Raw genomic sequence first — 50,482 nt, 5'->3', positions numbered from 1 at the left:
CTCAGTAGTGAAACGAAACAGCGCCGATGATAGTGTAGCATTTGCTATGTGAAAGTAGGACATTGCCAGGCTCCAAATTGTAGAAAGCCCGAATTTAACGATTCGGGCTTTTTTACGTCTGTAGAAAAGTGAAATGTGGGTGAATAATGTACACAAGTCTCCCGCGTAGGTTGGGCGAGCGTAGCGACACCCGACACTAAAATCACAAAAAACATCACCACCGGCGAATAAGGTTAAACTTAACTTGTGAGTATGATTGAATTGATAATGTAGTTATTCGTTTTTTATCACTAAATACAGCACATAGGCGTAGTTACTGTTGATAACTTTCGCTAATTTTTGATCTTATTATTTGCTATAATCGTTTTATAAATAGCCTGCATAGCCGTATTGAGAGATCAGCACAATGGAATTTGAACAAGATAGCACTTTAACCCTTCCTTTATTTCTTTTTGATGACACTTTAAGTGACAGAGATTTAGAGCAACCTGACTTTGAAATTTCACTGCCACTTGATGACGAATTACTGACTCAACTATGTCAAAACCCTAGTGAAGACAGCAGTATAGCAATTAGTGTTGAGAGCTATCAGCTAACCATAATTAATCCTGAGCTGGCAGATATTGCAGAGCAACAGCATGATGCACAATTAACTTTAACCCGCGGGCCATTATTAAGTGCAGTACTGATTACAGCAGATCAACAAACATTTGTTTCTCCACAAATGGATATGATGCCTACGTTTGATTTAGGCGATGAGGACGAATGATGAGAAAAGTCGTAATAAGTACGCTAATACTGATTATTTTAAGTGGCTGTGCGTATTTAGGTAATGCTCATTACAATGATTTATTTGGCCCTGAGCAAACACAAGATCGTATGGTTTTACATAGTACAATTGAGGGGGCTGATTTTTTACAAAATGTAAAGCCAGTGCTTGATACACGCTGTGTAGTTTGCCACGGTTGCTACGATGCACCATGTCAGCTTAAGCTCTCATCTCCCGAAGGCATTGATAGAGGTTTAAGTAAAGAGCTGGTCTATGATGGTACGCGTTTATTAGCCACTACACCGAGCCGTTTGTTGTTTGATGCAGATAATACCCAGCAATGGCGTGATAAAGGTTTTTCGCCGGTGCTAAATGAGCGCGAGCAAAGCATAGAAGCAAACTTAGCAGGCAGTGTGTTATTTAATAGCTTAGTGCTAAAGCAAAGCTCTGATATTGCTAACAATGAAGTACTTGATGATGATGATTTTGATTTTTCGTTAAGTCGCTCTCAAACCTGTGCCACTATGGGAGAGTTTGATAGGTTGGCGGATGATCAACCACATGGTGGTATGCCTTATGGTTTGCCAGGCGTATCGCGTGAGGAATTTAAGCACTTACAAAATTGGCTGAAAAACGGTGGTAAAATGGCCAATATTGCACCGGCAACAGCGTTTGAGCTACAACAAATTAAGCGTTGGGAAGCATTTTTAAATCAAGATAGTTTAAAGTATCAGCTTTCTGCGCGTTATATTTACGAGCATTGGTTTTTAGCAAATATCTATTTCACTCCAGAAAACACGCAAACCTTTTTTAAATTAGTGCGCTCAAGTACACCACCCGGTGAAGATATTAAACTCATTAGCACACGTCGTCCTTATGATGATCCTAATGTTGAACGTGTTTACTATCGAATGATGCATGAACGCTCAACTATTTTGTCAAAAACACATTTGCCACTTAAATTAAATGATGCAAAGCTAACGCGTTTATATCAGCAGTTTATAGAGCCTGAATATACGGTAGCGAGCATGCCAAGCTATGAGCCAAAGGCTGCCTCTAATCCTTTTAAAACCTATGAAGTGATTCCAATCGACTCAAAATATCAGTTTATGCTTGATGAAGCTGAGTTAATAATTATGGGCTTTATTAAAGGGCCGGTTTGTCGTGGGCAAATTGCACTTAACGTCATAAATGATCATTTTTGGGTTGCATTTGCTGATCCTAAAAAAGTGGCTACTCCTGCTGTAGGTGAAATGCTGATTCAGCACGAAGATGCGCTTGAGCTACCTGCCGCTGAAGAAAGTAACGCATTAGCGATTAAAAGCTGGATTAAATATTCGGTGCGCGAAAAACGTTACTTAAAAGCTAAAGTTGAGCTGGCTAATGAGCTGTTTAAAAATGGCGATCACTTAACCACTAATTTATTGTGGAAAGGTGATGGTGTTAATAAAAATGCTGCGTTAACTGTATTTCGTCACTCAGACAGTGCTACGGTTGTGAAAGGCTTAATTGGACAAGAGCCTAAAACTATGTGGGTGCTTGATTATGCTTTATTTGAGCGCATTCACTATTTATTGGTTGCTGGATTTGATGTATACGGCAATGTAGGGCACCAACTCGTTACACGTTTATATATGGATTTTTTACGTTTAGAGGGAGAGGGTAACTTTCTTGGCTTATTACCTGAAGATAAACGAGAGCAAATTAAAAGTAGTTGGTATCGTAAGTCACCGCCTAGCTTATCTAAGTTCTTTAAAAGTAACCAAGAGTTTAGCCAACCTAGCGGAATAGTTTATAAAACCGATGATCCGCAACATGAGCTTTATGGCTTAATTAAAACGGCATTATCGCCCGTACTTAGTGAGCATTACGATTACACTAGCGTTTCTGGGCCGTTAGCAAGTATTAATACTATGCCTGTTAAGGCAATTAACTTATTGCCACCTGTATCTTATGTATTGGTTAAGCAAACAGACAATAGCCATAAAGCGTATACCATTATTCATCATAACGCACATTACAATATCTCTAGCTTACTTAACGAAGAAGGTCAGCGAGCTTTTGATGAAGATACTGTCACTCTAGTTCCTGGTTTTATTGGGGATTATCCAAGTGCTATTTGGTATTTAAATAATCAACAGCAAGTTGCAGCATTTGCAGAGCAGTTACCACTGATGCAAATTGAAGCTGATTATCGTGCGTTAAAATCTAAGTTTGGCATTCGCCGTACTCATCCACAATTTTGGCAGTATAGCGACATTTTACATCGGGCTGCTAAGCAGTATCGTGGTGTTGAATACGGTATGTTTGACTATAATCGCTTAGAAAACCGCTAGTTTTAATGAACTAAACGCAAGCCCAGCACTAAGTTGCTGGGCTTTTTTATTGCTTGCTGTTTATTACTTGAAATAATTTACAGTGCAGGAAATAGCGGTTGCTTCGAAGTTTAACTTTGCGGTAATTTAAATTAAGTAGAATAAATAATAAGAGTAAACAGTGCAGTCAATTCAGCTTCAAGCATTTAGTGGCTATTTACAAGGCCAAGGGCAAAGTCGTTACCATATCAATGACCTAAGTTGGCAGGTTAACCAAGGCGAGCATTGGTTGTTACTTGGCGCTAATGGTGCCGGCAAGTCAGCTATTACTGCTGCGTTAGCTGGCGAAGCTAAGCACAGTAGTGGTAAGCGCAGTTGCAGTATAGATGCTGTGCAATTGGTTTCATCTGATGCGCAAAAACAGCTTATTAATAAAGAACTAAAAAATGACAAACAAAGCTCAGTGAAAGAGCTGCTATTGGGTACAGCCAATTATGATGTCGATTTGGCGCAGCGTTTAATTAACATATTAGACTTTGATAAATTACTAGCTCGTCATTTTAGGGAGCTTTCAACCGGTGAAACTCGAAAGTTATTATTAATTAAAGCGCTGAGTTCGCGGCCTAATTTAGTGGTGCTTGATGAACCCTTTGACGGGCTTGATGTAGAGTCGAGTACTGCGCTTAATGTCATTTTGGCGCAATTAAGTGAATATATTAGTTTTGTGTTTGTAGTGAATCGTGTAGACGAAATTCCTGCTTTTATTACTCATTATGGTTATGTAAATCAAGGGTGTTTACAGTCTATTTTAGCGCATCCAAATGCAGAGCAAGTAGCCGATTTACTCAAGTTACTGCACTTAGAGCACAGCCAACTGAATATTCCAGAGCGAGATAGCGCGCAAGTTCAAGGGGTGTTTACGGGCAATACCTTGGTAAAGCTAAGCCAAGCAAGTGTAAGTTATAGTGGTTTGAGTATTTTTACAGGGCTTGATTGGACTATTAATAAACATCAGCATTGGCAGTTAAGTGGTAAAAATGGCTCAGGTAAAACCTGCTTATTAAATTTAATTACTGGCGATAATCCGCAGTGTTATAACAACAATATTGAAGTGTTTGGCTTTAAGCGTGGCACGGGGGAGAGTATTTGGGATATAAAGCAACATATTGGCTTTATATCGAATGCGCTACACATGGATTATAGGGTGAGTATTTCGGCATTAAATACTATTGTTTCTGGCTTTTACGACAGTATAGGTTTGTATCAAACCCCAAGTGATGCACAAATTAATATTGCCAAACAATGGCTCGCGTTAATAGGTTTGGAGGAGCAATATAATACCTCGTTTACTCAGTTATCGTATGGCGATCAGCGGTTGTTACTTATTGCCCGCGCTATGGTTAAGCACCCAACCTTGCTTATTTTAGACGAGCCCTGTTTAGGGTTAGATGAGGCAAACCGACAGCGAGTGCTATTATTGATTGAAAAAATATGCGCCGCAGGCAGCAGCACGGTAATTTATGTAAACCATCATGCGGCAGATAAAATTAACGGTATAGAGAATTACTTAAAAATGGAAGATTTTAATTAAAACTGAGAGAAAGGTTGAATGAAAAATCACTCAACCTATTTTTTATTTTAAAGACGAGTAACGTTAAAACCTTTATCTTTTAATTGTTTAAGTAAGCCGTGTTGTTCAGGTAAGTGCAGTGCGCCGACGGCAATAAATAGTTGCTCGTTTACTAAACGTGGTGTTAGTTGTTTAATCCAGTTGTTGTTGCGGTTAATGAGCATTACTTGCTCACTAATTTCACCGTAATTACTATCATCAAAACTAGTATTGTAATAATTGGTTAGAGTTTGCATATCGCCATTTTTCCAGGCATCAACTAGCTTAATAAAGTAGGTATTAATGTCGGCAAGCTGCTCAAAGGTTTCTGCAATCATTTCATTACTTAATAATTCCATACCATCAAACATTTGTAGTTGTTGTTCAAGAGTCTCCAGCTCCCCTACTTTAATATCTTTATTTTTGGCGTAAGCGAGTACTTGCTTATCAATACCTGTTTTATCTGAATAACCGGCATTTTGAAACTCAATTTGCATCATAGTTACCATTACCGCCCATGGCTTTAAGCCATTAAACATAGCCACATCAATCGACTTTTTGGCAAAATAATCTTTAAGTTTATTGTAATTTTCTGCAGAGAGCTCAGTTTGCAATGTTTTACCGTTTTTTAGTAGCATGAATGGCATAGAGCGCTGCTGCATTTGCAGTGGCGTTAGTTTGTTTATATCTACCTCTACAATAACTTGAGAGCTTGCATCAATTGCATCAGTTACATTTTTAGGCAAGCCTTGCATGCTGGCGTCGCCTACGTGCACAGTGCCAAATAAATAGGAATTAACTCCGTTTTTTTCTATTTTGTATAACGCAGGAGCAGCATAGCTGTTAAGGCTAAATGTTATAAGTAACGCCACAATAAAAAAGTGGCTAATACGAGTAAGAGCATTCATGGTTTGTCCTTAAAATCTCAAAAATTAGTAGTGTAAATACTAACCTAAATTTACCCGGAGGGCAGCGTTAATATAAACGTTAGCGTATTGTTTTCGGTATTACTAGCCGTAATAGTAAAGCCATTTAAGTTACATAAGCTCTGCACAATAGATAACCCTAAACCGTGACGGTGGTTATTAGTTCTAGATGAATCTAGCTGATAAAGCGGGTCGAAAATAGCTTGTAATTGTTGTTCGCTCAATACTGTAGCCACTTTATTACTTAATGAAATGATAGTGGATTTTGGGTTACTTACGGCACTTAATTCGATGTTGTGCTGCGTTAAACCATAAAATAACGCGTTATCTATTAAATTACATAAAATAGTATTAAGGCTAAACTCGTCAGCAATAATGGTTACATTATTTGCAATAGTATTATTTATACGGGTGGCAATATTAGGGTGTTTAAAGGTTAGCTCATTAATTGTTTGTTTGAGCAAATTATTTAAAACGATAGTTTGCGCGTTTAATTCTATGCTGCTAGTTGAGCGCTGCAATAAGAGCAGGTTGTTTACAATGGTTTTCATACGCTCAGAAATACTGAGTACGTCACTGGTATAGGTATCGCTAATACGCTTGTCATCTGGGTATTTAAGTGCGACCTCGGATAAGCTTATTAGCTCTGCAATGGGAGTTTTAAGCTCGTGCGCTATATCGCTGGTAAGGCGTTTTTCATTACTATAAAGCTGCTGATTAGTAGTAATGAATTTATTGAGTTCATTGCGTATAGGCTCTATTTCTTCTACTTTAAAGTCGCTTTCTATAGTTTGTGCCACGGTTGTAATATCGAGAAGTTTTATTTGCTCGTTCAGGTTGTGTAGCGGAAATAGCCCTTTATTTACAATGCGTGTAACCAAGTAGCGCACGCCAAATACACCAATCACACAGGTGAGAATAAACACCACATCAATAATGATCAGTACTTTATTAAGCTCGGCCGTTGGGGCTGCTATTGCCAGGGTCATACTGTTAATAGTAGCTGATGCGTTGGTGTTTCTAATATCTTTTTTAGCAACAAAGTGGCTTATAAGTACTCGGCCGCTTTGTCCGTTAGGTAAGTCGTAATCAATTATTTTAGATTCGTTTATAGGTAGTTCTAAAAAAGGCAGTTGAGTGTTTTTATACAGTTGTAACGATTGAGAGCGCTCAAACACCTCGCTGCCATGCCATAATTGGTAAAACTCACTGGCGTCGGCTTGTTCGTATTCCGACATGAATTTACCCGAAAATTCAAACTCAACTTTACCGTTGTCATCCTCTACTAAGGTTTTTAAGTAGTTAGCTTTATTAGTGAGGGATTGATTAAACTGCTCCTCTACCCAAGAATCTACACTTAAATCAACAGTTAAAAATATAGTGAATAATATAACGGAGATCACCGCGCTAATATTATTAACGAGTTTACGTTTTATTGAGTGACTTTTACTTTGTTGTTGCGACATAACCAAACCCACGTTTATTTTTTATAGGGAGTTCGCCATCAAACTGTCTTACTTTTTTACGTATGGTTGATATATGTGCTTCAAGCGCATTTTTAGAGAGCATATCGAACTGACCGACCACCGCTTCACTTATAAGCTCCAGCCCTAATACTCGCTCGGGGGCATTAAATAAGCACTCTATTATTTTGTATTCATTACGAGTGAGTTCAATGGCATGTTGCTGGTAATGAAGTGTTTTTAGCGAAAGATCTAATACACAGTCACCTACGGTAAGCGTATTTTGTTGGTTTTGCAGTGAACCACGGCGAAGTAGCGCAAGCACGCGAGCGTGAAGTTCTTCAAACGAAAACGGCTTAGTTAAATAATCGTCAGCCCCTTTCATAAGGCCATTTATTTTATCTTGCGGCTCACTACGAGCAGATAAAATAAGTACACGGCTTTGGTTATTACTGCTGCGCAATGCTTGCAAAATACTCATGCCATCTACACTCGGTAGCATTAAATCAAGTAATATTAGGTCGTAGTTTCCACTAAGTGCCATGCTTAATCCTTCTGAGCCGTCACCGGTTTCATCTACGGTAAAACCAAGGTTGCCAAGGCCTACTTGCAGGCTGCGCCTTAGTGCTTCTGAGTCTTCAATAACGAGGATGTTCATCTTTGCTCGATTTGTAAAAATAGCCTTGTTACTTTAACAAGGCTTTATTATCAAGTCACTTTGTTAATGATACCAACCATTTGTATAAGCTAAGTTACCTAGGTTGGCATGGGCTAGGGCTTTTTTAATCAGTTGCTCATCGTTTTTACATGGCACAAGCTGATTATTACTATACGTATAGGTGGTTGCTGGTTTTTGCGGTTGTAGCACCACCACTTTATTGTCGTGCATATAGGCAAAGTTTTTGTCGTATTGCATCATTGCGCGTTGTTTGTTGTCGCTAATAGGTTTTGATAAATCATGGCCTATCATAGGGTGTTTGCCACTTACGCCAATTAAAGATAGTAAAGTAACGGGAATATCGAGTTGGCTGGCTAGTTGATTATCGCGTTTATGGGCAATGTCTTTACCAAAAATAACCGCTGGAATTCTAAAGTGATCAATTGGCACCAAGCTAGCGCCTGATACACGCGAGTCGTGATCGGCTATTACAATAAATACCGTATCGTCCCAGTAGCTCGACTTTTTAGCTTTTTCAATAAATGTACCTAGCGCGTAGTCAGCGTATTTTGCCGCATTATTGCGGGTTTGTTTTTGTTTGTCGTACAGGGTTATTTTATCGTCAGGAAATTCATACGGGCTATGGTTGGAGCTGGAAAATATAAGACTTAAAAATGGTTTATTTTGTTTTTTAAGTTTAGTGAGTTCGATATCAGCTTGGTCGTATAAGTCTTCGTCTGATGCGCCCCACGAGCCATTAAAGTCTATTTTATTAAAGTTATTTGTATCTACAATATCTTTAAAGCCATTACCTAAAAAGAAGCTTCGCATGTTATCAAAGTGGCTTTCGCCGCCATAAATAAATTGGGTGTTATAATTTTGCTTCGCTAAAAAGTCAGCGATAGTAAAAAAGTCACGTTGTGATTTATCAAGCTTAACAACTGCACGCGAAGGTGTAGGCGTAAAGCCTGTAATTATCGCTTCAATACCACGCACCGAGCGCGTGCCTGTGGCATATAAATTATCAAACCCCCAACCTTGCTGATAAAGTGCGTCAATATTAGGTGTAAGTGGTAAACCGCCAAGTGTGCCTACATAGCGTGCCCCTAAGCTTTCTTGTAAAATAATGACTAGGTTTTTTGGTTTAGTGTTATTCGTTGCGGTATGAAAGGTGTTTGTTGGCGCACTTTTATCAGTAAATGTGGCTTGGCTATCTTGCATATTATTGCGCACTATACTGAGCAGTTCATCTGCTGGCATTTTTCCGTAATAATCTTGGCTAGATTGCTCATTAGAGAGCTGCTTTACCGCAAATGCTACGCTATAAAGTGAGTTAAGGGTTAAGTCGTTAAGTAAGTGATCGGTCGAAAACGATACCATGGCTGGGTTAAGTGGTCTGTGCCCTAATGAATTACGCGCGCCTAAAATAGTTAAGCACACTAAAACTAACGCTAAAATTGATTGATTTAACCTTGTTAGTGACGACTTACTTTGCCATTGATGGCTAAATACTTTACTTGCAAATTTGCAGCTTAAAATAAGTGCTATAACAGCAATAAGTATTTCTAATTTATAGCCCGAAAGAATCATTTTAGAGACTTCTTTAGGGTAAATTAAATACTCTATAAATAAGCGGTTTGGGCGTAAATCATACTCGTTTATAAATGTAGGGGTAATCACTTCAAAAAAAACGAGTAAAGCAGACATACCCACTAAGTAAATTTTAATTAGGCTGCGTATTTTATTTTGCCAACCTACGCTTTGCATCAGTAAAGTAAGTAGCAATACGGGCATAATAATGTAGCTTAAAGTGGCTATATCAACTCTTAAACCACCTACAAATATAGAAAACCACGCATGCGATCCAAATACACGCTCCCCTTGCCATACACTTAAACCAAAGCGAGCAAGTGTTAAAAAGCCAAGGGCTAAAACAGCAAATACAACAAAAATCCATACCGGGCCAAGTGCATTTTTCACCTGAGGTATTACTTTAACTATTAGCCCCGTTATTTTAGGTATAAAATTTAGCTTTAAGCCCATAATACAGCCCACCAAATAAGTGCGGCAATTAACATGGCTATAAACACACTGGCAGAGGCTATATCTTTAGCGAGACCCGAAAGCTCATGGTGTTCGCTGCCAATCCTATCAACTACAACCTCAACTGCCGTATTTACTAGTTCAGCAAACAATACAAAAAGCAGGCTGGCTATAAGTAGTAATTTATCGCTTAGTGCAATTTCTTGCAGATACACAAACACACCAAGTAACGAAAACAGTGCTAACTCTTGTTGAAACGCCGCTTCAAATCGACTCATCCATTTTAAGCCGTTAAAAGAATGGCTTAAGGTAAAAATAAGGCGCATTAAGCCTTGGCGTTTTATAACGGTTTTATTGCTCATAGTTGTATTTCGCTTGGTGTTGTTTGGCAGCTCGCAAGTAGATCAAGCGATGCCTGATACGTTTTGCTGTTAATGCCAATTAAATTTAAAAGGGTGTGGAAAATATTGTTGTGTGAGCGTGCAGCATTGGTGTCTAAATTAGCTAAGCAGGTATTGGTAATGCGCTGATTATGCTCATCAGCCCACATATATAGTGGTACGTGGGTTTGTGTGCTAGGCGCAAAGCTATACGGAAAGCCATGTAAATAAGCACCGCCCTCGCCAAGAGATTCACCATGATCTGACACATATAAAAATTGCTTATCTATATTGTTTGGCAGCGTTTTTAATTGCTCAATTACTTGGGCGTTAACAAAGTCGCTGTACGCAATGGTGTTGTCGTAGGTATTAACTAATTCATCAAATGAGCAATTTTGAATATCGCTTCTGTCGCAGGTTGGGGTAAATTGTTTAAATTGTTCAGGGTAGCGTTTAAAGTAAGTTGGCCCGTGCGAGCCCATCATATGCAGTACGATAACGGTGTTAGCTTGGGTTAAATTAGCCAGTTTGTGTTTAAGTGGAGCTAATAGCGCTTCATCAAAACAGTACTTACCATCACATAAAGTAGATTTTGTTGTAGGTATGTCGATAGTAACTACTCGCGTACATACGTCTTTACAGCCGCTGTTGTTATCAACCCAGAGTACATCACTGCCTGCGTGCTGGGCCAAATCAATCAAGTTTTGCTGGCTGTCGGCTTCGAGTCGATCAAAGTTTGTTTGTGTTTGCAACGAAAACATACAAGGTACAGATACCGCTGTAGCCGTGCCGCAAGATGCCACATTATTAAAGTAAGTAACGCCGTGTTTTTGGGTATAAAAATTGGTGTTACGTTTATAACCTTGATAAGCAAAGTTTTCTGCTCGTGCAGTTTCACCAACCACTATTACGGTTACGCTACTGGTATTAGGCGCAATTAGGGTAGGTGCAGCATCTATATTTTTAAATTCCATATTGGTATACAGCAGCTGATCGCGCATATATTTATAGCCGCTAGAGAGATACTGAAATGGAATAATTTCTTTTTTCAAAATGCGGTTATTGCGGCCCGTTGCAGCATAGTCGGCATAAAAGTTTGTAACCACCAATACTATAAGCGCCAAACACGCTACAACTAGCTTTACACGGCTAAGTATTTCTTGGTGAGGGCGGGTAAAGTGTATTTTTATTTTGCTTAAAACAAAAACAGGCAGGGCACAAAACAGCAGTAAAAAGCCAATAAGCTGCGGATTTAAATAGCTTAATGCTTCGCTTGAATCAGTTTCGAAGGTGTTTTGGATCATAGAATAATCAAACACCACGCCATAATTTAAGGTGCCGTAAAGTACTGCACTGGAAATAACCAATAAAAAGTAATTAAGTGGCTTTAATAGCCACCGAACCGACACTATCGAAAAAAATATAATTAGCAGGCAGAGTAGTAATAGCGGTACTGAAAATAAAAATAGCCACGAAAAAGAAGCTAAAGAAGTAATGGCGCTAAAAGAGCCATGAATGAATGGAATATTTATAACCAAGCAATAGTAGCAGGCAATCATTACTACAAAAGCGTTGGCGCTACAGTGAATGTAAAACCGTTTACCACGATTAAGTTTTTGCTGTGTAGATATAGGACTAAGTGAATGCATATTTAGGCTCGTTTAAAACAACAGCGCCATGTTATGCAACAACACTTAAGAACTGCTTAAGAGAAGCTACGCATTTCCTGAGGGGGTAAAATAAATTTATTCCCAGAGTATTATTAAAAATTAATCAAACCATAAAAAGGGCATATTAGAATAGGGAATTTATAGCGCTTAACTATTCACATAAAAAAACCATAGCAGGTAATTATAGTGAATATTAAAACCACTTAAATTGCTTATTTGTCTTTTATTTGAATTGAATTTGATGTTGACTTAAAGGGCTCAGCACGGTATTAATATAAAAAGAGAGCAAAGGAATAACCTTTGCGATAATTTAACAACATTTGGTATTAATTACATGCTTGCAAACGCACTAAACCTAGTCCTGATTATTATCGTGGTGATTATTCCCGCGAGGGCTTCGTAGTGCTTTAAAAAACTTAAGCATTTAAAAGCCCTCCGCACTTAACCGTTCGGGGGGCTTTTTGGTTTTAGCGGCAAAATATGTGATTGAATTGTCACTGAGGAATGAGGGTTTTATTAATGACAGGCGCAGAATTAACAATAGATTTATTAGCCAAACACGGCGTAAAAGAAGTATTTGGCTACCCAGGCGGAGCTATTATGCCAATTTACGATGCCTTGTATGGCGCGCCAGTCAAGCACTACCTTACTCGGCATGAGCAAGGTGCAGGCTTTGCGGCAGTAGGTTTTGCTCGTAGTACGGGTAAATTAGGAGTGTGTTTTGCAACGTCAGGCCCTGGTGCCACTAACTTAATTACTGCTCTTGCCGATGCGATGATGGACTCAGTGCCATTATTAGCAATTACCGGGCAAGTGCCTACCGCAGCGATTGGTTCAGATGCCTTTCAGGAGATAGATGTGTTAGGTATGTCGCTGTCGTGTACTAAGCACAGTTACATGGTAGAGCGAGCCGAAGACTTAGCCGAAATACTGCAAGAGGCCATGCACTTAGCGCAAAGCGGTCGCCCAGGGCCTGTACTCGTAGATATCCCAAAAGACATTCAAATGGCGCAAGTGCCATTTCAGCCTTGGCTAGCAGCAGACGAGTACTTACCAGAACTTGATTTAAAGCAAGTTGCTATTGCTAATCAACTGCTTAGTGAAGCTAAACAGCCGGTTGCTTATGTAGGTGGTGGAGTGCAATCAGCGGATGCACAAGCCCAGTTGATGCAGTTTTTAAATAAAACCCACATGCCAGCGGTTGCCACACTTAAAGCGCTGGGCAGTGTGTTACCCGATTACGAGTATTACTTAGGTATGCTAGGTATGCACGGCGGCCAAGCTGCTAACTTAGCGGTGCAAGAATGCGATGTACTAGTGTGTATTGGGGCGCGGTTTGATGACCGTGTTACCGGCAACTTAGCAAAGTTTGCTGCAAACGCTAAAGTAATTCATTTAGACATAGACGCCGCAGAAGTCGGTAAGCGTAAACCAGCAAAAGCTTCTTTAATTGCTGACTTAAAAACGTCCTTACCTGCATTAGAGTGTTTTGTAACTCCGCAAGCATGGTGCGATTATAACAAGGCAATGATGGTTAAATATGCATGGCGTTACGACTATCCGGGCGACAAGGTATTTGCACCCTATTTACTTAATCAACTTAGCCAACGTATGCCTAAAACGGGTGTCGTGTGCTGCGATGTAGGTCAGCACCAAATGTGGGTGGCCCAGCATATGAAATTTAATCATCCCAGTAATCACTTAAGTAGTGGTGGTGCAGGCACTATGGGCTTTGGTTTACCTGCGGCAATTGGTGCACAAGTAGCGCGCCCCGATGACTTTGTTATTACGGTATCTGGTGATGGCTCTATCATGATGAACATTCAAGAGTTGGCAACAATTCGTCGTAATAATTTACCAGTAAAAATACTTATTTTAGATAACCAACGCTTAGGTATGGTACGTCAATGGCAGGAGCTGTTTTTTGAAGAGCGCTACTCAGAAACTGACCTTTCAGATAATCCAGACTTTGTGCAGCTAGCAGCGGTATTTGGTATACCAGGGCAAACCATAACCCATGCTAATCAAGTTGACGATGCAATAACCGCACTGGTTAATAGTAAAGGTCCATACATAGTACATGCCTGTATTGATAATAAAGAAAATGTATGGCCGCTAGTACCACCAGGTGCAGCTAACGATGAAATGATGACGGGGAAAGCACAATGAAACATAGTTTAACAATCGCCTTAAAAAATCAAAGTATTGCTGTAGAGCGTTTTTTACGCGTAGTACGTCATCGTGGTTTTGACTTAACCCATTTTCAACTCAATATAGACGATGGCCAATACCATGTAACCATGACGGTAGACAGCGATAAGCCAATTCACTTATTAACCAGTCAGCTAAATAAGCTGGTGGACGTAAAAGCCGTTACTTTACAAAATTTACAGCAACAAGCGGTTTAAGTGTGCGCGCAGTAAACAATTGCAGAGTGGGTTAATAAACTTACTCAATAACTAAGAATGAGGAATGCTTGCTTATAAAGCAGCAAAACAGAGGTAACCATGGCAAAATTAAGAAGTGCAACAACAACCGAAGGTCGAAAACGTGCAGGTGCTCGTGCATTATGGCGTGCAACAGGAATGACAGATAGCGATTTCGGAAAGCCGATTATTGCGGTTGTAAACTCATTTACACAATTTGTACCTGGGCATGTGCACCTTAATCAGCTGAGCGAACTGATGGCTGAAACCATTACCCAAGCGGGTGGCGTGCCAAAAGAATTTAACACCATAGCGATAGATGATGGTATTGCTATGGGCCATGGTGGCATGTTGTATTCACTGCCATCACGCGACCTAATTGCCGACTCGGTTGAGTACATGGTTAATGGCCACTGCGCCGATGCGATGATTTGTATTTCAAACTGCGACAAAATTACCCCAGGAATGATGCTTGCAGCGTTGCGTTTAAATATTCCGGTTATATTTGTATCGGGTGGTCCGATGGAAGCCGGTAAAACTAAACTTGCTAATATCGATATTAAACTCGATTTGGTAGACGCCATGGTTAAAGGTGCAGATGAGTCGGTAAGTGATGCAGATTCAGAGCAAGTGGAGCGCTCAGCATGTCCTACATGTGGTTCGTGTTCAGGCATGTTTACTGCCAATTCTATGAACTGTTTACTTGAAGCCATTGGTTTAGCACTACCGGGTAACGGTACTACGCTAGCAACGCATAAAGACCGTAAACAATTATATGTTGAAGCGGGCGCACGCATTGTTGATTTGTGCCGCGAGTATTACCAAAAAGATAACCAAGAAGTATTGCCACGCGCGATTGCTAACAAAACAGCCTTTATGAACGCCATGGTAGTAGATATAGCCATGGGCGGCTCGTCAAATACGGTATTACATTTACTTGCTGCGGCGCAAGAGGCAGGTGTTGATTTTGATATGTCGCACATTGATGCACTATCTCGTAAAACGCCCTTTTTATGTAAAGTAGCACCCGCTACGCCAGAATATCATATTGAAGATGTACACCGCGCTGGTGGCATGATGGCAATTGTACGTGAGTTGGGTAAAGCAGGCTTAGTTGATATGTCGGTAAATCATGTCGCTGGGTCAACAATGGCTGAGCTAGTTAAAAAGTGGGATGCAACAGACCCAACTAACGAAGCTGCTCGCAAATTTTATCGTGCAGGCCCTGCGGGTATTCGCACTACTAAAGCAATGAGCCAAGAATGCCGTTGGGATGAGGGCGATAACGACCGCGAACATGGTTGTATTCGTAGTGTTGAACACGCTTTTCGTCAAGATGGTGGTTTAGCCGTACTGTCGGGCAATTTAGCGGTTGATGGCTGTGTTGTAAAGAGCGCGGGTGTAGTTGATGACATGCTACATTTTGAAGGTACTGCCGTGGTGTATGAGTCGCAAGATGATTCGGTAGAAGGTATTTTAAACGACGAAGTAAAAGCCGGCGATGTAGTGGTTATTCGTTATGAAGGGCCAAAAGGCGGGCCTGGAATGCAAGAAATGCTTTATCCAACCAGTTACTTAAAGTCAAAAGGCTTAGCAGAAAAATGTGCCTTGATCACTGATGGTCGTTTTTCTGGCGGCACATCAGGCTTATCAATTGGCCATGTATCACCAGAAGCGGCTAGTGGTGGTGCGATTGCCTACGTTGAAAACGGCGATAAAATAATTATTGATATTGCTACTCGCGAAATTACTTTAGCGCTTAGCGATGCAGAGCTCGAAGCTCGTAAACAAAAACAGCTAGCGCGTGGCAAGCAGGCTTATAAACCGCTTGATCGTCAGCGTTATGTATCATCTGCGCTTAAAGCATATGCGCTACTTGCTACCAGTGCCGATAAAGGTGCAGTGCGCGATTTAGCCAAACTAGAGGAGCTTAGTTAATTATGGTTTCTCAAGAACTCGATTATTTTCGTGCAATTATTCAAGCAAACATGGAGCCGCTGGCTAAAGTAACTGAGGTTAGCAAAATGGCCGAACTCAGTACTAAGCTGGGCAACCATGTGTGGCTAAAACGCGAAGACCAGCAGCCGGTGTACTCATTTAAATTACGTGGTGCATTTAATAAACTTAACAAGCTGCCTAAAGGCTCAGTAGTGATTACTGCATCTGCGGGAAATCATGCTCAAGGTGTGGCGCTGAGTGCCTCACATTTAGGGCATCAGGCAACTATAGTTATGCCAGTAACTACCCCAGAAATAAAAGTAAGTGCAGTGCGTGCACTTGGTGGTGAAGTAGTATTACATGGTCATCATTTTGATGCAGCTAAAGCCCATGCACTAGAACTTACAGAGCAACGCAACGGTATATTTGTCCCGCCATTTGACGACCCAGACGTAATTGTAGGCCAAGGCACAGTAGCCCGTGAGCTAATGCAGCAGTTAAACGAGCTTGATGCGGTATTTATTCCCGTTGGCGGCGGCGGTTTGCTTGCTGGTATGGCGGTATATATAAAATCACTGCGCCCTGATATTAAAGTAATAGGGGTAGAAGCCGACGAAAGTGCCTGCTTACAAGCCGCACTAAAAGCGGGTAAACCAGTAGAGCTTGATAGAGTTGGTAGTTTTGCCGATGGTGTGGCGGTTAAAATTATTGGCACTGAAACGTTTAGATTAGCGCAAAAGTTTTGCGACGACGTAGTTACCGTAAGCAGCGATGAGATATGCGCCGCCATGCAAGATATTTTTGTATCTACGCGTGCCATTGCCGAGCCCTCAGGCGCACTTGCCACTGCCGGGCTGAAAAAGTGGAGTCAGCAATCGGGGTTAAAAGGGCTGCATTTAGCTGCCGTGCTTTCAGGAGCTAATTTAAATTTTGATCGCTTACGTTATGTAGCAGAGCGCACCGCACTTGGCGAAAAAAACGAAGCGCTATTAGCCGTTACCATTAATGAAGAAAAAGGCAGTTTTAAACAATTTTGTGCCTCGTTAGGTGGGCGCGCTATTACCGAGTTTAATTATCGTTATGCAGGGCCCGGCGATGCGCAAATATTTGTAGGTATTGCGCTACGTCAAGGGTTACAAGAGCTAGAAGAGTTAAAGCGAGATCTAACCAATAACAATTATCAATTTTGCGACCTATCGGATAACGAACTCGCTAAGTTACATGTGCGTTATATGGTTGGAGGTAAAGCACCTGAGCAATTACATGAACGTTTATTACAGTTTGAGTTTCCTGAATACCCGGGCGCATTAGCACGCTTTTTAGATACCTTAGGCAGTAATTGGAATATTACTTTATTTCATTATCGTAATCATGGTGGCTCTACGGGGAATGTATTAGCAGGTTTTGCAATTGAACCAAGCCAATTTGATGTGTTTAATGAGCACTTAAATCGCTTAGGCTATAACGTACAAGATGAAACAAATAACCCGTGTTTTACCCAGTTTTTAACCTCGCAGCCTCAGGGCAAAAACGTCGATAAACTCGCTTCGGCATAACCCTCTTTATTAACAAGCACCTCGTTGAGGTGCTTGCTTTATCATGTTTTTTACATATTATTATCAATAAATAATAATATGCTTTGAGGGGAACTCGTTGCTAATTAAAGGACTAATCATTGTTTTAGGGCTTTTTTGTTGCCAGCTGCAGGCGCAAGAACCGGTTACATTGCAATTAAAATGGACTCATCAATTTCAATTTTCCGGCTATTATATGGCCAAGCATAAAGGCTTTTATAAAGAGGTCGGGCTGGATGTAAATATACTCCCTGCCAAGTTAAGTATGCTCGACAGTTTTGATGCAGTAGCACAAGGTGAGGTGCAGTTTGGCATTGGTCATTCTGGTGTTTTACAGCAACGCATTGCCGGTAAACCTTTAGTGGCAATGGCTGCTATATTGCAGTTTTCCCCTTATTGTTGGATGGTTAAAGACAGCTCTGATATTTTTCATGCACGAGACTTTATTACTAAACGAGTCACTACCAGCGGTAAAAGAGAGAATACTGAGTTATTAATTATGCTCCAGCGCAGTGGCATTAATACCGACCGCTTAGCCCATTATGAAGGTGATAATCCGACCCGCGCATGGATTGACAATAAAGTAGATGCAATGCAAGTGTATGTAACCGACCTACCTTATTACATGGCGCAACAAGGAATTGCCCACAGACTTATTTGTCCGCAAAGGTACGGTATGGATCTGTATGCCGATATTTTGTTTACTAGCCAAAGTATGCTTAAAAACCACCCGCAAACAGTAGAAAGCTTTTATCAGGCAAGTCTTAAAGGCTGGCGTTATGCAATGATGAATATGGATGAAGCGATAGCAGTAACTCAGCAATATGCACCGCATAAAAGCCCCCATCAGCTAGCTTATGAAGCCGAGGTATTAAAAGGCTATGTTACAGTACCCAGTACTCACCTAGGTAATATGTCGATGGCAAAGTGGCGCTTAATAGCTGATTTATATGGTGTTGAACAAAGTGATTTTGACAAAGTAAAAGCTAGTTTTATATATAAGTATCAGGAGCCCGAAAGATTACAGCTTTCATGGATGTTACTGGCAGCAATTATTATCAGCATTATTTCTATCCCGCTGTATTTACGTTTAATCTTCAAAAAATAACCACTTAATGACAGTGGGCTGAGCTGCTATAATTAATTGTGTTTATTTATTTTAAGTTGATATGACCTTAGCTGAGCAGTTTTCTGCACTTGATTCTCTCCTTATGCGTAATCGCCAATATTGGCAATGTACGGCATTTGATTTTGATGCACTACCTTGGCCTGAGCTACAAGAGCCTTTAAATAATTTAACGGATGAAGAAGTTGCCCAATTAGATGGCAATGAAGAACAGTTATATCAATTTTTTGAGCCGCATATTGAGCAACTTGAACAGCTGGTAAATTTGTGTGAGTTACCAACAGCGAACTTAACGCGCAGTGACTATCCGTTTTGGCTTAGTAACGGTATAAAAGGGCGGAAGTTTCAGCAGCTGCAAGATTTTGTAGCGGCTTTACCCAGTAGTACCAAGCCTGTTTTAGAATGGTGCGCGGGTAAAGGACACCTCGGGCGTATGCTAGCGTTTAATGGTGCTAAAAGCGTGCACAGTATAGAGCTGCAATCGCAATTATGTGAGCAAGGGCAGCACAGTGCAAAGCAGCAAGGCTTAGCTATGCACTTTAGCCAAGCTGATGTATTGAAGGATGACATTACTGCTTTTTTTAAAGCCGATATGCACGCAGTCGCTTTACATGCTTGCGGCGGTTTACATCAAGCTTTTATGCAGCAGGCCAGTGTAGCTAAAGTCTCTAACATTAGTTTTTCTCCTTGTTGTTATCATTTATTTACCCCAGATAATTACCTAGCAATGAGTACGCTTGCACAACAAAGTCTCCTTAACTTAACTCATCGCGACTTAAAGCTCGCACTTCAAGAAATGGTCACCGCGCCTTCACGCATAGTTAAAGTGCGTAACACTGAAGTTGCATGGCGACTCGGGTTTGATGCCCTGCGAAAATCGATTACTAATGAGCAACATTACGTCAGTGTGCCGTCGGTTAACAAGGCGGTGTTTTCAGATTCATTTAAATCGTTTTGTGCATGGGCTGCAGACAAAAAGTCGTTAAAGTTGCCACAAGAGATTGATTATAATGAGTTTTTACTTATTGGGCAGGACAAAATAAAAGTAACAGATCGTATTGAACTGGTTCGACATGTGTTCAGAAGAGCAATAGAAGTTTGGCTTGTGCTCGATCGTGCTTTATATTTACAGCAGCAAGGCTATCAAGTCAGTATTAAAACGTTTTGCGCAAAACAGTTAACACCGCGCAATATTTTGATCTTGGCAAATTACCCGTCTTCGAACTGAAAAGAGATGCAATGAGAAAGCTAAAAAATTTATTCGACAATAATAAACGTTGGGCAGATCGCACTAGTAAAGCGGATCCTGACTTTTTTAAAATACTATCAATGCAGCAAAATCCAGAGTACTTATGGATTGGTTGTTCCGACTCCCGCGTGCCAGCCAATCAAATTGTAGATTTACTCCCAGGTGAGCTATTTGTACATCGTAACGTAGCAAACGTAGTTGTACATACAGATCATAACTGTTTATCGGTAATGCAATATGCTGTTGAAGTATTAAAAGTTAAACATATTATGGTGGTGGGGCATTATGGTTGTGGTGGTGTACAAGCAGTACTAGATGAAGCCCGCTTTGGCTTTATTGATAATTGGCTGCGCCATGTTGGTGATGTAAAAGAGAAGCACCTAGAGCAATTAAATGCAGTGCCTGAAAAAGAGCGTTTAAGCCGTTTAATAGAGCTTAATGTAATTGAGCAGGTACGTAATGTAGCGCGTACTAATATAGTACAAGACGCATGGGCACGTGGACAAAGTTTATCGATTCATGGTTGGGTTTACGGCCTAGAAAATGGCCACCTACATGACCTAGAGTCAGTAGTAACTTGTGCATCAGAAGAAGCCGACACTTATAAAAAAGCCGTGCAACACGTGTTTTCAAAACTTGACCATGGATAATTAAAGCGATGACAAAAACGGCGGTAATTATAGGTGCAACAGGGTTAGTAGGAAATGAGTTATTAAAAAAGTTACTACAAAGCGCGTATTTTTCTAATGTAATTGCCTTAAGCCGTCGTGCGCTAAGCATACGTCATCCAAAACTCGTTAATCATATAATTGAGTTTGATGAGTTAACTCAATATGCTGCATTATTTAAAGGCGATGTGTTTTTTTCTTGTTTAGGTACTACTAAAAAGCAAGCCGGCTCAATTGCGGCGCAGCGAAGAGTTGATTTTGATTATCAATTTATTGCCGCGCAATTAGCCGCAAGTAATGGTGTGCAACATTACTGCTTGGTGTCATCAAGTGGTGCAAATGCGCACAGCACTAGCCCTTATTTAAAAATGAAGGGGCAACTAGAGCAGCAGGTTAAGCAACTGCCTTTTGCACGTATCAGTATTTTTCAGCCGTCGTTATTATTAGGTAACCGTAAGCAGTTTAGAGTGGCTGAGAAAATTGGCAGTGTTATTTTACCCATTATAACTCGTCTGCCACTTTTAAAACGCTATAAACCAATAACTGGGGAGCAAGTAGCGCAAAAAATGCTGGTTGTGAGTTGCGCGCAGCAGAGCAATTTAGCTTACTATGTACTTGATGAGCTATTTAACCTGAGCTCCGGATAATAAATCTATCTCAAGCAGCTATTTTCAGCGCTAACTGCGTTGAATTTACTTGCAATAGGCCAGCTATTGACGCGTAAATTCGCCTTGTTTTCACTGAAAACTTCTGGCTAGAGAAAATAAATATAATTATAATTCAATATGTTAGTAAATTCCTTAACTAGAGTTTAAGTTATTTAATTAATTAGCACTATTACAAAACAAAAAAGCAGCCTTGGCTGCTTTTTTACTTTAAGCGTATATATTATTCAGCATTTGGCTGAGTGCTAAGTTGTTGCTCTAACAGTGCAACTTTAGCTTCAAGCTCAGTTAGCTTTTCGCGTGTACGGATCAGTACTTGGCTTTGTACATCAAACTCTTCACGACTTACAAAGTCCATCTCAGCAAGCTTGTTTTGTAAAACTTGTTTGGTTTTACCTTCGAGTGTATCGGCTAAGTTTTTTACGCCTTGTGGCATATTACTAGTGATTTGCTTTGCAATTTCTTCAAGTTTTGCTGGATTAATCATGTTCGTCCCTTGGCTGTTGCCCAGAATTTATAATAACTAATATTACCTTATAGCCAGTGTATTTAACACAGGTTGATCTTTATCGAATTAATTAGTGCAATTGCTATGCTCGCTGTAATGGTTACGTTAAAATTGCCCGTCTTTTTAAATCTCTTTGGTCGTTATGAAACTCAATCCTAAACAAGATGAAGCGGTAAAATATATTAGTGGGCCATGCTTAGTGCTTGCTGGAGCTGGCTCTGGTAAAACGCGTGTTATTACTAATAAAATCGCATATTTAGTGAAACAGTGTGAGTATAAAGCGCGTAATATTGCCGCGGTTACTTTTACCAATAAAGCTGCTAAAGAGATGCGTGAGCGTGTTTTACAAACACTTGGCAAGCAAGATGCCAAAGGGCTTTGGGTATCTACATTTCATACGCTGGGTTTAGAAATTATCAAAAAAGAACTTAGTACACTGGGCTTTAAGCCGGGTTTTTCGCTATTTGACGATCAAGATACCAACCAGTTATTAAATGATTTAACCGAAGACGAACTTAAAAATGATAAAGACCTACTCAAGCTATTAAAAATGGCAATTGGTAGCTGGAAAAACGAATTAATTTTACCAGAGCAAGCAATCCGCGAAGCGCGAGAGCCACAAAAAGCATTATTTGCACAGCTTTATGGTCGCTATCAAAACCAGTTACGTGCTTACAATGCACTAGATTTTGATGACTTAATAATGATCCCTACTTTGCTCCTTACTAATAATGCCACCTCACGGATGCGCTGGCAGCAACGCTTTAAATACTTGCTGGTGGATGAGTACCAAGATACCAATACCAGCCAATACCAACTTGTTAAGCTGTTAGTAGGTGAACGCGCCCGCTTTACTGTGGTAGGCGATGACGATCAATCGATATATTCATGGCGCGGTGCGCGTCCGCAAAACTTAGTGTTATTAAGTAAAGACTTCCCCGGGCTTAGACTTATTAAGCTGGAGCAAAACTACCGTAGTGCAGGGCGAATACTAAAAGCGGCTAATATATTAATTGCTAACAACCCGCACGACATTGAAAAAAAGCTGTTTAGTGAGCTCGGTTATGGTGAGCCAATAAAAGTAATTGGTTGTCGTGATGAAGAGCATGAGTCTGAGCGCGTAGTGGCTGAAATTATTTCGCATAAGTTTATGAAACGTACTAGCTACAAAGATTACGCTATTTTATATCGTGGTAATCACCAAGCGCGAGGCTTTGAAAAATCGTTAATGAGTAACCGTATTCCATACAAAATTAGCGGTGGTATGTCGTTTTTTTCGCGCTCAGAAATTAAAGATATTATGGCCTACTTACGGTTGCTGGTTAATCAAGACGATGACAATGCATTTTTACGTATAGTAAATACGCCACGGCGCGAAATAGGCACGGTGACACTTGAAAAGCTGGGTACGCTCGCAAATGAAAAGCACATGAGTTTATTTGCTACCTGTTTTGATAATGACCTAGGTTATAGGCTAAAAGGGCGTGGTTTGAACGCACTTACTGGGTTTGCACGTTGGGTTGTGGAGCTATCAGACAACGCGGTGCGCGGTGATACCCTAGAAGCGGTTAAAGATTTAGTGCGTAACATTAACTACGAAGCGTATTTATACGAGTCATCACCTAGTGCCAAAGCGGCTGAAATGCGGATGAAAAACGTATCGGAGTTATATCGGTGGATCACCGACATGCTAACCGGCGACGCCGATAACGAGCCCATGACCTTGGCCGAAGTAGTGAGCAAACTTACATTACGCGATATGTTAGAGCGTAACGAAGAAGAAGATGAAGCCGACGCGGTGCAGTTATCAACCTTGCATGCATCAAAGGGACTAGAGTATCCGTACGTGTTTATGGTGGGTATGGAAGAGGGCTTGCTACCGCATCAGGTAAGTATTGATGAGGACAACGTAGATGAAGAGCGTCGCCTTGCGTATGTTGGGATCACCCGAGCTCAACAAGAGCTCACCTTAACTTATGCTAAAATACGTCGTCAATTTGGCGAAACATCACAAACAGAGCTCAGTCGTTTTGTACAAGAACTACCACAAGACGATTTAGCATTCGAGAATAAAAAAGCACCTAATAGCCAAGCCGAGCGAATGGAAAAAGGTCAGGCGCGTGTGGCTAATCTACGCGCTATGCTTAAAAAACCTGAATAAATTGGTTAACGTTGCAGTGATTCAGAGTGACTAATAGAGGGTTGCAAGCTACTGTTAAGTGCAGACTGTTTACCGATAAAAAATCCTAGACCGTGTTTATCTAATAGAGCTCTAAAATTTAATATAGCAGGGCCTTTTGCTATTACTTTAGTGTTTTTAATTTTAGTAATGGCAAGTACGCCCTGCAGTTGTAGGTCGTAGCTAGCTTGCTGCAAAATACGTTTACTAAACGTCGAGCTTAGTAGTAGGTAGTCAAAATCAATTTCGCAAAGTAAGTTAAGCTCGCATTTATCTTTAGCAAAATTATTTAACCCAATAGAGTAGCCGTTTAAAGATAACTGCTTTAAATTTTCAATTTGTGTTGCACTAGCATAACGAATTTCTTGCTCGTCAAAGAGTAAGCAAAGCTGTGTTTTGTTTTCGCATTGGCTCAAAGCATCAGTAAATAAATTAAACTCAGGATGGGCCAATAATAAACTAGAGCAAGGTAATAAGCCGACGTTTAAGTTAGCGTTACTTGTTTGTGTGTATGCTTGTTGCAGTAGCTGAAGTTCAACATTAAGATGTTGCTCTTTATCGCAGGCAAACTTTTTTAGAATATCAAAACTGGTATAGCCCAATATAGGGTGCTCGCCAAATGCTTCTAGCAATGACTCAGACTGGCAATTTTCATCAAGAGTAATGATCTCAGAACTTCTAAAGTTCATCGGTAGCTGTTCAAGGTAATGCAGTACTGGTGATTGCTGCTCTGGTATTGCTTGCGTTAATAGCGGGTGGAATAGCTCATAGCGGTTTCTACCTGAGTTTTTAGCGTAGTACATAGCAGCATCGGCATCACGAATTATTTCATCCGTATTTTTATAGCTTTGGTTAGAGTAAGTTATACCAATACTTGCACCACTTTGCAGTGACGAGCCTTTAAAACAAAATGGTTCTGCCATTAAGTTAATGATTCTATTAGCAACATCTTCAGCTTGTTGAGGCTCGGTTAAATGAGTCAATAAAATTACAAACTCATCCCCCCCTAAGCGCGCTAATAAGTCGTGCTCGCGAATACACTGCGAAAATAGCTTACTCACGCTAATTAAAAACTGATCCCCGGCATGATGGCCAAGTTGGTCGTTAATACTTTTAAACTTATCTAAATCAATAAATAATACGGCAAAGTGTTGCTCTACAAAGCGATGATATTCTTGCAGGGTTTTTTCAAGTTGAGTTAAAAATAAGCTTCGGTTAGCTAAACCGGTCAGCGAGTCGTGATGCGCGTCGTGATAAAGCTGCTGCTCTATTTTTTTTCGCTCATCAATTTGCATTTGTAAATGTAGGTTAGCTTGGCGTAACTCTTTAGTTTTTTCGTCAACCCGAAACTCAAGCTCCTGATGACTCTTTTTAAGTGCGATATTAGCTAATTTTGTTTGTAATACTGTAGCAATTTGATGGGATACAAAGGTGATGAGTTCGCAATCATCTTGGCTAAAAATATGTTTATTGTTATACGCTTGGCAAACAATTAAACCAATAACACCTTGTGATGTTTTTAATGGTGCGCCAAGCCAACTAGTAGCCATTTGCTTTTCAGGCACAGGTGAAGTGCGTTGTACTGTGCCATCTTGTATAAGCGCTTTTGCTCTATCGGGATGTATAAGCTGAGTTTCTTCGGTGCTAATTACCAGCTCACTATAGCCTTTAGAAAAACGCCTTGATTGAGGGTTCTTTTTAAATTCATCTACGTAATAAGGAAAGCTTAGCCAGCCAGAATCTTTGTTATAAAGTGCAATATAAAGGTTATCAGCATAGGTTATCGACTTTATAATTTCATGCAGTTGTAAATATACATCATCAATATTTTTAGCTTGTGTTGCCAGCTCCGATATTTTAAATAAAATTTGCTGGCGTTGTAGGGCTCGTTTACGTTGTTCGACTTCAAGGTTAAGCGCTGCGTTACTTTGTGTAAGTGCTTGGGTGCGAATTTTAACTTCGGCTTCGAGTTGCTCGCGCTTTTTTACTCGCTCTATTGCGGTAGCTAAGTACAGCGACATAACCTCTAGTAATTGTATTTGTTGAGGGCTGTATCCTTGCTCTGTGTCGTAACTTTGTGCTGCAAGTACGCCTATAATGCTTTTTTCTTGAAATACAGGCACGCCAATCCAGTGCTCAGCAGGCGTACCTAAAGCTTTAAATAAACCATTATTAGCAGCATCTTGCATTTGTTGCTTAGTAAAGTAGGTTGTTTTACCTTGTTTAAATACATAACCAGTTGCACCTTCGTTAAAACTATTATGCTGATTAAGGGCAATAGCAAGACCATCTTTTTCGTCTGAAAAATAAGAAAGTTCTAATAAGTTTGTGTGTCTGTTGGAAAGTACAACATAAAAACTTTTGCTTGGTACGTACTTTTGCAAAATATCGTGTATAGCGGGATAGAGTAAGGTAAGTTCTGCAACCGTGCTGGCTTGCTCTGATAATAGGATCAGGGCATTTTGTAGATGATGTGCATGCTTGTACTTTTTCAGTAGCGCTTTAAGACGTTTATTTTGATGCGCTAAGTTACTAGGTACTGTTAATTTATCTTCCAATGATGTTAACCAGCTGTGTTTTTATTGTATACTAATTGCGCTTATAATTTCATTTTTAACTATTAGCGTCAAGTATATATTCGTTAAAATAGCGGTTAAAAGTAGATAAAAAGCATTAAAAAAGGCTTACCTTAGGTAAACCTTTTTATTTATTGATTTTAGTAGGCTTTTACTTAGTTGTCATAAAGTTAATTGCGGCACTAATTTCGTCTTCAGAACAATCCATACAAGTACCTTTTGGCGGCATTGCATTAAAACCATTCAGTGCGTGATCGAGTAATACATCATTACCTTTAGCAAGGCGAGGTGACCAATCATCAGCCGATTTAGGTGCGCCTAACGCACCAGTACCGTGACACGCAAAACATGAAGCTTGATATACTTGCTCGCCAGAACGTGGGCCAGTAGGGGCTGCAGGAGCGGCCACTTTGTCACCCTCAAGGTATACAGCACCAATCGGTGCGAGACGTTTTTTGATTGCATCGGCAGTCATAGAGTTATCATATGGCTGTGCGTATGCGGTGGTTGCTAGCATTAGTAATGCTGCAGCTGATAGTTTTTTCATTTTGCCTTGCCCACTTCAATTTGAACGTGATCAATCACGATTGTAAATGACGGAATTTAAAACAATTATAACTCCCCTAAGCAATTTATAAAATGCTAAGAGTAGATTTTATTGATTAAATCGACTAAAGATTGCGTTAACTCAATAAAAACAGCAGTTTACTAAATGGTTAAACAGAGTAACTGTTATTCTAAGTTACAAAAATCTAAATAGATCATATTGCTCAAAAATCAGCTTAGTGCGAGCACTTCACTCACCAGTTTAGCTATTCCAGCATCGGCATCGAGTATAGATTGTGCCAGCATATAGGCTGGTGTTGTTACTAGCTTATACTGCTGATCTACAACAATATCATCTACTGCGCAGGTGACATGCTGAGCACCTAGGGTGTTAAGTGCATTAGCTGTGTCACTATCATTACCTATAGTTAGGTGTGCTTGCTGATAAATAAAAGGAATTAAATTAGGAGCAATACACATATAGCCCGCCGCTTTATTGGTATTGGCAAACGCTTTACAGGCATGTAACACGTCAGCATTAATACTTGCCTGTGGCCCTTTTATAGCAAAGTCAGATAGATTTTTTGCAGCACCAAAACCACCCGGTACAATTAAAGCGTCAAACTGTGTAACGTCCAGCTCAGTAATCGCTTTTACTTCGCCGCGAGCAATACGCGCTGCTTCTACAAGTACATTACGATTATCGGTGGTTTCTTCACCAGTGAGGTGATTAATGGTGTGATGCTGCGCTATATCGGGTGCAAAGCATTGATAACTTGCACCATTTTTTGCTATGTGTAATAAAGTCAAAACGGCTTCATTAATTTCACTACCATCATAAACGCCACAACCGGCTAAAATTACTGCAACTTTTTTCATTTTTTATCTGCTCCGTTTAAGTCGGCAAACTAAAATTTAGTTCGATAGATTAGGGGCTGTTAACCTTTGCGGATTAAAATTTGTTCAAACTAGGAGCGATTTGATCGCGGCGCGAGGTTTGTAACCTAGTAGGCTCGATAACTGCTCCTGCGTTATTCTACTGGCTTACATCTATGTGTAAATAAGTAAAAACAGAGCAAAGCTTTTGCATCCTGCTCATGCCTCTAACAAAGAGTTAATCGCCCCTAGACAGAACCCTTCGGGCAGCGCATGTTTGGTATTAATGCTGCGTTATCGCCTATTTATGGGGAATAACCACACCACATAGGCTCTGCCTTGTCTAAATACCAAACACACTGCTGCAAACTCAACCTTGAAAGATCAACAGACCTTCAAGTTTAACATGGCAAAAATAATCTGTTTGAAAAATTATTTGTATAGTTACTGTTCGCTAAGCGAGTGATCATAGGGTATATGCCATTTGGTGATCAACCACAGTGAAAAAAATTATAAAGGATCGCTATGATCTTTGATCCATTATGCTAGAATGCTCGTCCAGTTATTTAAATGGATGCAAATAATGGCAATGACTAACAGCGGATGTAACGCTTAAAACTTTTTTCCACATTGGTAAAAAAATAATAAAAAAAGAACCTCGTATTATCTTTTTTAGTAAAAACAACCAGTTAACTTTATTTCTAAGCGTTTTTTAATGCTTTGGAAGAATGGCCTGTGGCTGTTATCTACAAAGTTATCCACAGTTTGTTCTGAATTAATCAACATCAGTAGTATTAATTCGCAGTCGTTTTATTCACTGCCTTATGGCATGCTTATAATTATCTTACTTTTTGTATTTAGGATCCAAATTCACCATGGCTCAGATCCCCGAAAACCCACTTATTTTAGTTGATGGCTCTTCATATTTATTTCGTGCTTATCATTCACCGCCACATTTAACTAACTCAAAAGGTGAAGCGACCGGAGCGATATATGGTGTGATCAACATGCTAAAAAGTTTGATCAGACAATATGATCCCTCGCATATGGTGGTTATATTTGACGCTAAAGGCAAAACCTTTAGAAATGACATGTATAGCGAATATAAAGCGAACCGTCCGCCAATGCCAGATGACTTACGCACGCAAATAGCGCCAATCCATCGTATTATTAAAGCAATGGGTTTTCCGCTTATTAGCATTGAAGGTGTTGAAGCCGACGATGTAATTGGTACGTTTGCGCGCATAGCTTCAGAGCAAAAGCGCCACGTACTGGTTTCTACCGGCGATAAAGATATGGCGCAGTTGGTAAATGAACATGTAACGCTTATAAACACCATGACCGACAGTATCTCGGATCCTGTTACTGTAGTTGAAAAGTTTGGTGTGGGCCCAGAGCTTATTATCGATTATTTAGCTTTAATGGGCGATAAAGTAGATAACATTCCAGGGGTAGAAGGGTGTGGTCCTAAAACTGCGGTTAAGTGGTTAGAAAAATACGGATCGCTACAGGGCGTTATGGATAATGCCAGCGAGATCAAAGGTAAAATAGGAGAAAAGTTAGCAGCTGCGCTAGATCATCTGCCTTTAAGCTATCAACTTGCTACTATTAAGTGTGATGTTGAGGTTGAGTCGGATCTTGATACCTTTAAGTTACAAGAGCCCAATAAAGATGAGCTAATTGCGCTTTATGGTGAATGTGAATTTCGTCGTTGGTTAGCTGAGTTACTCGATAACCCTAAAGATACCGAAACACACTTAGCTGTTCCCACTGAGGCTAACGAAGTACCAAAAGTAGCAGAGGCACAATACGAAACTATTTTAACCGAGAGCCAGTTTGATGCATTAATAGAGCAGCTAAATGATGCTGAGCTATTTGCCTTTGATACAGAAACAACCAGCCTTGATTACATGCAAGCACAGTTAGTAGGTATGAGCTTTGCGGTAAAAGCCGGTGAAGCTGCTTATTTACCCGTTGCTCACGACTATCCGGGTGCACCTGAGCAACTAAGCCTTGAGTTTGTAATGCAAAAATTAGGACCTATTCTAGCCGATGCCAAAAAAGCTAAAGTAGGGCAAAACCTTAAATACGATAAAAGCGTATTAGCAAATGCGGGTTATGAATTAAACGGTATTAAGTTTGATACCATGCTTGAATCGTATGTGCTTAACAGTGTGGGTACGCGCCATGATATGGATTCACTGGCACTTAAATTTTTAGGCCATAAAAATATCAGCTTTGAAGATATTGCTGGTAAAGGTAAAAAGCAACTTACTTTTAATCAAGTAGAGCTAGATAAAGCCGGCCCCTATGCCGCTGAAGATGCAGATATTACGCTGCGTTTACACCAAGTTTTATGGCCAAAATTAGCCGCTGACGAAAAACTAAAATCAGTATTCGAAGATATAGAAATGCCACTGGTTAATGTTATTTCTGATATTGAACGCACTGGTGTAGCAATAGACAGCAAAATGCTTGCTGCGCACAGCCAACGCTTAGGCGAGCGTTTATTGGAGCTGGAAAAAGAAGCGTATGAAATAGCGGGTGAACCATTTAATTTAAGTTCTCCAAAACAACTACAAGTATTGTTGTTTGAAAAACTGGAACTGCCAATAATTAAAAAAACGCCTAAAGGCGCGCCTTCTACCGCAGAAGAAGTATTACAAGAATTAGCGCACGACTATCCACTGCCTAAAGTAATTATTGAGCACCGTGGTTTATCAAAGCTTAAATCAACCTATACCGACAAATTACCGTTAATGGTTAACGAGAAAACGCAGCGTGTGCATACCTCGTATCATCAAGCCGTAACGGCAACTGGGCGTTTAAGTTCAACCGATCCTAATTTACAAAATATTCCAATTCGCTCAGAAGAAGGGCGTCGTATTCGTGAAGCGTTTATAGCGGCCGATGGCTATAAAATTGTCGCTGCCGATTATAGCCAAATTGAGCTACGTATAATGGCGCATCTTTCACAAGATAAAGGTTTATTAAGTGCGTTCGCTAATGGTTTAGACGTGCACAGTGCCACTGCAGCAGAAGTATTTGGTGTAAGTTTAGAAGAAGTGACCAGCGATATGCGTCGTAAAGCTAAAGCGGTTAACTTTGGCTTAATTTATGGCATGTCGGCATTTGGTTTAGCACGTCAGCTGGATGTGCCACGCCATGAAGCGCAGCATTATATTGATAAATATTTTGAGCGTTTCCCAGGTGTTTTAGAGTATATGGAAACAACGCGTGAAAAGGCCGCTGAAAGCGGTTATGTAGAGACTATTTTTGGACGCCGTTTATATTTACCAGAAATAAAAGCCCAAAATGGTGCACGAAGAAAAGGAGCTGAGCGCGCAGCAATCAATGCGCCAATGCAAGGCACTGCTGCCGATATCATTAAAAAGGCAATGTTAAGTGTACACAGTTGGGTATACGAGCAAGCTCCCAATACCGTTAAGCTATTAATGCAAGTACACGATGAGTTGGTATTTGAAATTAAAACAGACTGTGTTGATGCTTACACAAAGCATATTTGCGAACTAATGTCGCAAGCGGCTACTCTTGATGTACCACTTATAGTTGAAGCTGATGAAGGCGACAACTGGGAACAGGCTCACTAAGTTTATATAATAAAATGACAAAAAAGTGCCTAAGGGCACTTTTTTTATGTCAGTTTAAAAATATTAATTACTTAAATAAATAGCCGCATTAGTTACATAAAAGTTAACTAAAGAAAAGACCGATGTTAAATCATAAGGTGTTGGCAAATATACACAAATTATCTAGAATTTTATTGTACTAGTGCGCTGGCTTTTGTTAAAGTCGCGCCGTCCTCATCCTGTAGGACATCCTGTTGATGATGCATCTGCGAAGATGCAATTATTCATAGCTTCTCCCCAGTTTGCTATACCGGCCTATCATATATTTGATGGGCCGTTTTTTATTCCTAACCTTAATTATTCCCCATTTATTATTCTATAATTACACTTAATCCTTTAGGTGATACCATCATAAGCTCATAAAAAGTACTTTCTATTCATTTGTGGTTCTAATGAATGGGGTATTGTTCATTTATAGAAGGAATTCGTCATGTTTAAAGCATTAGCTATTGCAGGTTTGTCGTTATCAAGTTTAGTTATTTCTAATATCGCTCAGGCCGATTGGCAGTTAGTAAACGATAAAAGCCAATTAAGCTTTGTTTCTATCAAAAAAAATAGTATTGCTGAAGCAAATCACTTTACTAATATTGAAGGCAAGTTATCAGATAAAGGTGAGTTTAGTGTAAATGTAGACTTAACCTCGGCAGAAACACTGATCCCCATTCGTAATGAGCGTTTAACAAAATTATTATTTGAAGCCGATACATTTGCAAATGCCATATTAACCGCAGATCTAGCATCGCAGCTCAGCAGTATTAAAAAACCTGGCCAGTATGTGCTTAAAGGGATTAATGCGGAACTTGATTTTCATGGTAATAAAAAGCCGCTTACTATAGATGTGCTGGTTAGCAGTGCAGAAAATGGTGATTTAAGTGTGTCTTCTTTCAGTCCTATTATTATTAATAGTAATGATTTTGCAATTACAGAGGGCATTATGGAATTACAAAAATTAGCGGGTTTACCGTCAATTGCGACTGCCGTACCTGTTACTTTTGCACTGACATTTAAAAAGCAGTGATTTCCCTTAGCCAACTAAGCAAGCAATTAAGCGAGCCAAGCAAACCCTTTGATAGTTGGCAACCAACTCACTGTGGATCATTGCCAATGGTTATTAACGACCAAGGGCAATGGTTTTATGCTGGCAGTGAAATAACACGCCCGGCTATGGTAAAGCTGTTTGCCTCGGTATTGTGTAAAGAGGGTGAGCAGTTTTATTTAAAAACGCCGGTCGAAAAAATAGCCATCACGGTTGAAGGCGCCCCCTTTATTATTGTTGCCTGGCGATTTGAAAATACCGAGCAAGGACAAGTGCTTTGTTGTATAGATAACCTAGACAGACAATGGCTCATCAGTGCTGAGCAACCTATATATATACAAGACTACAAAGATGCAGCCGTGCCTTATATACAACTCCCTTNCTATATATATACAAGACTACAAAGATGCAGCCGTGCCTTATATACAACTCCCTTATGGGTGCTGTGCACGCGTGGCAAGAAGTGTATTTTATCAATGGGCAGAAATAGCCCAGACAGACAAACAGGGTTATTTTATAACATCTGCCGGGGAGCCGTTTTATTTATCCTAAACTCGAGTAATAGCGGATAATAATGGCTTAGGTTTGTAATGCGCGCGCGGCAAGAAGTGTATGTTATTAATGCAATGGGCAGAAATAGCCCAGACAGACAAACAGGGTTATTTTATAACATCTGCCGGGGAGCCGTTTTATTTATCCTAAACTCGGGTAATAGCGGATAATAATGGCTTAGGTTTGTAATGCGTGCGTGGCAAGAAGTGTATGCTATTAATGCAATAGGCTGAAATAGCCGAGACAGATAAGCTCGGCTATTTATCGAATGTGTAAGCTTTTAAGCCTTGCAGAATAAATTAGCTTGCTGGGTTAGTGTCATCGTTAAGTATTTTTTCAGCAGGTGGTACCGCTACAACTGGGCCTAAAAACCATTCATCAAGTTTTTTGGCAACGTCTGGCAAGCCAGTACCTTTTAGTGATGAAAATGCATGTACCGTAATATCACCATCAAGGGCGCTTAATTCACGGCGAACTTTAAGTACTTGTGATTGACGCGGACCTTGTTTAAATTTGTCTGCTTTAGTTAATAGCGCTAAAACAGGAATTTCACTGCTAATAGCCCAATTAATTAAATCACGGTCTAAATCTTTTAATGGATGACGAATATCCATTAAAATTACAATACCTTTTAAACTCTGACGCTTTTGTAAATATTCGCCTAGCGACTTCTGCCATTTCTTTTTCATTTCAATTGGCACTTTAGCAAAGCCATAGCCTGGTAAATCGATAAGGCGCATGTCATCAACATCAGCAAGTTCAAAGGTATTTATTAGCTGAGTACGTCCAGGAGTTTTACTGGTACGCGCTAATTTTTGGTCGGTAAGTGCATTAAGAGCACTTGATTTACCTGCATTGGAGCGACCGGCAAACGCAACTTCAATTCCCGTATCAGCAGGTAATTTAGTAATGTCTGGAGCGCTTGTAACGAAAGACGCGGTATTATATTTGATACGAGATTTGAGCACGGGCTCTCCTAAAACTTAAAAATGATCACATTGAGCTAAATTCGCTCATGGGGCGTATTTTATACTATAAAGGAGTTATTAAAAAGCTGTTAAACCACCATATACAGCACATTTAAACCAAGTTAAAGCTTAACCTAAGGCAAAACCCTATAAATTATAAGTTTAATATGAGTAGAAAACGTGCCAGAGAATTTATTATCGTGTAGAATATAAAAATCACAACATCCATATTGTAGATGATACAGGGTCGGAAACAGAGAATTCACCATGAAAAAAATAGCACTATCTTTAACTATATTGCTTGGTGCGTTGTCAGCAAGCAACGCAACAGCATTTGAAGGCGATGTAAACGCAGGTAAAGAAAAATCAGTAACGTGTGCGGCTTGTCACGGCCCAGACGGTAATGCACCGATTAATATCTATCCTAAGCTTGCGGGTCAACATGCCGATTATATTTATAAGCAACTTCAAGACTTAAAACTAGGTATGACCTCAGGTGGCAAAAAAGGTCGTATGGATCCGGTTATGAGCGCAATGGCTATGCCATTAAGCGAACAGGATATGAAAGATTTGTCGGCTTATTTTGCATCACTAAACATGAGCGAAGAAGCTACGCCTAAAGACGTAGTTGAAACCGGTAAAATACTTTACAAAGCAGGTGATGCAGATCGTGGTATTCCAGGATGTGCTGCATGTCATGGCCCTCGTGGTAATGGCTCGTCACTTGCAAAATTTCCAAAAGTTTCTTTTCAGCATCCAGGTTACGTTAAAGCGCAACTTGAAAAATTTCGTGATGGCACACGCCAAAATGATTTAAATGGTGTGATGCAAGATATTGCAAAGAAATTAACAGATAAAGACATTGAAGTACTTTCGCAGTACTTAGGTGGCTTACACTAAAGTTGTATTTATTTAATTATTATTAATGTAATAAACTACAATATGTACAAAAAAGCAGCTTAGGCTGCTTTTTTTGTGCTTAAAATTACTTTTATAGTCTTTATTCATGTAAGACATTGACCATGCATAGCTGTGAGATAAGTCTTATTTTAAAAAACATTAAATTGTTAACTTGATGTAATGTAATGGTTTTTGTGTTTTTTGTTATAATCCTTTTAATAAAAGATATATAAATTAGTTGTAACAAAATTATTAACAGGTACATTAACCCCTGTCGCAAAAAACAATAACAAAATGGAATAAGCTATAAGGACAGTAGCGCGACACGACTACATAGCACAAATTGGTGCTAGCAAAGGAAATAACAAAAAAGCGTTAGGAAGACCGAAAATAATAAAAACTCATGGAAGTTTAATAATAAAAACAAAATGGAATGCTACACGGAAGGTAAAAATAATAATAATAGGGATAGGTAAAAATAATAACAATAATAAAGACTAAAAAGTCGAAGGGAGAAGTGTCCAGATAATGGCGCTCAGATTAGTAGGCGGTAGAGATGTTTTCTCTACCGCCTTTTTATTTGTCCTGTTACAATAGCCACCGTTTAAAAACGAGCAGTAAGCTGTTTTAAGCGCTAAATAGAGAAACCCAGCCTCTAAAAGCGCAAACTGAATTCTTCTGGCTAGGCCAGCATTGCGATGCCCATTGATTTGCGCCTCGCCCAAAACCTCTTAAGTGAGATGATCAAGATATGAGTAGAACTAAAAAGTCACGCAAAAGCCCAGCAAATGGACCAGTACGTTTAAGCCAAGATAAGCTTAAAGAAATGCGTGCATTAAAAGAGCAACGTGTTAAAAAAACCAAAGGTGCTAAGCCTGGATCTCGTAATACCCCTGAGCTATTAAATGATGATAGCCAAAAAAGTAACACGGGAACTAAAGATAAACGCATTGGCAGTAAAAAACCTGTGCCATTAATAGCTGTTGCAGCTGCACCTAAAGTAGAAATAAAACGTAACTTAAAGCCAACTGTTGAGCTTAAAAAGTCAGCAGAGCCAGAGTTTACGCCTGAGCAAGAGCTAGAAGCACTTGAAAATGATGAGCGCTTACTTAAATTAGTAGAGCGTCATGAAAATGGCGAAATGCTAACGGGTAAAGATGCTAAGTACTTTAATAGTCGTATTGCTCGTCATCAAGCATTGTGTAAATTGCTTGGTATCGAGGATGAAGATGAAGAAGAGTTTGAAGATGACTTTAGCGAAGAAAGTAATTCAGACTTCGATCAGTATTTATCGAACGATCTTGCTAACGAATGGTTAGACGAAGAAGACAAGTAATAAGGGTTATTAAATGAGTACAGCGGTGATCTTAGCCTTATTTGTAGGTGCTGCTATTATAGTGGGCTTAGCATTTTATGCGGGTCAGTTGCTTTATAAGTTAAGCGCGCAAAAAAAACTGATTGTTAAAAAGCAGGCTGAGCAACAGCAAAAGCTTAAGCAGTCGCGTTTAAAGCGTAACGCCAAATTAGCCGACAGCATTCATTTAATCGCGCGTGCAATGCATGAACAGCAGTGTGAGTTTTCAGAAGGCTGTTTACGTATTTGGGTACTTATGTCGCAATATGGTTTTGAAGACGAGCAAGATTTAACGACAAAATACTCGGGCATTTATAAAATGTACCAAGTAGTTAAAGAAATGCCGACTCATGATGCGCGTAAAAAATATACCAAAAAAGAAATATTTAAGTTAGATACAGCTCGCTGGCGTGCCGAAGAGACACATAAAGATGAGATTATAGCTGACTGCGCTAAAATTATTATTGAGTTTAAAGCCGCCCCTGGCAGCGAAAACGTGGTATTTAATTAATCAGCGTTTAAATAATTTAAAGCACAAAATACAAAAGCAGACCTCAGGTCTGCTTTTTCGTTTTAAATTTTCTACTCGGGCTGAGGGTTAAATAACCCGAGAAAAACGCGTTGCATTTAGCTGTTTTTGTAAGTGAGCGTCAAAGCACATACAAATAATACGAATAAATAAATTACCTCTAGCAGTGACACTAATCATATTATTTTCAATAGTGACCATCCCATCAGCAATTAAAGGCTCAATTGCCGTTAGTGCATCAGCAAAGTAGTGGTTAAAGTTAAGTGCATGTTTGGCACTAAATGCCTCCATATCTAACTCAAACTGGCATATAAGCTGTTTAATTGCATCGGCGCGTATTACATCATCGGCACTTAAGTACATGCCTTTGGTGATGGCACAGCCGCTTTGCGTTTCTACACTATGATAATAATGCTTTAACTCTTTTTGATTTTGTAAAATGGCAGTGCCAATTTGCGATATAGATGAAACCCCTAAACCTAATAAATCGCAGTTTCCGTGGGTAGTATACCCTTGAAAGTTACGGTGTAATTGCCCCGTATTTTGTGCCACAGCGAGTTCGTTATTAACTTTAGCAAAGTGGTCCATACCAATAAATTGATAACCGGCTTGAGTCATTTGCTCTAAGGTGTTTTTAAACATAGTTAGCTTATTGTGTGCACTGGGTAAGTCGGCATCTTTAATTTTACGTTGTGCTGCAAAACGCTCTGGAAGGTGAGCGTAATTAAATACCGAAACACGATCAGGGCTAAGCTCAAGCAACTGCTCTATGGTTTGTTTAAAGCTTTGTGGCGTTTGCAATGGGAGGCCGTAAATCATGTCGGCATTAATCGATTTAAACCCTAATTCACGGGCTTGGGTGATTAACTGCTTTACTGTATCGGCATTTTGCGGACGGTTTACTGCTAGCTGCACTTCATCATTAAAGTCTTGAATACCAAATGATACGCGGTTAAAACCTAAGTTACTTAAATCAACCAACATGTTATCGGCAAGCGATCGAGGGTCAATTTCAATACCACGCTCAGTGGCGTCGGTAAAATTAAAGTGCTGCTCCAAAAGTTTAACTAAACGGCTCATTTGCTGCGTAGTTAAAAAGGTAGGAGTACCACCGCCTAAATGTAGTTGCTCTAGGGTGTAGTCTTTAAATAGAGGTGCTTGGGCTGCAATTTCTTTGGCTAAAAAATCAAGGTAGGTGTCGGCTTTTGACTGATGGCGAGTAATAATTTTATTGCAGCCACAGTAATAACAAAGCTGACTACAAAACGGAATATGTATATATAAAGACAATGCACGGCTGTTTGATGACTCAATCGCACTGAGTAAGTCTTGCTGTTGATAGCCCTCAGTTAGCGATAGTGCCGTGGGGTACGATGTATAACGTGGGCCAGACACATTATATTTATTTATTAGGGTTTGATCCCATTTTGGAAGTTTAATCATCACGCGCACCTTGGTATATTATTTAGGTGCTGATTATAAAAAAATGTTTAGCAGGGCGGGTTGATCTACAACAAAAAAAGGTGCCGTAGCACCTTTTTAAAGTATATTTTTTAATCTGTTAGTAAGTAACTTGATGGGCATCTTTCAAATATTGAAATAGCTCTTTGTAACCTCTACCAGGTTTTTCATCTTTCGCTTCTTTAGCTGCATTACGAACTAGCTGGCGCATTTGTTGACGATCAAGCGATGGGAACTGCTCTATAGTCTCATTGATTAGGTCATCACCTTGTTCAATTAGGTCTGCACGTAATTGCTCAATTTTTTTGACCAACACTTCAGCTTGGTTATTTTTATTAAGCATAACATCGATAATTGATCTTATAGCATCGATGTTCTCTACGGTGCGCAGTGTTTTAGCTATGTAGTTTAAATGACGACGATAAGCATCGCTTTTATTGCTAATTTTATCGGCAACAACCATTGCGGCTTTTAAATCATCATTTAATGGCAAGCGCTCACGCTGCTTTTTACCCATTTTGGCAATTTCAGTCCCTAACTGATGAAATTCTTGTGCTTCACGCTTCAGTTCGGTTTTTGAGACATATTCAATTTCTTCTTCAATATCAGCAGGCTTGCTTTTTTTCTTCGCCATGGGGTGCTCTTAAATAAAAATAACTTCTGCCATTATACATGATTATCATACAGAGGAATATTAGCTGATGTGATGCATTGAGTGTGTTAGCATTTAAATATAAAAAATGTGTGCAACATTGCCTTCAAGGCTCAGGACTTAATTTATGAAAAGCCAACAACACGATCCAATTTATTCTCAAATATCTCAAGTAAAAGATGCGGTAGCAGCAGTGCTCGAGCATGCGAAAAAACTCGGTGCCACAGCGGCAGAAGCGGCTATGTCTAGCACTTCAGGGCTGTCGGTTAGCACTCGCATGGGCGAAGTAGAAACCATTGAGTTTAACCAAGATGGCGGTTTAGGCATTAGTGTGTATGTAGGTAATAATAAAGGCTCTGCGTCTACCGCAGATTTAAGCCCTAAAACGCTACGCACTGTGGTTGAAAAAGCCATTGATATTGCAAAATTCACCTCAGACGACCCTTTTAACGGTGTTGCAGATAAAGAGCTACTTGAGTTTGCACCCAAAGATCTCGATTTATACCATCCATGGGATGTAAGCCCAGAGCAAGGTATTGAGTTTTGTCATGCTGCAGAGCAAGCAGCGTTAAATGCGGATGAGCGCATTGTTAACTCAGACGGCGCAAGTTTTTCATCGCACCAAGGTTTGCGTGTTTATGGCAATAGCCATGGTTTAATTGCCGGTTTTCCGCGTACTCGCCACAGCATAAGTACTATGGTAATTGGTAAAGATGGCGAGCAAATGCAACGCGACTCTGCTTACACCGTAGCACGCGATCAAGCTGGTTTAAATGATGCCGCAGCAGTGGGGCTTGAAGCCGCAGCCGAAACTTTAGCTAAATTAAATAGCCAAAAATTAGGCACCATGAAAGTACCAGTAATATTTAGAGCTGACATTGCTAATTCATTATTTGGCCATTTAGTGTCGGCCATTGGTGGTGGTGCGCTGTATCGTAAATCGAGTTTTTTACTCGATAGCCTAGGTACACAAGTATTTAGCAATTGCGTAAATATTGCCGAGCGTCCGCATATACTCAAAGGGCTCGCATCGTCGCCGTTTGACAGCGAAGGTGTTAAAACCTTTGATAGAGAAATCATTCAAGGTGGCGAGTTACAAACTTACCTACTTGCAAGCTATGCTGCGCGTAAAATGAATATGACACCAACAGGGCACGCTGGCGGTATACATAACTGGTTAGTTGAGCAAACACATAACGATTTAACCGCGCTACTTAAAACCATGGGTACAGGCTTATTAGTAACAGAGCTAATGGGGCAGGGCGTAAATACAGTAACTGGTGATTACTCGCGTGGTGCGGCTGGTTTTTGGGTAGAAAATGGCGAAATCCAATATCCAGTAAGCGAAATTACCATTGCCGGTAACTTAAAAGATATGTTTAAAGGAATATCAGCTATTGGTGGCGACATAGAGCGCCGTGGTGGCATTCAAACTGGCTCTGTGTTAATTGAACAAATGCAAATAGCGGGCGCTTAGTCACTGCGCTCAGTGTATACTCAAGTCGAGGGTTATTTCGATTTGAGTAACCGCATTATTGAGTTTTTACGAGGTGTTAAATGGCTAAAGACAGGTATGCGCCAAAACCATTAACTGACATTATGGCTGGACTGAATAACCGCTTGTCGGCTTATGCAGGTAAAAGCCAAGCACTCGATACCCAGCAAACCTTACTTAAAGACTTTTTAGGCCCCAAACTGGGTGATAAATGCCGCGTGAGTAACTACCGCGATGGTACTTTAATGATCGAAGCGGTATCTGCGCCTATTGCGCTTAGACTAAATTACTTAAAAATGGATATGCTCTCGCATTTTAGAGCCGCGGGCATGGCAGAGCTTGGGCAAATAAAAATTACCGCTAATCCACAAGCAACACAACGCTTGGGCGCAGTAAGTAAAACCATTAATACCCCAATAACTAATTCTCGTAAAATGAGCGAACAAACAGCCGATTATTTAAATGCCATAGCCGCCTCAGCCCCCCCTTCGCTAAAAGAAAAGTTAGAGCGTTTAGCGCTGCACGCAAAGCGTAAAACCTAGCTGCTAATAACTCGTTTATAAGCTCACATAGTTATTGATAGCACTATGTGGGTCACTCATCGCATTAAAATACTTTGTTACATATTCAATTTTATTGTTACCCCAATGGGGTTTATGATAGCTACTTAATACGCCTATTAATTAGGTTGCAGTTGATGCTTATTTCATTAAGTAAAAGTACATAAAATGTCATTACGCAGCTTTATGCTGCTGGTATTTGAATATTAATGAAATAGGTATTTATTTTAACTAACAAACGGAATCCTTATGATTAAAATAACAATGACCGCCGCAGGTATTGCGCTGGCACTTGGGTTGGTTGGTTGTGGTGAACAACAAGAAATTAAAGTAAACGAAACTCCCGCGGTTAGCGCTCCAGTTCCAGCTCCTTTTGCCTTAGGTATTGAGCTGGAAAATATGGATAAATCGGTACGTGCTCAAGATGACTTTTATTACCATGTAAATGGTCAATGGCTAGCTAAAACCGAAATTCCTGGCGATAAATCTAACTATGGTTCGTTTTCGCAATTATATGACGAGTCGCAAAAGGCGATGAAAACAGTACTTGAAAGTGCGGCAGCAAATAGCAATGTTGAAAAAGGCAGTGATGAAGCTAAGTTAGCGGCATTTTATAATAGCTACATGGCAGAAGAAGCGCGCGAAGAACTTGGCATCCAGCCACTTGAGCCATCATTGGCAAGTATTGACGCCGTTAAAGGTAAAAAAGATTTAGTTACTTTAATGGCGCAATTACAGATTAAAGGCGGCGACTTGCCATTTGGTTGGTATGTAAATAATGACGCTAAAAACTCCAGCGAAAATGCATTGTATGCGTATCAAGCTGGGTTAGGTTTACCCGATCGTGATTATTATTTAAAAGATGATGAAAAGTTCACTAAAATTCGTGCTTCTTATCAAGCTTACATTGCTAAAATTTTAGCCAAGTCAGGGGTTGAAAATACAGAGGCTGTGGCTAAAAATGTATTGGCGCTGGAAAAAAACCTTGCTGAGGCGCAGTGGAGTCGAGTAGAGAGCCGTGATGCAACCAAGTCTTATAATAAAATGAGCCTTGCACAAGCAAATAAACTAATGGGTGACTTTGATCTTGCTAGTTACTTTAAAGCGATAGGCATAAACACCGAAGAGTTAATTATTAGCCAGCCGAGCTACTTTGAAAAATTTGCGACTATTTATAAAAACACCGATTTAGCAACATGGCAAAATTACCTTAAGTTTCACTTTGTAAGTAACTACGCTCAGTTACTCGATAAAGAGTTAGTGGACCTTAAGTTTAACTTTTACAGTACAACTTTACGTGGTGTAGAAGAACAAGCGCCACTTTGGAAGCAAGCGGTTGATGCTTCAAACAGTGTGCTAGGTGAGATTTTAGGTAAAGTGTACGTTAAAGAGAACTTTCCACCAGAAGCGAAAGCGCGTATGGAAGAGTTGGTTGATAACGTAATTAAAGGCTACGGTGTTGCGATTGAAAATTTAGAGTGGATGAGCCCGGAAACTAAAATTGCCGCTCAACAAAAGCTAGACAAGTTTACACCTAAAATTGGCTACCCAGATAAGTGGAAAGACTACTCAGCACTAGAGATTAACCCTGATGAATTAGTCGGTAACTACATTCGTTATAGCGAATGGGCTTACAGCGATATGATTGCCAAATTGGGTAAACCAGTAGACCGCTCAGAGTGGCACATGACACCACAAACTGTGAATGCATACTACAACCCAGTAAATAACGAAATTGTGTTTCCAGCAGCTATTTTACAGCCGCCATTTTTTAACTTAGAAGCAGATGATGCAGTAAATTACGGTGCTATTGGCGCGGTAATTGGTCATGAGTTAGGCCATGGTTTTGACGACCAAGGTGCTAAATACGACGGCGACGGTAATTTACGTAACTGGTGGAGCGAGTCAGACCTTAAACAGTTTGAACAGCGTACTGCGGCTTTAGTTGCTCAGTATAATGAATACAAACCTTTTACTGATGCTGGCGTAAATGGTGAATTGACGTTAGGTGAAAATATTGGTGATTTAGGCGGCCTTACGGTTGCGCATAAAGCGTATATGCTATCTTTAGGTAACTCTAAGGCTCCAGTGATTGATGGCTACACTGGCGATCAGCGCTTCTTTATGGGCTGGTCACAAATTTGGCGTCGTAAGTATCGTGATGAAGCGTTGCGTAACCGCTTAATGACCGACCCGCATTCGCCTAGTCATTACCGCGTAATTGGTATTTTATCGAATATGCCTGAGTTTTATAAAGCATTTGACGTCAAAGAAGGCGACAAAATGTATATTAAACCAGAGGACCGCGTAAAAATTTGGTAATTTAATTACCTAACTAAAAAGTACCTAACTAGAAAGTACCTAACTAGAAAGTATCTAACTAAAAAGGCCAGCAAGTGTTAACTTGCTGGCCTTTTTGTAGCTGCCTAATAATGGCGGTTTATTGTTATTATTATTTTACTAAAAGAGTATAGCCAAATATTAAGCGTTAAATATATTTCGCTTTTATAGCGCTAATAATATCGACGTTAGCTGCTGGAAACTCGTAGTTATCTAGCTCGTCAATACTTACCCAAGCATTATCTTGCCCTTCTGCGCCATGTGCTTCACCACTAAAGTTACTCACCACATGTACGTTCAGCTTTACCGTTTTATCATCGTAATCGTGTTTTATTGTTAGCAACTCACTGGAACTAAAAATAGTGATGCCAATCTCTTCTTGAAGTTCACGCTTAAGTGCTCTAAATACACTTTCACCGGCTTCAATTTTACCACCAGGAAACTCCCACAAACCTCCTTGATGTTGATCATTTGCCCGCTTGCAAATAAACAGAGCGTTATTTTTTTTAATTACGCCAACAGCCACATTTACAATTATACTAGTCATTTTATCTCCCTTAAACACCATAAAAAAAGCGACGCAAGCGCCGCTTTTTACGAAATTTATTACACTATTGGATTATTTTAATTTACCACAACATTGCTTAAATTTTTGACCTGAGCCACAAGGACAAGGATCGTTACGGCCTACTTTTGGCTCGCTACGTGCCATTACAGTTGCGCTTTGTGGTGCTTCGCCGCCTACATGCTCAACTTCTTCATGCTGATATTCGCGAGGAGCGTTTTCACTTTTACGGTGTTGCTCTTCTACTTTTTCAACATCTTCTTCGGCGCGTACTTGTACTTTGCTTAAAATACTTACTACATCTATTTTTAAGTTTTCTAGCATTTCAGCGAATAGCTCAAACGATTCACGCTTGTACTCTTGCTTTGGATTTTTTTGCGCATAACCACGTAAATGAATACCTTGGCGTAAATGATCCATTGCTGCCAGGTGATCTTTCCAATGCTGATCTAGGCTTTGTAACATAATCGCTTTTTCGAATTGACGTAGTACTGAATCGCCTACCATCTCTTCTTTTTGCTTATATGCTTGCCCAACCGACTCTTCAATGCGCTCACGAAGTTTTTCTTCATAGAGTTTATTGTCATCAGCTAGCCACTGAGTAATTGGCAATTCAATTAAGAAGTCTTGTTTTAAGCGCTCTTCAAGGCCAGGTACATCCCACATTTCAGCCAAGCTTTGCGGTGCAATGTACTGATCAATAATATTACTCAGCACATCACCACGAATAACCGTGATAGTTTCTGAAATATCGCCTTCTTCAAGTAGTTCGTTACGCTGTGAGTAAACCACACGGCGTTGATCGTTTGCTACGTCATCGTACTCAAGTAATTGCTTACGCACATCAAAGTTACGTGCTTCTACTTTACGCTGTGCATTTTCAATCGCACGGTTAACCCATGGATGTTCTATCGCTTCACCGCGTTGCATACCTAGTTTACGCATCATGTTAGTCATGCGCTCGCCAGCAAAAATACGCATTAACGCATCGTCCATCGACAAGTAAAAACGGCTTGAACCGGCATCACCTTGACGACCAGAACGACCACGTAATTGGTTATCTATACGACGAGATTCATGGCGTTCAGTACCAATAATGTGTAAACCACCTGCATCAATTACTGCGTCATGGCGTATTTTCCATGCAGCTTTAATTTCAGCAATTTGTTCATCAGTTGGGTTTTCAAGCTTTTCAACTTCGCTGTGCCAGTTACCACCAAGTACAATATCGGTACCACGGCCAGCCATGTTAGTGGCAATCGTTACTGTGCCTGGTAGGCCAGCGTCTGATACGATATCAGCCTCTTGCGCATGAAATTTAGCATTAAGTACGTTGTGCTTAATTTTTTCTTTGCGTAAAAATTGCGATAAATACTCAGAGCTTTCAATTGAAATAGTACCTACAAGTACAGGTTGTCCGCGTTCTTGGCAGTCTTTAATATCAACTAAAATAGCTTCGTATTTTTCTTCTTGCGTTAGGTACACTAAGTCGGCGCGATCATCACGAACCATCGGCTTATTAGTTGGCATAACAACAGTGTCTAGGCCGTAAATAGACTGGAACTCAAATGCTTCTGTATCGGCTGTACCTGTCATGCCCGCAAGTGTTTCGTATAAACGGAAATAGTTTTGAAAGGTAATAGATGCAAGCGTTTGGTTTTCGTTTTGAATATTTACGCCTTCTTTAGCTTCAACAGCTTGGTGTAAACCTTCTGACCAACGACGACCTTCCATTGAACGACCAGTGTGCTCATCAATAATGATAACTTCGTTTTCTTTTACAACGTAATCAACATCTTTTTGATAAAGCTTATGAGCACGAAGCGCTGCATAAACATGGCTTAGTAGCGTAATGCTGGCTGCAGAATAAAGCGAATCGCCTTCTGCAATTAAGCCGCGCTCAGTAAGTAGCTCTTCAACTTTAATTTGGCCACGTTCAGTTAAATGAACTTGCTTAGACTTTTCATCAATAGTGAAATCGCCATCGCCTTCAATACCTTCTTCGTCTTCTTTTTCTTGTAGTTCAAGTAAAGGCACCATGGTATTAATTTCAGTGTATAGCTCTGAACTGTCCTCAGCAGGGCCTGAAATAATAAGGGGCGTACGGGCTTCATCAATTAAGATAGAATCCACTTCATCGACAACAGCATAAAATAATGGACGTTGTACACGCTCATCTATGCTAAATGCCATGTTGTCACGCAGGTAGTCAAAACCAAACTCATTATTAGTACCGTACGTAATATCGGCAACATAAGCTTGTTTTTTCTGCTGTGGCATCATACCCGGTACGTTACAGCCTACTGTTAAACCTAAAAACTCAAATAACGGACGGTTAGTTTCCGCATCGCGTTTAGCTAGGTAGTCGTTCACGGTAATTACGTGTACGCCCTTACCAGTTAAACCATTTAAGTAAGCAGGTAATGTAGCTGTGAGTGTTTTACCTTCACCGGTACGCATTTCTGCAATACGGCCTTGGTGCAGTACCATGCCACCGAGTAGCTGTACGTCAAAGTGACGCATGCCATTTACACGTTTAGATGCTTCACGTACCACAGCAAATGCTTCAGGCAGTAAGTCGTCAAGGCTTTGTCCGTTATCGTAACGTTCTCTAAACTCTGCTGTTTTCGCTTTTAAGTCGTCATCAGAAAGCGCTTCTAATTGCGTTTCAAGTGCATTGATCAGTGCGACCGTCTTTCTTAGGTTTTTAATAGTGCGGTCATTGCGACTACCAAAAATCTTGGTAAATAAATTAGATATCATGATAAAACCGTTACAATGTATTTTTTTGCCAGCCGTACATCGGCTAACCCATTTTTAACAATTGATAATTAATGTATTCTTTAAAGTAACACCGAGGACACATTAATTAGCAATTTTGTATTAAACCGTTCAAAAAGCACTGTTTATTACGTGTGCTACTATACCAGACTCTGCTAAACAACAAACCATCTCACTAAAAAGATATGGATTAAAAACAGAAAAACTTAATCTAGTACATAAAATTGCTATATATTTTTATACGAGGTGAAAACTGTTAGCAAAGCTAGTGATATTAAGTAAGTTTCCACTTTGAAATATCAACAGTCACTCAAAGATATGGTGCTGAATAAATTAAAAACAAGGGGGTAATAAGCGCTTAAAGTTTATCCTCAAGCGCTTAAATATAAGTAGCCGGCGTTTATAGTTTAAACTGGTTTACCGTTTTATTTAATGCCCCTGCAAGGTCACTTAAATCATGTGCTTCATTGGCAAGTGTGTGTGCATGCTCTGCGGTACTATTAACTAAACTATTAATAGCACTAAGGCTGGTATTAATATCTTCTGCTACTACCGTTTGTTGCTCGGTAGAGGTGGCAATTTGATGACTTTGATCTTGTACTTTAGTTACCGACAGGGCAATGCTTTGTAGTGAGCTAAGTACTTCTTTTGTTTGCAACACAGAGTCCTCGGTTTGTTTTTGCCCTTGTAGCATCATACTAGAGGCTTGCTGAGCAATTTGCTGTAAACGGGTAATCATATTGCGAATATCGTCGGTTGACTCTTGTGTACGACTCGCCAACGAGCGAACTTCATCGGCAACAACGGCAAAGCCGCGGCCATGTTCTCCGGCGCGGGCCGCTTCTATGGCTGCATTAAGCGCGAGTAAGTTGGTTTGATCGGCAATTGAGTTAATTACATCAACCAATGCGCCTATGTTATTACTTTCTTGCTCAAGCCCGGCAACCACCTTAGAGGCTTCGCCAATATGTTCAGCCAGCGCACTCATTACACTTTGTGCTTGGCTTGAGCGGCTTGCACCATCGGCAGTAATTGCTTGTACTTCTTCTGCCGCGGTATTTGTTTGCTGTGCGTTACGTGATATTTCTTGCACGGTAGTGGCCATTTCTGTCACTGCGGCACTAACACTATCTACTTGTTGTTTTTCTTGCTGAATTTCTGAATTCGTTTGTTGCGATACCGTTTTAAGCTGATCGGCAGCGGCACTTAATTGCTCAGCTTGTGCTGCGGTGTCTAGCATCATCGCTCGCAACTTATCAATAAAGGTATTCATATGATTAGCCAGTTGGCCTACTTCGTCTTGGCTATCAATATTAATTTTTTGGGTTAAATCACCCTCGCCAGAAGCAATGTCGCGCATAATATGCGTGAGTGTAGTGATTGGTTTTGAAATCATATGGGTGGCCCATAAAATCATTGCTAAAATAATCACTAAAATAATGATAACGGCGGTTGTAGTGGTTGTAACCGCAGCATTTACCGGGGCTTCAATCATACTGGTTGGAATTAATAAACCCACATACCAATCTAAATGAGGCTGCTCTAATTGTAGGCGGTTATAAACCACATAAAATTGCTCGCCTTTAAGCATAACAGTTTGGCTACCCGCGAGGTTATTTTGCATTGCACTGTTAAGTGTTTTAAACCCTGAGGTATTATTAAATTGTTGTTCAAGCGCATCGAGTCCGTCTTTACCGTTAGGGCCTTCGTCGGTGACAGAGAGTTTATGTCCAGATGCTTTTGAAAAGTGCACAACTTTTTGTTGATCATCTAATAAAAAGCCATAGCCTTGGCCGTTAAAGCGAATGTTTTCGACCATGTCGTTAATTTTATTAAGTTGTAAGTCAACGCCGCCCACACCAATTAATTTGCCTTGTGGGTTATAAACAGGTTGTTGTACAACTGCTGAGGCATCGCCTGTGGTTAAGTCTACCGAAATAGGGCCTACGTAAAGCTTATTAATTTGCATTGCTTCTTGCCACCAACCTCGTTTGTACGCGTAGTAAGGTTCGCCATTATAATATGCAGTACGTTCGTTTTCTTTAAAGTACTCGCCGGTAGTGGCTGAGGCAAAAAAAGCAGATAAAATATTTTCATCATTTGCACTTATGCGTACAAAGTCTTGATTTATAGCCAAGTAGCCGTTGGCATTTTCTAGGGCTTGATCGCGCTTATCCCACGCGGTAAAAAAATTCACCAAATGCGGATTATTAATAAAGGTGGCAACTACTTTACCGTATGTAGCAAAGTAACTTTGCATTGATAATTGCTCGCTTTGTAAGTAGCTTTGAGCCTCACGCTCTATATTAACTCTGGATAGTTTGGCAATATGGTTAACAAAAAAAGTAGAGGCAATGAGCAGTAAAATAGTAATTGTTCCGCCAATCAATAATAATATTTTTTTTCTTAATGATAAGTTATTTAGCATAAGTGCACATGTTGTTATTGTTTTTGTAACAGATATCTAAGCATATTTAATTTTAGAACTCTATGAAATGAGTTAAGAATTATACATTTAAATAAACGGGGTCATATAAATTGAATCATCAGAGTAACAACTTAGTGGTACTAGGCGCGGGCTGGCTAGGCAGTGCTTTATGCGTTAATGCGCAGCAAGCAGGTTGGCAAGTGCAGGGTACACACCGCTCAGCAGTGCATGAGCATGATTTTGAACGTCAGTTTTTGCTAGAAAATGGCCAGTTAACGCATCAAATTGATTTACAAAATGCCTACTGGGTGTGCGCTATTCCTCCACGTAGTCGCCATAGTGAAAACAATTATGCGCAAACATTAACGGCAGCACTTACACTGGCAAAAAAACTGAATGCTAAGGGCTTTTTACTTTGCTCATCAACGGGAGTGTACGATCAAGAACCAGGTGTATATAGCGAAAGCAGCGATATTTCGTGTACAAACGAGCGACAAATAAAGCTATATGAAGCTGAAGAGCAAGTACTAGAGCAAAACGGTAAAGTGCTGCGCTTAGCCGGTTTAGTTGGACCCAATAGAGAGCCGGGGCGTTTTATTGCAGGTAAAGAGCTAAATACCTCTGCCGAGCAAGTCGTTAATATGGTGCATCAGCAAGATGTGATTAACGCTATTTTTGCGGTGCTTGAGCATTGGCATCAAGGGCAGAGTATTTATAATGTGGTTAACCCGTCGCATCCTTGTAAGCGCGATTACTATGCGCAAAAGTGCCAACAACATGGCGGCGAAATGCCACGCTTTACGGGAACAGATACGGCTGAGCGCAAAGTGCTTGGCTCAGCCATTGAGGCGTTAGGGTTTAGTTACCAATACGCAATTTAATAAGATACTAAGCAGTCACCCTCAATAAAGTTGCATAACTTGCCTGCGTTTAATAACGCATTTGCAGCTTCAATATCGGGGGCAAAGTAACGGTCTTTATCGTAGTAGCTTACATGCTCGCGCAGTAAGCTTTTAGCACGCTCTACTTTAGCAGCAGCTGTAAGCG

General features: G+C 40.1%; 38 protein-coding genes and 1 pseudogene (1 of these 39 running past the window's edge). 22 read left to right on the top strand and 17 right to left on the bottom strand.

Annotated elements, in window-relative coordinates; genetic code table 11:
* Positions 1 to 406: 406 nt before the first annotated feature.
* The 3 genes from I6E78_RS01770 to I6E78_RS01760 all read left to right on the top strand — a co-directional run bounded on the left by I6E78_RS01770 (position 407) and on the right by I6E78_RS01760 (position 4,675).
* The gene (locus tag I6E78_RS01770; protein ID WP_182677586.1) at positions 407 to 769 is read left to right on the top strand and encodes a hypothetical protein; all 363 of its coding nucleotides are present in this window, start codon (positions 407 to 409) and stop codon (positions 767 to 769) included.
* Complete coding sequence (locus I6E78_RS01765; protein ID WP_197181846.1) at positions 769 to 3,105, top strand: fatty acid cis/trans isomerase; 2,337 nt, start codon at positions 769 to 771, stop codon at positions 3,103 to 3,105. The genes I6E78_RS01770 and I6E78_RS01765 overlap by 1 nt, the downstream gene beginning before the upstream one ends.
* Before the next feature lie 160 nt (positions 3,106 to 3,265).
* Positions 3,266 to 4,675 (top strand): ATP-binding cassette domain-containing protein, encoded by a 1,410-nt coding sequence (locus I6E78_RS01760; RefSeq protein ID WP_086994763.1) that lies wholly within the window; start codon positions 3,266 to 3,268, stop codon positions 4,673 to 4,675.
* Positions 4,676 to 4,722: 47 nt separating this feature from the next.
* Here I6E78_RS01760 and I6E78_RS01755 read toward each other — a convergent pair whose 3' ends face one another.
* The 6 genes from I6E78_RS01755 to I6E78_RS01730 form a co-directional block, all read right to left on the bottom strand.
* Positions 4,723 to 5,601, bottom strand: coding sequence for a TraB/GumN family protein (locus I6E78_RS01755; protein WP_011329420.1), 879 nt, complete (start codon positions 5,599 to 5,601; stop codon positions 4,723 to 4,725).
* A 50-nt stretch (positions 5,602 to 5,651) separates the two neighbouring features.
* A complete protein-coding gene (locus I6E78_RS01750; RefSeq protein ID WP_011329419.1) occupies positions 5,652 to 7,085 on the bottom strand; it encodes a sensor histidine kinase in 1,434 nt (477 codons plus the stop codon).
* A complete protein-coding gene (locus I6E78_RS01745) occupies positions 7,066 to 7,740 on the bottom strand; it encodes a response regulator transcription factor (RefSeq protein WP_011329418.1) in 675 nt (224 codons plus the stop codon). The genes I6E78_RS01750 and I6E78_RS01745 overlap by 20 nt, the downstream gene beginning before the upstream one ends.
* Positions 7,741 to 7,803: 63 nt before the next feature.
* Positions 7,804 to 9,783 carry an LTA synthase family protein gene (locus I6E78_RS01740; protein WP_197181842.1) on the bottom strand — a complete coding sequence of 660 codons (1,980 nt, stop codon included), beginning with the start codon at positions 9,781 to 9,783 and terminating at the stop codon, positions 7,804 to 7,806.
* The gene (locus I6E78_RS01735; RefSeq protein WP_197181841.1) at positions 9,774 to 10,145 is read right to left on the bottom strand and encodes a diacylglycerol kinase; all 372 of its coding nucleotides are present in this window, start codon (positions 10,143 to 10,145) and stop codon (positions 9,774 to 9,776) included. The genes I6E78_RS01740 and I6E78_RS01735 overlap by 10 nt, the downstream gene beginning before the upstream one ends.
* Positions 10,142 to 11,812: a phosphoethanolamine transferase gene (locus tag I6E78_RS01730; RefSeq protein ID WP_197181840.1), complete on the bottom strand. Its 1,671-nt coding sequence runs from the start codon at positions 11,810 to 11,812 to the stop codon at positions 10,142 to 10,144. The genes I6E78_RS01735 and I6E78_RS01730 overlap by 4 nt, the downstream gene beginning before the upstream one ends.
* 540 nt (positions 11,813 to 12,352) lie before the next feature.
* On the opposite strand from I6E78_RS01730, the gene ilvG reads away from it, so the two are divergent.
* The 8 genes from ilvG to I6E78_RS01690 all read left to right on the top strand — a co-directional run bounded on the left by ilvG (position 12,353) and on the right by I6E78_RS01690 (position 21,461).
* Positions 12,353 to 14,002: an acetolactate synthase 2 catalytic subunit gene (gene ilvG, locus I6E78_RS01725; protein WP_086994748.1), complete on the top strand. Its 1,650-nt coding sequence runs from the start codon at positions 12,353 to 12,355 to the stop codon at positions 14,000 to 14,002.
* Positions 13,999 to 14,241: an acetolactate synthase 2 small subunit gene (ilvM, locus tag I6E78_RS01720; protein ID WP_058374304.1), complete on the top strand. Its 243-nt coding sequence runs from the start codon at positions 13,999 to 14,001 to the stop codon at positions 14,239 to 14,241. The genes ilvG and ilvM overlap by 4 nt, the downstream gene beginning before the upstream one ends.
* Before the next feature lie 99 nt (positions 14,242 to 14,340).
* On the top strand, positions 14,341 to 16,197 hold the full coding sequence (gene ilvD / locus I6E78_RS01715) for a dihydroxy-acid dehydratase (protein ID WP_086994745.1): 1,857 nt from the start codon (positions 14,341 to 14,343) through the stop codon (positions 16,195 to 16,197).
* 2 nt (positions 16,198 to 16,199) lie between these two features.
* On the top strand, positions 16,200 to 17,753 hold the full coding sequence (ilvA, locus tag I6E78_RS01710; protein WP_086994742.1) for a threonine ammonia-lyase, biosynthetic: 1,554 nt from the start codon (positions 16,200 to 16,202) through the stop codon (positions 17,751 to 17,753).
* Between the two features lie 97 nt (positions 17,754 to 17,850).
* Positions 17,851 to 18,879 carry an ABC transporter substrate-binding protein gene (locus I6E78_RS01705; protein ID WP_193039046.1) on the top strand — a complete coding sequence of 343 codons (1,029 nt, stop codon included), beginning with the start codon at positions 17,851 to 17,853 and terminating at the stop codon, positions 18,877 to 18,879.
* A 61-nt stretch (positions 18,880 to 18,940) separates the two neighbouring features.
* Positions 18,941 to 20,125: a methyltransferase gene (locus tag I6E78_RS01700; RefSeq protein WP_192532248.1), complete on the top strand. Its 1,185-nt coding sequence runs from the start codon at positions 18,941 to 18,943 to the stop codon at positions 20,123 to 20,125.
* Between the two features lie 11 nt (positions 20,126 to 20,136).
* Positions 20,137 to 20,796, top strand: a complete 660-nt coding sequence (can, locus tag I6E78_RS01695) for a carbonate dehydratase (protein WP_086994736.1) — start codon at positions 20,137 to 20,139, stop codon at positions 20,794 to 20,796.
* 8 nt (positions 20,797 to 20,804) lie between these two features.
* Positions 20,805 to 21,461 (top strand): NAD(P)H-binding protein, encoded by a 657-nt coding sequence (locus I6E78_RS01690; protein ID WP_086994733.1) that lies wholly within the window; start codon positions 20,805 to 20,807, stop codon positions 21,459 to 21,461.
* Positions 21,462 to 21,702: 241 nt separating this feature from the next.
* Here I6E78_RS01690 and ubiK read toward each other — a convergent pair whose 3' ends face one another.
* Positions 21,703 to 21,966 carry a ubiquinone biosynthesis accessory factor UbiK gene (gene ubiK, locus I6E78_RS01685; protein WP_086994730.1) on the bottom strand — a complete coding sequence of 88 codons (264 nt, stop codon included), beginning with the start codon at positions 21,964 to 21,966 and terminating at the stop codon, positions 21,703 to 21,705.
* Between the two features lie 163 nt (positions 21,967 to 22,129).
* Here ubiK and rep point away from each other — a divergent pair, with 163 nt between their 5' ends.
* On the top strand, positions 22,130 to 24,148 hold the full coding sequence (gene rep, locus I6E78_RS01680) for a DNA helicase Rep (protein WP_182683853.1): 2,019 nt from the start codon (positions 22,130 to 22,132) through the stop codon (positions 24,146 to 24,148).
* Between the two features lie 5 nt (positions 24,149 to 24,153).
* Here the strand turns inward: rep and I6E78_RS01675 are convergent, their stop codons facing one another.
* The 3 genes from I6E78_RS01675 to elbB all read right to left on the bottom strand — a co-directional run bounded on the left by I6E78_RS01675 (position 24,154) and on the right by elbB (position 28,167).
* Positions 24,154 to 26,724, bottom strand: a complete 2,571-nt coding sequence (locus I6E78_RS01675) for a bifunctional diguanylate cyclase/phosphodiesterase (protein WP_197181839.1) — start codon at positions 26,722 to 26,724, stop codon at positions 24,154 to 24,156.
* Positions 26,725 to 26,893: 169 nt separating this feature from the next.
* Positions 26,894 to 27,289: a c-type cytochrome gene (locus I6E78_RS01670; protein ID WP_041454600.1), complete on the bottom strand. Its 396-nt coding sequence runs from the start codon at positions 27,287 to 27,289 to the stop codon at positions 26,894 to 26,896.
* Between the two features lie 230 nt (positions 27,290 to 27,519).
* The gene (gene elbB / locus I6E78_RS01665; protein WP_089368823.1) at positions 27,520 to 28,167 is read right to left on the bottom strand and encodes an isoprenoid biosynthesis glyoxalase ElbB; all 648 of its coding nucleotides are present in this window, start codon (positions 28,165 to 28,167) and stop codon (positions 27,520 to 27,522) included.
* 872 nt (positions 28,168 to 29,039) lie between these two features.
* Between elbB and polA the strand changes: the two genes are divergently transcribed.
* The 3 genes and pseudogenes from polA (at position 29,040) to I6E78_RS18875 (ending at position 33,402) form a co-directional block, all read left to right on the top strand.
* Positions 29,040 to 31,775: a DNA polymerase I gene (gene polA, locus I6E78_RS01660; protein WP_086994718.1), complete on the top strand. Its 2,736-nt coding sequence runs from the start codon at positions 29,040 to 29,042 to the stop codon at positions 31,773 to 31,775.
* 469 nt (positions 31,776 to 32,244) lie between these two features.
* Positions 32,245 to 32,832 carry a YceI family protein gene (locus I6E78_RS01655; RefSeq protein ID WP_011329398.1) on the top strand — a complete coding sequence of 196 codons (588 nt, stop codon included), beginning with the start codon at positions 32,245 to 32,247 and terminating at the stop codon, positions 32,830 to 32,832.
* A pseudogene (locus I6E78_RS18875) lies at positions 32,829 to 33,402 on the top strand (DUF1285 domain-containing protein). The gene I6E78_RS01655 and the pseudogene I6E78_RS18875 overlap by 4 nt, the downstream one beginning before the upstream one ends.
* A 299-nt stretch (positions 33,403 to 33,701) precedes the next feature.
* Here the strand turns inward: I6E78_RS18875 and yihA are convergent.
* Complete coding sequence (yihA, locus tag I6E78_RS01645; protein WP_058374289.1) at positions 33,702 to 34,370, bottom strand: ribosome biogenesis GTP-binding protein YihA/YsxC; 669 nt, start codon at positions 34,368 to 34,370, stop codon at positions 33,702 to 33,704.
* A gap of 267 nt (positions 34,371 to 34,637) precedes the next feature.
* Here yihA and I6E78_RS01640 point away from each other — a divergent pair, with 267 nt between their 5' ends.
* From I6E78_RS01640 to I6E78_RS01630, 3 genes are all read left to right on the top strand, one after another.
* Positions 34,638 to 35,270: a c-type cytochrome gene (locus tag I6E78_RS01640; protein WP_011329395.1), complete on the top strand. Its 633-nt coding sequence runs from the start codon at positions 34,638 to 34,640 to the stop codon at positions 35,268 to 35,270.
* 751 nt (positions 35,271 to 36,021) lie between these two features.
* Positions 36,022 to 36,606 carry a Der GTPase-activating protein YihI gene (gene yihI / locus I6E78_RS01635; protein ID WP_011329394.1) on the top strand — a complete coding sequence of 195 codons (585 nt, stop codon included), beginning with the start codon at positions 36,022 to 36,024 and terminating at the stop codon, positions 36,604 to 36,606.
* Between the two features lie 13 nt (positions 36,607 to 36,619).
* The gene (locus tag I6E78_RS01630; protein ID WP_011329393.1) at positions 36,620 to 37,135 is read left to right on the top strand and encodes a DUF2489 domain-containing protein; all 516 of its coding nucleotides are present in this window, start codon (positions 36,620 to 36,622) and stop codon (positions 37,133 to 37,135) included.
* 87 nt (positions 37,136 to 37,222) lie between these two features.
* Here the strand turns inward: I6E78_RS01630 and hemN are convergent, their stop codons facing one another.
* Both hemN and yjgA read right to left on the bottom strand, forming a co-directional pair.
* A complete protein-coding gene (hemN, locus tag I6E78_RS01625; protein ID WP_197181838.1) occupies positions 37,223 to 38,596 on the bottom strand; it encodes an oxygen-independent coproporphyrinogen III oxidase in 1,374 nt (457 codons plus the stop codon).
* Positions 38,597 to 38,714: 118 nt separating this feature from the next.
* On the bottom strand, positions 38,715 to 39,248 hold the full coding sequence (yjgA, locus tag I6E78_RS01620) for a ribosome biogenesis factor YjgA (protein ID WP_011329391.1): 534 nt from the start codon (positions 39,246 to 39,248) through the stop codon (positions 38,715 to 38,717).
* 145 nt (positions 39,249 to 39,393) lie between these two features.
* On the opposite strand from yjgA, the gene pmbA reads away from it, so the two are divergent.
* The 3 genes from pmbA (at position 39,394) to I6E78_RS01605 (ending at position 43,643) form a co-directional block, all read left to right on the top strand.
* Positions 39,394 to 40,743, top strand: coding sequence for a metalloprotease PmbA (gene pmbA / locus I6E78_RS01615; RefSeq protein WP_011329390.1), 1,350 nt, complete (start codon positions 39,394 to 39,396; stop codon positions 40,741 to 40,743).
* A gap of 80 nt (positions 40,744 to 40,823) precedes the next feature.
* The gene (locus I6E78_RS01610; RefSeq protein ID WP_011329389.1) at positions 40,824 to 41,303 is read left to right on the top strand and encodes a DUF721 domain-containing protein; all 480 of its coding nucleotides are present in this window, start codon (positions 40,824 to 40,826) and stop codon (positions 41,301 to 41,303) included.
* A 267-nt stretch (positions 41,304 to 41,570) separates the two neighbouring features.
* A complete protein-coding gene (locus tag I6E78_RS01605) occupies positions 41,571 to 43,643 on the top strand; it encodes a M13 family metallopeptidase (protein WP_011329388.1) in 2,073 nt (690 codons plus the stop codon).
* Positions 43,644 to 43,809: 166 nt separating this feature from the next.
* Here the strand turns inward: I6E78_RS01605 and mutT are convergent, their stop codons facing one another.
* The 3 genes from mutT to I6E78_RS01590 all read right to left on the bottom strand — a co-directional run bounded on the left by mutT (position 43,810) and on the right by I6E78_RS01590 (position 49,435).
* Positions 43,810 to 44,208 carry an 8-oxo-dGTP diphosphatase MutT gene (gene mutT, locus I6E78_RS01600; RefSeq protein ID WP_011329387.1) on the bottom strand — a complete coding sequence of 133 codons (399 nt, stop codon included), beginning with the start codon at positions 44,206 to 44,208 and terminating at the stop codon, positions 43,810 to 43,812.
* Between the two features lie 72 nt (positions 44,209 to 44,280).
* Positions 44,281 to 46,989: a preprotein translocase subunit SecA gene (gene secA / locus I6E78_RS01595; protein WP_011329386.1), complete on the bottom strand. Its 2,709-nt coding sequence runs from the start codon at positions 46,987 to 46,989 to the stop codon at positions 44,281 to 44,283.
* Positions 46,990 to 47,407: 418 nt separating this feature from the next.
* A complete protein-coding gene (locus I6E78_RS01590) occupies positions 47,408 to 49,435 on the bottom strand; it encodes a methyl-accepting chemotaxis protein (RefSeq protein ID WP_089368817.1) in 2,028 nt (675 codons plus the stop codon).
* A gap of 110 nt (positions 49,436 to 49,545) precedes the next feature.
* Here I6E78_RS01590 and I6E78_RS01585 point away from each other — a divergent pair, with 110 nt between their 5' ends.
* Complete coding sequence (locus I6E78_RS01585; protein WP_041454596.1) at positions 49,546 to 50,316, top strand: NAD-dependent epimerase/dehydratase family protein; 771 nt, start codon at positions 49,546 to 49,548, stop codon at positions 50,314 to 50,316.
* Here the strand turns inward: I6E78_RS01585 and hutH are convergent.
* On the bottom strand, positions 50,313 to 50,482 hold the 3' end of the coding sequence (hutH, locus tag I6E78_RS01580) for a histidine ammonia-lyase (RefSeq protein ID WP_086997263.1). It continues 1,363 nt past the right edge of the window; the window shows 170 of its 1,533 coding nt (coding positions 1,364–1,533); the start codon falls outside the window, past its right edge; it ends in the stop codon at positions 50,313 to 50,315. The two genes, I6E78_RS01585 and hutH, sit on opposite strands and share 4 nt — an antisense overlap.

The organism is Pseudoalteromonas sp. NZS127 (assembly GCF_015864805.1).
Classification (GTDB): Bacteria; Pseudomonadota; Gammaproteobacteria; order Enterobacterales; family Alteromonadaceae; genus Pseudoalteromonas; species Pseudoalteromonas nigrifaciens.
The sequence above is the reverse complement of the archived record's forward strand: the minus strand, read 5'-3'. Positions and strand labels throughout refer to the sequence as shown.

Coding starts and splice junctions, on each gene's coding strand:
- I6E78_RS01655 (WP_011329398.1), top strand. CDS start 32,245: ATGTTTAAAGCATTAGCTATTGCAGGTTTGTCGTTATCAAGTTTAGTT.
- yjgA (WP_011329391.1), bottom strand. CDS start 39,248: ATGGCGAAGAAAAAAAGCAAGCCTGCTGATATTGAAGAAGAAATTGAA.
- I6E78_RS01755 (WP_011329420.1), bottom strand. CDS start 5,601: ATGAATGCTCTTACTCGTATTAGCCACTTTTTTATTGTGGCGTTACTT.
- ubiK (WP_086994730.1), bottom strand. CDS start 21,966: ATGATTAATCCAGCAAAACTTGAAGAAATTGCAAAGCAAATCACTAGT.
- pmbA (WP_011329390.1), top strand. CDS start 39,394: ATGAAAAGCCAACAACACGATCCAATTTATTCTCAAATATCTCAAGTA.
- can (WP_086994736.1), top strand. CDS start 20,137: ATGAGAAAGCTAAAAAATTTATTCGACAATAATAAACGTTGGGCAGAT.
- yihI (WP_011329394.1), top strand. CDS start 36,022: ATGAGTAGAACTAAAAAGTCACGCAAAAGCCCAGCAAATGGACCAGTA.
- I6E78_RS01630 (WP_011329393.1), top strand. CDS start 36,620: ATGAGTACAGCGGTGATCTTAGCCTTATTTGTAGGTGCTGCTATTATA.
- ilvD (WP_086994745.1), top strand. CDS start 14,341: ATGGCAAAATTAAGAAGTGCAACAACAACCGAAGGTCGAAAACGTGCA.
- I6E78_RS01670 (WP_041454600.1), bottom strand. CDS start 27,289: ATGAAAAAACTATCAGCTGCAGCATTACTAATGCTAGCAACCACCGCA.
- I6E78_RS01700 (WP_192532248.1), top strand. CDS start 18,941: ATGACCTTAGCTGAGCAGTTTTCTGCACTTGATTCTCTCCTTATGCGT.
- I6E78_RS01765 (WP_197181846.1), top strand. CDS start 769: ATGAGAAAAGTCGTAATAAGTACGCTAATACTGATTATTTTAAGTGGC.
- I6E78_RS01735 (WP_197181841.1), bottom strand. CDS start 10,145: ATGAGCAATAAAACCGTTATAAAACGCCAAGGCTTAATGCGCCTTATT.
- hemN (WP_197181838.1), bottom strand. CDS start 38,596: ATGATTAAACTTCCAAAATGGGATCAAACCCTAATAAATAAATATAAT.
- ilvM (WP_058374304.1), top strand. CDS start 13,999: ATGAAACATAGTTTAACAATCGCCTTAAAAAATCAAAGTATTGCTGTA.
- I6E78_RS01740 (WP_197181842.1), bottom strand. CDS start 9,783: ATGGGCTTAAAGCTAAATTTTATACCTAAAATAACGGGGCTAATAGTT.
- I6E78_RS01640 (WP_011329395.1), top strand. CDS start 34,638: ATGAAAAAAATAGCACTATCTTTAACTATATTGCTTGGTGCGTTGTCA.
- I6E78_RS01730 (WP_197181840.1), bottom strand. CDS start 11,812: ATGCATTCACTTAGTCCTATATCTACACAGCAAAAACTTAATCGTGGT.
- mutT (WP_011329387.1), bottom strand. CDS start 44,208: ATGACTAGTATAATTGTAAATGTGGCTGTTGGCGTAATTAAAAAAAAT.
- elbB (WP_089368823.1), bottom strand. CDS start 28,167: ATGAAAAAAGTTGCAGTAATTTTAGCCGGTTGTGGCGTTTATGATGGT.
- polA (WP_086994718.1), top strand. CDS start 29,040: ATGGCTCAGATCCCCGAAAACCCACTTATTTTAGTTGATGGCTCTTCA.
- secA (WP_011329386.1), bottom strand. CDS start 46,989: ATGATATCTAATTTATTTACCAAGATTTTTGGTAGTCGCAATGACCGC.
- ilvA (WP_086994742.1), top strand. CDS start 16,200: ATGGTTTCTCAAGAACTCGATTATTTTCGTGCAATTATTCAAGCAAAC.
- I6E78_RS01770 (WP_182677586.1), top strand. CDS start 407: ATGGAATTTGAACAAGATAGCACTTTAACCCTTCCTTTATTTCTTTTT.
- rep (WP_182683853.1), top strand. CDS start 22,130: ATGAAACTCAATCCTAAACAAGATGAAGCGGTAAAATATATTAGTGGG.
- I6E78_RS01610 (WP_011329389.1), top strand. CDS start 40,824: ATGGCTAAAGACAGGTATGCGCCAAAACCATTAACTGACATTATGGCT.
- I6E78_RS01690 (WP_086994733.1), top strand. CDS start 20,805: ATGACAAAAACGGCGGTAATTATAGGTGCAACAGGGTTAGTAGGAAAT.
- I6E78_RS01750 (WP_011329419.1), bottom strand. CDS start 7,085: ATGTCGCAACAACAAAGTAAAAGTCACTCAATAAAACGTAAACTCGTT.
- I6E78_RS01590 (WP_089368817.1), bottom strand. CDS start 49,435: ATGCTAAATAACTTATCATTAAGAAAAAAAATATTATTATTGATTGGC.
- I6E78_RS01605 (WP_011329388.1), top strand. CDS start 41,571: ATGATTAAAATAACAATGACCGCCGCAGGTATTGCGCTGGCACTTGGG.
- I6E78_RS01745 (WP_011329418.1), bottom strand. CDS start 7,740: ATGAACATCCTCGTTATTGAAGACTCAGAAGCACTAAGGCGCAGCCTG.
- ilvG (WP_086994748.1), top strand. CDS start 12,353: ATGACAGGCGCAGAATTAACAATAGATTTATTAGCCAAACACGGCGTA.